The sequence below is a fragment of the Arthrobacter sp. NPDC090010 genome, from assembly GCF_044748305.1.
Classification (GTDB): domain Bacteria; phylum Actinomycetota; class Actinomycetes; order Actinomycetales; family Micrococcaceae; genus Arthrobacter_E.
In genome coordinates this window covers 56,354-114,024 of record NZ_JBIVFT010000004.1, presented here as the reverse complement: position 1 = coordinate 114,024, position 57,671 = coordinate 56,354, and the positions used below count along the sequence as shown (strand labels likewise).

The 57,671-nt window shown below is 67.3% G+C and carries 38 protein-coding genes (2 of these 38 running past the window's edge); 26 read left to right on the top strand and 12 right to left on the bottom strand.

What is annotated here, in order from left to right; genetic code table 11:
• A protein-coding gene (locus ACIPXZ_RS08175; protein WP_400592725.1) for a purine-nucleoside phosphorylase crosses the window boundary here: on the bottom strand, nucleotides 1–352 show its start. Its footprint begins 443 nt before the window's first position; 352 of the gene's 795 nt are visible here — the first part of the coding sequence; its start codon is at nucleotides 350–352; its stop codon lies off the left edge, out of view.
• A gap of 173 nt (nucleotides 353–525) precedes the next feature.
• On the opposite strand from ACIPXZ_RS08175, the gene ACIPXZ_RS08170 reads away from it, so the two are divergent.
• The 4 genes from ACIPXZ_RS08170 (at nucleotide 526) to ACIPXZ_RS08155 (ending at nucleotide 5,310) form a co-directional block, all read left to right on the top strand.
• Nucleotides 526–1,938: an NAD(P)H-quinone dehydrogenase gene (locus ACIPXZ_RS08170; RefSeq protein ID WP_400592206.1), complete on the top strand. Its 1,413-nt coding sequence runs from the start codon at nucleotides 526–528 to the stop codon at nucleotides 1,936–1,938.
• A gap of 87 nt (nucleotides 1,939–2,025) precedes the next feature.
• On the top strand, nucleotides 2,026–2,721 hold the full coding sequence (locus ACIPXZ_RS08165; protein WP_400592204.1) for an alpha/beta fold hydrolase: 696 nt from the start codon (nucleotides 2,026–2,028) through the stop codon (nucleotides 2,719–2,721).
• Between the two features lie 146 nt (nucleotides 2,722–2,867).
• Nucleotides 2,868–4,271, top strand: coding sequence for an MFS transporter (locus ACIPXZ_RS08160; protein WP_400592201.1), 1,404 nt, complete (start codon nucleotides 2,868–2,870; stop codon nucleotides 4,269–4,271).
• Between the two features lie 160 nt (nucleotides 4,272–4,431).
• On the top strand, nucleotides 4,432–5,310 hold the full coding sequence (locus ACIPXZ_RS08155; RefSeq protein WP_400592198.1) for a cytochrome c oxidase assembly protein: 879 nt from the start codon (nucleotides 4,432–4,434) through the stop codon (nucleotides 5,308–5,310).
• Nucleotides 5,311–5,387: 77 nt separating this feature from the next.
• Here the strand turns inward: ACIPXZ_RS08155 and ACIPXZ_RS08150 are convergent, their stop codons facing one another.
• The 5 genes from ACIPXZ_RS08150 to ACIPXZ_RS08130 all read right to left on the bottom strand — a co-directional run bounded on the left by ACIPXZ_RS08150 (nucleotide 5,388) and on the right by ACIPXZ_RS08130 (nucleotide 11,785).
• Nucleotides 5,388–7,160, bottom strand: a complete 1,773-nt coding sequence (locus ACIPXZ_RS08150; protein WP_400592196.1) for an acetyl/propionyl/methylcrotonyl-CoA carboxylase subunit alpha — start codon at nucleotides 7,158–7,160, stop codon at nucleotides 5,388–5,390.
• 127 nt (nucleotides 7,161–7,287) lie between these two features.
• The gene (locus ACIPXZ_RS08145) at nucleotides 7,288–7,935 is read right to left on the bottom strand and encodes a Maf family protein (protein WP_400592193.1); all 648 of its coding nucleotides are present in this window, start codon (nucleotides 7,933–7,935) and stop codon (nucleotides 7,288–7,290) included.
• Complete coding sequence (locus ACIPXZ_RS08140; RefSeq protein WP_400592191.1) at nucleotides 7,932–8,342, bottom strand: YbjQ family protein; 411 nt, start codon at nucleotides 8,340–8,342, stop codon at nucleotides 7,932–7,934. The genes ACIPXZ_RS08145 and ACIPXZ_RS08140 overlap by 4 nt, the downstream gene beginning before the upstream one ends.
• Nucleotides 8,343–8,535: 193 nt before the next feature.
• On the bottom strand, nucleotides 8,536–9,936 hold the full coding sequence (locus tag ACIPXZ_RS08135) for a dicarboxylate/amino acid:cation symporter (protein ID WP_400592188.1): 1,401 nt from the start codon (nucleotides 9,934–9,936) through the stop codon (nucleotides 8,536–8,538).
• 160 nt (nucleotides 9,937–10,096) lie between these two features.
• Nucleotides 10,097–11,785 carry a DUF885 domain-containing protein gene (locus tag ACIPXZ_RS08130; RefSeq protein ID WP_400592185.1) on the bottom strand — a complete coding sequence of 563 codons (1,689 nt, stop codon included), beginning with the start codon at nucleotides 11,783–11,785 and terminating at the stop codon, nucleotides 10,097–10,099.
• Nucleotides 11,786–11,930: 145 nt separating this feature from the next.
• Here ACIPXZ_RS08130 and ACIPXZ_RS08125 point away from each other — a divergent pair, with 145 nt between their 5' ends.
• The 4 genes from ACIPXZ_RS08125 to ACIPXZ_RS08110 are packed head-to-tail and all read left to right on the top strand — an operon-like array spanning nucleotide 11,931 to nucleotide 14,944.
• Nucleotides 11,931–12,329, top strand: coding sequence for a molybdopterin-binding protein (locus ACIPXZ_RS08125; RefSeq protein WP_400592182.1), 399 nt, complete (start codon nucleotides 11,931–11,933; stop codon nucleotides 12,327–12,329).
• Nucleotides 12,319–13,116, top strand: a complete 798-nt coding sequence (gene modA, locus ACIPXZ_RS08120; protein WP_400592179.1) for a molybdate ABC transporter substrate-binding protein — start codon at nucleotides 12,319–12,321, stop codon at nucleotides 13,114–13,116. The genes ACIPXZ_RS08125 and modA overlap by 11 nt, the downstream gene beginning before the upstream one ends.
• 50 nt (nucleotides 13,117–13,166) lie before the next feature.
• Entirely contained in the window at nucleotides 13,167–13,934 is a 768-nt protein-coding gene (locus ACIPXZ_RS08115; RefSeq protein WP_400592722.1) for an ABC transporter permease, read from the top strand.
• A complete protein-coding gene (locus ACIPXZ_RS08110) occupies nucleotides 13,931–14,944 on the top strand; it encodes a sulfate/molybdate ABC transporter ATP-binding protein (RefSeq protein WP_400592176.1) in 1,014 nt (337 codons plus the stop codon). Before ACIPXZ_RS08115 ends, ACIPXZ_RS08110 begins: the two co-directional genes overlap by 4 nt.
• A 27-nt stretch (nucleotides 14,945–14,971) precedes the next feature.
• Here the strand turns inward: ACIPXZ_RS08110 and ACIPXZ_RS08105 are convergent, their stop codons facing one another.
• Together ACIPXZ_RS08105 and ACIPXZ_RS08100 are read right to left on the bottom strand one after the other, a co-directional pair.
• Complete coding sequence (locus ACIPXZ_RS08105; protein ID WP_400592173.1) at nucleotides 14,972–15,223, bottom strand: acyl-CoA carboxylase subunit epsilon; 252 nt, start codon at nucleotides 15,221–15,223, stop codon at nucleotides 14,972–14,974.
• A gap of 9 nt (nucleotides 15,224–15,232) precedes the next feature.
• Nucleotides 15,233–16,816, bottom strand: a complete 1,584-nt coding sequence (locus ACIPXZ_RS08100; protein ID WP_400592171.1) for an acyl-CoA carboxylase subunit beta — start codon at nucleotides 16,814–16,816, stop codon at nucleotides 15,233–15,235.
• 272 nt (nucleotides 16,817–17,088) lie between these two features.
• On the opposite strand from ACIPXZ_RS08100, the gene ACIPXZ_RS08095 reads away from it, so the two are divergent.
• The 16 genes from ACIPXZ_RS08095 to ACIPXZ_RS08020 all read left to right on the top strand — a co-directional run bounded on the left by ACIPXZ_RS08095 (nucleotide 17,089) and on the right by ACIPXZ_RS08020 (nucleotide 52,002).
• Nucleotides 17,089–17,991, top strand: a complete 903-nt coding sequence (locus tag ACIPXZ_RS08095) for a biotin--[acetyl-CoA-carboxylase] ligase (protein ID WP_400592168.1) — start codon at nucleotides 17,089–17,091, stop codon at nucleotides 17,989–17,991.
• On the top strand, nucleotides 17,984–18,574 hold the full coding sequence (locus tag ACIPXZ_RS08090) for a PH domain-containing protein (protein ID WP_400592165.1): 591 nt from the start codon (nucleotides 17,984–17,986) through the stop codon (nucleotides 18,572–18,574). The genes ACIPXZ_RS08095 and ACIPXZ_RS08090 overlap by 8 nt, the downstream gene beginning before the upstream one ends.
• 77 nt (nucleotides 18,575–18,651) lie before the next feature.
• Complete coding sequence (locus ACIPXZ_RS08085; RefSeq protein WP_400592720.1) at nucleotides 18,652–19,716, top strand: adenylate/guanylate cyclase domain-containing protein; 1,065 nt, start codon at nucleotides 18,652–18,654, stop codon at nucleotides 19,714–19,716.
• Nucleotides 19,717–19,847: 131 nt separating this feature from the next.
• Entirely contained in the window at nucleotides 19,848–25,997 is a 6,150-nt protein-coding gene (locus tag ACIPXZ_RS08080) for an Ig-like domain-containing protein (RefSeq protein ID WP_400592162.1), read from the top strand.
• Between the two features lie 189 nt (nucleotides 25,998–26,186).
• A complete protein-coding gene (locus tag ACIPXZ_RS08075; protein WP_400592160.1) occupies nucleotides 26,187–32,279 on the top strand; it encodes an Ig-like domain-containing protein in 6,093 nt (2,030 codons plus the stop codon).
• Nucleotides 32,280–32,357: 78 nt separating this feature from the next.
• Nucleotides 32,358–33,323 carry an AAA family ATPase gene (locus ACIPXZ_RS08070; RefSeq protein WP_400592157.1) on the top strand — a complete coding sequence of 322 codons (966 nt, stop codon included), beginning with the start codon at nucleotides 32,358–32,360 and terminating at the stop codon, nucleotides 33,321–33,323.
• 442 nt (nucleotides 33,324–33,765) lie between these two features.
• The gene (locus tag ACIPXZ_RS08065; RefSeq protein WP_400592717.1) at nucleotides 33,766–35,004 is read left to right on the top strand and encodes a DUF58 domain-containing protein; all 1,239 of its coding nucleotides are present in this window, start codon (nucleotides 33,766–33,768) and stop codon (nucleotides 35,002–35,004) included.
• Nucleotides 35,001–37,409, top strand: coding sequence for a transglutaminaseTgpA domain-containing protein (locus tag ACIPXZ_RS08060; RefSeq protein ID WP_400592154.1), 2,409 nt, complete (start codon nucleotides 35,001–35,003; stop codon nucleotides 37,407–37,409). Before ACIPXZ_RS08065 ends, ACIPXZ_RS08060 begins: the two co-directional genes overlap by 4 nt.
• A complete protein-coding gene (locus tag ACIPXZ_RS08055) occupies nucleotides 37,399–38,886 on the top strand; it encodes an RDD family protein (protein WP_400592151.1) in 1,488 nt (495 codons plus the stop codon). Before ACIPXZ_RS08060 ends, ACIPXZ_RS08055 begins: the two co-directional genes overlap by 11 nt.
• Complete coding sequence (locus ACIPXZ_RS08050) at nucleotides 38,883–39,785, top strand: PP2C family protein-serine/threonine phosphatase (RefSeq protein ID WP_400592149.1); 903 nt, start codon at nucleotides 38,883–38,885, stop codon at nucleotides 39,783–39,785. Before ACIPXZ_RS08055 ends, ACIPXZ_RS08050 begins: the two co-directional genes overlap by 4 nt.
• Complete coding sequence (locus tag ACIPXZ_RS08045) at nucleotides 39,782–41,605, top strand: FHA domain-containing protein (protein ID WP_400592146.1); 1,824 nt, start codon at nucleotides 39,782–39,784, stop codon at nucleotides 41,603–41,605. The genes ACIPXZ_RS08050 and ACIPXZ_RS08045 overlap by 4 nt, the downstream gene beginning before the upstream one ends.
• Nucleotides 41,602–43,413, top strand: a complete 1,812-nt coding sequence (locus ACIPXZ_RS08040) for a serine/threonine-protein kinase (protein ID WP_400592143.1) — start codon at nucleotides 41,602–41,604, stop codon at nucleotides 43,411–43,413. The genes ACIPXZ_RS08045 and ACIPXZ_RS08040 overlap by 4 nt, the downstream gene beginning before the upstream one ends.
• 56 nt (nucleotides 43,414–43,469) lie before the next feature.
• Nucleotides 43,470–44,174: a hypothetical protein gene (locus ACIPXZ_RS08035; RefSeq protein WP_400592140.1), complete on the top strand. Its 705-nt coding sequence runs from the start codon at nucleotides 43,470–43,472 to the stop codon at nucleotides 44,172–44,174.
• A complete protein-coding gene (locus tag ACIPXZ_RS08030; protein WP_400592137.1) occupies nucleotides 44,171–48,610 on the top strand; it encodes an FtsK/SpoIIIE domain-containing protein in 4,440 nt (1,479 codons plus the stop codon). The genes ACIPXZ_RS08035 and ACIPXZ_RS08030 overlap by 4 nt, the downstream gene beginning before the upstream one ends.
• Nucleotides 48,611–48,829: 219 nt before the next feature.
• On the top strand, nucleotides 48,830–51,118 hold the full coding sequence (ligA, locus tag ACIPXZ_RS08025; RefSeq protein ID WP_400592714.1) for an NAD-dependent DNA ligase LigA: 2,289 nt from the start codon (nucleotides 48,830–48,832) through the stop codon (nucleotides 51,116–51,118).
• Entirely contained in the window at nucleotides 51,115–52,002 is an 888-nt protein-coding gene (locus ACIPXZ_RS08020) for an inositol monophosphatase family protein (RefSeq protein ID WP_400592134.1), read from the top strand. The genes ligA and ACIPXZ_RS08020 overlap by 4 nt, the downstream gene beginning before the upstream one ends.
• 12 nt (nucleotides 52,003–52,014) lie before the next feature.
• On the opposite strand, the gene ACIPXZ_RS08015 is transcribed toward ACIPXZ_RS08020, so the two are convergent.
• A complete protein-coding gene (locus ACIPXZ_RS08015; protein WP_400592132.1) occupies nucleotides 52,015–52,512 on the bottom strand; it encodes a GNAT family N-acetyltransferase in 498 nt (165 codons plus the stop codon).
• Between the two features lie 39 nt (nucleotides 52,513–52,551).
• Between ACIPXZ_RS08015 and ACIPXZ_RS08010 the strand changes: the two genes are divergently transcribed.
• A complete protein-coding gene (locus tag ACIPXZ_RS08010; protein ID WP_400592129.1) occupies nucleotides 52,552–53,094 on the top strand; it encodes a GNAT family N-acetyltransferase in 543 nt (180 codons plus the stop codon).
• Nucleotides 53,095–53,296: 202 nt separating this feature from the next.
• Here ACIPXZ_RS08010 and ACIPXZ_RS08005 read toward each other — a convergent pair whose 3' ends face one another.
• Complete coding sequence (locus tag ACIPXZ_RS08005) at nucleotides 53,297–53,965, bottom strand: response regulator (RefSeq protein WP_400592126.1); 669 nt, start codon at nucleotides 53,963–53,965, stop codon at nucleotides 53,297–53,299.
• Nucleotides 53,962–55,671: a Spo0B domain-containing protein gene (locus ACIPXZ_RS08000; protein WP_400592124.1), complete on the bottom strand. Its 1,710-nt coding sequence runs from the start codon at nucleotides 55,669–55,671 to the stop codon at nucleotides 53,962–53,964. The genes ACIPXZ_RS08005 and ACIPXZ_RS08000 overlap by 4 nt, the downstream gene beginning before the upstream one ends.
• 189 nt (nucleotides 55,672–55,860) lie before the next feature.
• Here ACIPXZ_RS08000 and ACIPXZ_RS07995 point away from each other — a divergent pair, with 189 nt between their 5' ends.
• Nucleotides 55,861–57,312, top strand: coding sequence for a CitMHS family transporter (locus ACIPXZ_RS07995; RefSeq protein WP_400592121.1), 1,452 nt, complete (start codon nucleotides 55,861–55,863; stop codon nucleotides 57,310–57,312).
• A 128-nt stretch (nucleotides 57,313–57,440) separates the two neighbouring features.
• Here ACIPXZ_RS07995 and ACIPXZ_RS07990 read toward each other — a convergent pair whose 3' ends face one another.
• Nucleotides 57,441–57,671 carry the end of a GNAT family N-acetyltransferase gene (locus ACIPXZ_RS07990; protein ID WP_400592119.1) on the bottom strand. Its footprint extends 315 nt past the window's final position, so 231 of the gene's 546 nt are visible here — the last part of the coding sequence; its start codon lies beyond the right edge, outside the window; the stop codon is at nucleotides 57,441–57,443.

Sequence of the window (57,671 nt, the reverse complement as noted above, 5' to 3'; positions counted from 1 at the left end):
CGCAGCCGTTGGTCAGCACCAGGGTCTTGCAACCGGCGGCCGCGGCGGTGCGGACGCCGTGCGCAACGGCGCGGACGCCCTTGCGCTCGTAGAAGTGCGTGCGGGCTCCGAGGACCAGGGCCCGCTTGCCGTCCTTCGTGAGCACGGAGCGGATGGTGCCGGTGTGGCCCACGACGGCGGGGGCGTGGAAGCCGGGCACGGTCGCCGCGTCGAGGGTGTGGGTGGTCTCGCCGATCAGATCGGCTGCGCCGCCCCAACCGGAGCCCAGCACCAGGGCGACGTCGTGCTGCTCGATCCCCGTTTCGCGCGCGATGTGCTCTGCGGCGAGCTTCGCGGCCTCGAAGGGGTCCATCGTGTTCAAGTCCAAGGTAGTCACGGGAAAACCGTACTCGTAGCGCCGCGTTCTTGCCCAGCAGGAGCCCGGAGGGCCCCGGGGCGTGGCGTCCGTCACTTTCGGGCTCCCGCCGCCCGTGTGACGGTGCCGCGGCTGGCCGCGGTGTGCCGTCATACGACAGAATGGGGGACGTGAGCACCCATCCTGATTTCGCCGCGCCCCGTATCGCCGTCCTGGGCGGTGGTCCCGGTGGTTACGAGGCCGCCGCGGTGGCCGCCTCCCTGGGTGCCAAGGTCACCGTCATCGAGCGCAAGGGCCTCGGTGGTGCTGCGGTCCTGACCGATGTGGTGCCGTCCAAGACGCTCATCGCCACGGCGGACCTCATGGCGCGGGTCTCCGAAGCGCATTCCCTGGGGGTCCGCTTCGAGGTCGACTCCGGTGCACCCACCATGGTCGCGGATCTGGAACACATCGACCGCCGTGTCATGGAGCTCGCGCAGGAGCAGTCCGAGGACATCCGGCACAGCCTGGAGGACGCCGGGGTCAAGGTCCTGATCGGAGAGGGCGTGCTGCAGGACGGCCGCACCATCAAGGTCACCACGAAGTCGGGCTCGATCCGCACCGTGGACGCGGACGCCATCATCCTGGCCGTGGGTGCCCATCCTCGCGAACTGCCGAGCGCCAAGCCGGACGGTGAGCGCATCCTCAACTGGACCCAGCTCTACAACCTCACGACCCTGCCGGAAGAGCTCATCGTGGTGGGCTCGGGCGTCACCGGCGCCGAGTTCGCCTCCGCCTACAACGGTCTGGGCTCCAAGGTCACGTTGATCTCGAGCCGTGATCAGGTGTTGCCGGGCGAGGACAGCGACGCCGCCGACGTTCTGGAAGAGGTCTTCGAACGCCGCGGCGTTCGCGTGCTCTCCCGTTCCCGCGCCGAGAAGGTGGAACGTACGGACGACGGCGTGATCGTCACCCTGGGCGACGGCAGCAAGGTCACCGGAAGCCACTGCCTGATGTGCGTCGGGTCCATCCCGAACACCGAGGGCATCGGCCTGGAGAATGCCGGTGTCGCACTGACCGACTCGGGGCATATCAAGGTCGACGGCGTCTCCCGGACCACCGCCCCCAACATCTACGCGGCGGGCGACTGCACCGGCGTCTTCGCCCTCGCATCGGTCGCCGCCATGCAGGGACGAATCGCCGTCGCGCACATCATGGGCGACGGCGTGAAGCCGCTCAAGCTCAATGAAGTGGCCTCGAACATCTTCACGTCCCCGGAGATCGCCTCCGTGGGCGTCTCGGAGAAGGACCTGGCCACCGGTCGCTACCAGGGCGACGTGGTGCTGCTGCCGCTGAAGGCGAACCCGCGCGCCAAGATGCGCAACTCCAAGGACGGTTTCGTCAAGATCATCTCCCGCAAGGGCTCGGGCACCGTGATCGGCGGGGTCGTGGTGGGCCCCAACGCCTCCGAGCTGATCTTCCCCATCGCGCTCGCGGTGACCAAGAAGCTGCACGTGGACGACGTCGCCGCGACCTTCACGGTGTTCCCCTCGCTCACAGGGTCGATCGGCGAGGCCGCCCGCCGGCTGCACGTGCACCAGTAGCGACGCCGCAGCCGTCTCGTGGAGACGGTGGCCCGGGTGCCGGTGGATGCCTCGAATAGCGTCTGAGGCCCGGCGTAGTCTGGGCCCATGGATCTCCTTCTCATTCCCGGACTCTGGCTGGATGCCTCATCGTGGGACGCCGTACTGCCGGGGCTCGTCTCCGCCGGACACCGCCCCCATACCGTGGCCCTGCCCGGTCTGGGGGTCCCCGCACCGGAGTCCGCTGGCGTCACGATCACCGATTGGGTCGCGGCCGTGGTGGCGAAGCTCGACGAATTCGCCGGACCTGTGGTCCTGGTGGGTCACAGCGGCGGCGGGAACGTCGTCTGGGGTGCCGCGGAAGCCCGTCCAGACAAGGTGGCGAGGGTCATCTTCGTGGACTCGGTGCCTCCGCCTCCCGGCGCGAGCATCAATGACTTCGACGTGGTGGACGGGGTGATCCCGTTCCCCGGCTGGGAGTTCTTCGACGCCGAGGAGGTCGAGGACATTCCCGCCGAGGTGAAGGTCCGCGAGGCGGCGCGGACCCTCAGCGTCCCGGCCCTGGTGCCTTCCTCGCCGATCGAGCTCTCCGGAACCGCACGTCATCGCGTGCCTGTCACCGTGCTTTCCGCCGGCATGGACGCGACCGAACTGCGGGAAGCCTTGAGGAACTGGGGGCCGTTCGCCGCGGAGGCGGAGGCGATCGTGTCGCTCGAGGTCGTGAAGCTGGGTTCGGGCCACTGGCCGCAGTTCTCCATGCCGGGGCGTCTGGCCGGGTTGCTTGCCGAAGCGGCCGGCCACTGAGCGGTCTCATGAACGGAGTTCCATATTTTGGACATGATTGTCCATAGGGTGGACTCCGGTGGTTACCATGAACGCCCGAACATACCATCTGACCGGCCCGGGGGCGCCGGTCGACGGCACAGGACATCTGCAAGGAAAGCCGGACCATGTCAACCACACCTGCCAGTACGGGGTCTCCGAACGCGGCGCCAGCCGCGAACACGCGAGGCCGGGTCATCTTCGCAAGCCTCATCGGCACCACCATCGAGTTCTACGACTTCTACGCCTACGCGACGGCCTCCGTCCTGGTGTTCCCCAAGCTGTTCTTCCCGAACGCCACGGACATCAATGCGATCCTGAGTGCGTTCGCGATTTTCGGCGTGGCCTTCGTGGCGCGTCCCATCGGTTCAGTCCTCTTCGGCCACTTCGGTGACCGTCTGGGCCGCAAGGGCACCCTGGTCGCCTCGCTGCTGACCATGGGCATCGCGACCTTCCTCATCGGTTTCCTCCCACCCGCAGCGGGCGGCTGGATGGTCCTCGCCCCGCTGGCGCTGGTCATTCTCCGTTTCGCCCAGGGAATCGCCCTGGGCGGGGAATGGTCCGGTGCCGCGCTGCTGGCCACGGAGAACGCACCCGCGGGCAAGCGGGCCATCTGGGGAACGTTCCCGCAGCTGGGCGCCCCCATCGGCTTCATCCTGTCGAATCTGATCTTCGTCGCCCTGCAGACCTGGCTGACCCCGCAGCAGTTCCTCGACTTCGGCTGGCGCGTGCCGTTCATCCTCTCGGCCGTGATCGTGGCCGTCGGCCTGTACGTCCGTCTGAAGCTGGAGGAATCACTGTCGTTCCAGAAGGTCCTGGCCGAGGACAAGGTGGCACGGGTTCCCCTGGTGGACACCTTCAAGTACCACTGGAGGCCCGTGCTCGCAGGCACCTTCATCATGCTGGCCACCTATGTGCTGTTCTACCTGATGACCAGCTTCACCCTCACCTACGGAACGGCTCCGGATACGGCCGCCAAGGCAGCCGCCGCTGCCACCAAGGCCGGTAAGTCCTTCGACCCTGCGGCCTTCGTTCCGGGGCTGGGCGTCGACAAGACCCTGTTCCAGTGGATGCTCATCCTCGGTGTCGTGTTCTTCGGCATCTTCACGGTGGTCTCCGGGCCATTGGCCGAGAAGTACGGGCGCCGCAAGTTCCTCTTGTGGGTCACCTCGGGAATCCTCGTCTTCGGCCTGGCCTGGACGCTCATGTTCGGGCCCGGTGCCGGTGCGGCCATGGTGGGTCTGATCATCGGCTTCACCCTGATGGGGCTCACCTTCGGCCCGATGGCGGCCTATCTTCCGGAGCTGTTCCCCTCCAATGTCCGCTACACGGGCTCCGCGGTGGCTTACAACCTCTCCAGCGTGATCGGTGCGGCTCCCGCTTCGTTCGTCGCCATCGCCCTCTGGCAGGCCGGACACGGCAGCACGTGGATGGTGGGCCTCTATCTGGCCCTGGCCGCTGTGCTGACGCTGGTCGCCTTGCTCCTGACCCGTGAAACGGCGAATACGGATTTCGAGAACAACGTCGCCTGACGGTCCCGACCGTCTCCGTCTCAGACGCAGAGGCCGGGCCGGGCGCTGACACCTGCGGGTGCTGTGCCTGGGCCCGGCCTTTCGGGTCTAAGCTGGAATGTCACTCGGAGAACATTCCGGCCCTGGGGGTGGGGCCGCCGAGGAAGGTCCCACCTGAGCCATGCCACCGTTCAGCACGCTTGTCACCGCCTGGGGACTGAACGTGCCCGCACTGCTGCTTTCCGCCGTCGCCCTGGTCCTGTATCTGCGGGGCCTGAGAGCCTTGCATCGCGCGGGCAGCGGCTGGCGGCCCTTGCGCACCGTCGCGTTTCTGCTGGGCTGCCTGACGTTCCTCTATCTGGCGTGCGGCTTCCCGGGCGTCTACGGGCCACAGCTGCGCTGGGTCTTCATCATCCAATTGACCGGGTACATCTTCGTCGTGCCGCTGTTGATCGGCGCGGGCCGCCCTCTGGCGTTGGCCCGGGAAGGCCTGGGGGACCGGGGCCGACGCCGGGTGAACGCCTTCATGGGCAGCCGGGCCGTGCGTTTCCTCTCACATCCCGTGGTCGCACCACTGCTCGGGCTGGCGGTCTTCGCCTCCCTCCTGGGCCCGGGGCTGCATCTTCTCCGCAGCGATCCCGTGGCGACCTTGCTGCTGACCGTTCTGGCCCCGCTCGTCGGATTGCTCATGGTCCTCCCCGCCATCGAGGGGGAAGAGGGCGGTGCGAGCAGCGCCGTCATGGTCGTCGCGTTCATCTACGTGTTCATCGAATTGCTGGCCGACGCGGTCCCGGGGATTCTGCTCAGGCTGTCCGGCACCGTGCTGGATGGAGTGACCGCGCTCGGCCCCGGGGCGCTTCCCTGGTTCCCCGCCCCACTGCGGGACCAGCAGCTCGCCGGAGATCTCCTGTGGTTCGTCGCGGAGATCGTGGATCTGCCGCTCATCATCCTCATGATGGTTCGTTTCCACCGCACGGACCGCGAGGACGCTCGCGCCATTGACGAGCTCAGTGATGAGGAACTCGACGAGCTCAACCGGCGTCACCTGAACAGGTCCTGACGGCTCCGGAGACAGAAGAACGGCCCGGCCCCACTCCAGTGGGCCGGGCCGTTCTTCTGTCGTGTCAGCGCTCGCTGTCAGTCGGCGATCGTGGCGAGCACGGCTCCCGCGGACACCGTCTCGCCCGGCTGCGCGCTCAGACCGGTGATCGTGCCGGCCTTGTGAGCGGTGAGGGGCTGTTCCATCTTCATGGCCTCCAGCACGACCACCAGATCACCCTCGGCGACCACGTCTCCGTCGGCGACTGCCACCTTCACGATGGTGCCCTGCATCGGAGAGGTCAGGTCGTCGCCGCCGGCCACGCCTCCCGTTGCCGAGCCGCGCGGGCTCTTCTTGGCTTTGCGGGTCTTGCCGTTCTTGGCCGGAGCGGCGGAGAAGGAGGCGAACGACGCCGGCAGGCTGACCTCGAGGCGCTTCCCGCCCACCTCGACGACGACGTTCTGGCGCGGCTCGACGTCGTCCTCGGCTCCGGGGAGTCCCGCGAACGGTGCAATGTCATTGACGAACGCGGTCTCAATCCAGCGGGTGTGGACCTGGAAAGGACCCTCTTCGGGGGCGAAGGCGGGGTCCGAGACCACGGCGCGGTGGAAGGGGGTCACAGTCGGCATGCCCGTGATCTCGAGCTCGGCCAGAGCGCGGCGGGAGCGTTCCAGTGCCTGCTTGCGGCTCGAACCGGTCACGATCAGCTTGGCCAGCATGGAGTCGAAATTCCCGCTGATGACTTCGCCGGCCTGGATGCCGGAATCGACCCGGACGCCAGGTCCGGTGGGGTACTGCAGGGTCTCCACGGTGCCCGGAGCGGGCATGAAGTTGCGGCCGGCGTCCTCGCCGTTGATCCGGAACTCGAAGGAGTGTCCGCGGACCTCGGGGTCGTCGTAACCGAGCTCCTCGCCGCGGGCGAGACGGAACTGCTCGCGCACCAGGTCCAGGCCGGTGACCTCCTCGGAGACGCAGTGCTCCACCTGGAGGCGCGTGTTGACCTCGAGGAAGCTGATGGTGCCGTCCTGGCCCACCAGGAACTCGCAGGTTCCGGCGCCCTGGTATCCGGCCTCCTTCAGGATGGCCTTGGAGGACTCGTAGAGGCGGCGGTTCTGCTCTTCGCTGAGGAAGGGGGCGGGGGCCTCCTCCACGAGCTTCTGGTTGCGGCGCTGCAGCGAGCAATCGCGGGTGGAGACGACCACGACGTTGCCGTGGGCGTCCGCGAGGCACTGGGTCTCGACGTGGCGGGGGGAGTCCAGGAACTTTTCCACCAGGCATTCGCCACGGCCGAAGGCGGTCACGGCCTCGCGCACGGCGGACTCGTAGAGCTCCGGGATCTCTTCCAGCGTGCGGGCGACCTTCAGACCGCGTCCGCCGCCGCCGAAGACGGCCTTGATGGCCACCGGGAGACCACTCTCCTGAGCGAAGGCGATGATCTCGTCCGCGTCCTTCACCGGGTCCTTGAGGCCCGGGGCCAGCGGTGCCCCGGCCCGCAGCGCGATCTGCTTGGCCTTGGCCTTGTCACCCAGGGCGTCGATGGCCTCGGGGGAGGGGCCGATCCAGGTCAGTCCGGCGTCGATCACGCGGGCTGCGAACTCGGCGTTCTCAGCCAGGAACCCATAACCCGGGTGGACCGCGTCCGCCCCGGCGCGGCGGGCCACGTCCAGGAGTTTGTCGATCACCAGATAGGACTCGGCGGCGGTGTTCCCGCCCAGCGCGTACGCCTCGTCGGCGAGCTTGACGTGCAGGGCGTCACGGTCCGGATCGGCGTAAACGGCGACGGACTGGATGCCCTCGTCGCGGGCGGCTCGAATGACGCGGACTGCGATCTCGCCACGGTTGGCGATCAGCACCTTGCTCAGCTGAGTCATGGCAGGGAACTCCTTGAAATTGGCAACTCAGATCGACCTTAGTACCTCTTGGCGAGTTCCCCTGAGATTACTGGCGAATTCCGCGCGTGAACCCGCCATCCTTTGTAGGAGGTCTACAAAATCAGGCTCACGATCCCCAGAAGGAGGTGATGTTTTCGTCACAGTCTGCCAGCAGTCTGCGGACGGTGGAGACGGACAGCCCCACCACGGTGTGAGGATCACCGCTGACGGACTCCACGAAGGCCCCTCCCAGTCCGTCGATCGTGAAAGAACCCGCGCAGTGGAGCGGCTCTCCCGTGGCGACGTAGGCCCGGATCTCTTCCGCGGACAGCTCGGCAAAGCGGACCGTTGCGCTGTTCACCTCACCGAGGCCCGCGCAGGCGAGCGTCGTGGCGCCGTCGTGGGTGTCCGGTGAGGGGCTGATGAGCCAGTGGCCGGTGTGCAGCACGCCTTCGCGGCCGCTCATGCGGGTGATGCGCTCGATGGCGACGGCGGGTTCGTACGGCTTGCCGTGGGCCTCGCCGTCGAACTCGAAGACCGAATCGCAACCCAGCACGAAAGCACCCTGGGCGCCGGGGAGCGCAGCGACCACCTCGGCCTTCGCCTTGGCCAGCAGCAAGGCGGTCTCGGACGGCGTCGGAGACCCTGCCGCCGCGGTGACCGCGTCCTCATCCACGTGGGACACGATCGTCTCGAAACGGATCCCTGCCTCGCCGAGCAGCTTTGCCCGGGCCGGAGACTGGGATGCGAGGATCAGGCGCGGCGTGGCGCTCACAGCTGGGTGTTGCCGGGCTGGTTGTTCGGCTGCTGGCCCTGCTGGGTGAGGTAGGTGGACTGGCCGGTGGCGCCCTCTTCGCCCTCCTTGAGCGGGATGATGTAGACGGCCGTGCCGTAGGCGCAGACCTCGGTCCAGTTGCCGCCCATCTCGGAGGTGTCGAAGCGCATGGCGACGATCGCGTTGGCGCCGCGCTGCTGGGCCTCGTTGACCATGCGGCCCATGACCTCCTGGCGGCTCTCGTAGAGGGCCTTGGTCATCTCCGGCAGCTCACCGCCGCCGAGGGAACGGAACCCGGCGAGCATCTGGGATCCGATGTCGCGGGAGCGGACGGTCAGGCCCATCACCTCGCCGAAGACGGCGTCGATGCGGTGCCCGGGGACTTCGTTGGTGGTGACGATCAGCATGTTTAGAGCGTAGTACGAGATCGCCTCCCCGCGAGGGAACACTTCGTGCCCTTATGCCGGGGTTTTAAGGGCGCGAAGTGTTCCCTCGCGGGGAAGGGATGAGGTCCGGGAACACCGATGGCCCGCCGGCGAGCTGCCGACGGGCCATCCCGGCCCCTGCGGGCCGCGTGGTACGGAGAACCTGTTGCCGGTCTCAGCCGGCGTGGACGAGCTCCTTCTCGGAACCTTCCTCGGCGTCCTCGGACACCTCATCGGAGAAGGCGACGCCCTGGCGCGGTGCGTTGTAGAGATCCAGATCCAGGATCCCCTGACGCTTGGCGACGATGGTCGGGATCAGGGCCTGACCGGCCACGTTGACCGCAGTGCGGCCCATGTCCAGGATCGGGTCGATCGCCAGGAGCAGGCCGACGCCGGCGAGCGGCAGTCCGAGGGTGGAGAGGGTCAGGGTCAGCATGACGACGGCGCCCGTGGTGCCAGCGGTGGCCGCGGAGCCCAGGACGGAGACGAGGACGATCAGCAGGTACTGGCTGAAGTCCAGGTTGATGCCGAAGAACTGGGCGACGAAGATCGCGGCGACCGCAGGGTAGATCGCGGCGCAGCCGTCCATCTTGGTGGTGGAGCCGAGCGGCACTGCGAAGGAGGCGTAACCGCTGGGTACGCCGAGGTTGCGCTCGGTCACTCGCTGCGTGAGCGGCATGGTGCCGACGGAGGACCGGGAGACGAAGGCCAGCTGGACGGCCGGCCAGACACCGGAGAAGTACTGCTTGATCGACAGGCCGTGGCTGCGGACCAGGATCGGGTAGACCACGAACAGGACCAGTGCGAGGCCGACGTAGATGGCGACGGTGAACTTGCCGAGAGCGCCGATGGTGTCCCAGCCGTAGCTGGCCACCGCGTTGCCGATCAGGCCGATGGTGCCGATCGGGGCGATGCGGATGATCCACCAGAGGACCTTCTGGATCACGGCCAGGGCGGAGGCGTTGAAGTCCAGGAACTTGTCCGCCTTCTTGCCGGCCTTGAGCGCTGCGACGCCGACGGCGATCGCGAGGACCAGGATCTGCAGGACGTTGAAGTTGACGCTCGTGGAGGCCACGCCGTCGGTGATCTTGGTGCTGACTTCCAGGCCGAGGACGTTCTTGGGGATCAGGCCCTGGAGGAAGGCCCACCAGCTGCCAGAGCTGCCGCTGTAGCTGGCGCCGTCCTGGCTGAGCCCGGTGCCGGCGCCGGGCTGGAAGAGGACGCCCAGGCCGATGCCGATCAGCACGGCGATGAGAGCCGTGATGGCGAACCAGAGCAGGGTGTTCCAGGCGAGGCGGGCCGCGTTGGTCACGGCGCGCAGATTGGCGATGGAACTCACGACGGCGGTGAAGATGAGCGGCACGACGGCCGTCTTCAACAGGGCGACGTAGCTCGACCCGATGGTCTGAAGGGTGATGGTCAGCCCGTTCGGGGCGTCATGGGTGCCGCCGAGGTTCCTGGCCACGAGGCCGAGGATGACGCCGAGCACCAATGCGGCGATGATCTGGACGCCGAAGTTCTTCGCCCAGCGGGGGAAGCGGCTCGGAGCCTTGGGTGCGATGGTCTCTGTACTCACCCACAGGACAATAGAAATGCGCGTAACAATATTCCACTTTGCGTTGAGCAGTGTTACTTTTCCGCTCGAAAACTGAGAGTTTCCTCAACATCGGGAATAAACACGGCCCCGAAACCACCGGGTAGGGCGCGACTCGTGCCGCGCCCCACCCTGTCTGATGTCAGTCCAGCAGCGCCTTGCGGAGCACGTCCATGCCCACCGAACCGATGTTCAGCGCCTGGGAGTGGAACGCCTTCACGTCGAAGGCATCGCCTTCACGCTGCTGCCGTTCCTGCCGGATCTGTTCCCACAGCCGCTGCCCGATCTTGTAGCTCGGGGCCTGCCCCGGCCAGCCGAGGTAGCGGGTGAATTCGAACTTCAGCTGGCCTTCGCTGATGGGGAGATTGGCTTTGAGGAACTCGTAGCCCTTCTCCGCCGTCCAGGTTCCGGTTCCCCAGCGTTCCGGCACCTCCAGTTCGAGGTGGACGCCGATGTCGAAGACGACGCGAGCGGCTCGCATGCGCTGCATGTCGAGCATGCCCATGAGGTCCCCGGGGTCGGAGAGGAAGCCGAGTTCGTGCATGAGCTTCTCCGCGTAAAGGGCCCATCCTTCGCCGTGCCCGGAGACCCAGCAGATGTTACGGCGCCAGTCGTTGAGCAGTTCCTTGCGGTAGACGGCGGTCGCGACCTGAAGGTGGTGGCCCGGGACGCCCTCGTGGTAGACGGTGGTGGTCTCGGACCAGGTGGTGAACTCGTCCTCGCCCGGCGGGACGGACCACCACATGCGCCCGGCGCGGCTGAAATCGTCGCTCGGTCCGGTGTAGTAGATGCCCCCGTCCTGCGTGGGGGCGATCATGCACTCCAGGGTGCGCATCTGTTCGGGGATCTCGAAGTGGGTTCCCGCCAGGGCGGCCACGGCTTCGTCTGAAAGCCGCTGCATCCAGGCTCGCAGTGCATCCGTGCCCTTCAGCTGCCGTTCCGGATCCGCGTTGAGGATCGCCTTGGCCTCCTCGATCGTGGCACCCGGCTTGATGGCCTCGGCGACCTTCTCCTGCTCGGTGATCAGCCGTTCCAGTTCGCCGACACCCCAGGCGTAGCTCTCCTCGAGGTCGATCGTCGCGCCGAGGAACGTCCGGCTGGCGAGCGCGTAGCGCTCCCGGCCCACGGCGTCCTTCTCGGGGGCGGTCGGCAGGAGCTCGTCCCGGAGGAACTCGACCAGGGCGAGGTACGCGCCCCGGGCGAGCCGGACGCCGTCGTTCAGCTCCGCCCGCAGATCCTCCGTGAGCGGGCCCTTCGCCGTCGTGGCGTCGGCGGCCAGCTTGGCGAAGAATCCGTCCTCCGACGCGTATGAGGTGGCCTGTTCGATCGCGATCCATACCTGGCGTACGGCCGAGACGAGGTCCTGCGCTTGCGCGGTGCGCAGCGACTCGATGTATCCCTCGACGGCGGCGGGAACGTTGTGGGTGCGGGCGGCGATGTGCTTCCACTGCTCTTCGGTGTCCGTCGGCATCAGGTCGAAGACGGCGCGGATGTCCTGCACCGGGGAGGCGATGTTGTTCAGTTCCGCGAGCCGCCAGCCACTCGCATGGTGTTCCAGAGCGAGCCCGAGCCGCTCCCGCATCGCATCCAGGGTGACCTGGTCGACGGAGTCGTCCGCCTGAAGGGACTCGAGCTGGTCCAGGGTTTCCCGGTCCAGCCGGGCGAAGGCCTCATGCCCGGCGGGGGAGTAGTCGGGATATTCACTCTCGTGGCCGGGCAGCCCCAGGCTGGTGGCCGTGTTGGGATCGAGCTCCAGCAGGCGGGCGGTGTACTCGTCTGCTACGGAGTCGATGGCTGACTTGGTGCGCGTGGTGGTCTCAGTCACACTCATAGCGTAGGGCCTGTGTGAAAGAAGTGCTTGAAGTATCGGGCGGAAAGGTGCGGTCCGTACCGACGCAATCCTTCGCGTAGTCGCATTTGCGCGTGAATGATGATCAAAACTCCGCAAAATCCGGCTTCTTGGCTATGCTCGGCCCATGAGTGGAATCCGGATCAAAGACGCGGCGGCCTTCCTCGGCGTCAGCGATGACACCGTCCGGCGCTGGCTGGGCAGCGGGCTGCTGAAGACCGCAGGCGGAGAAGGGGTCACCGAAGTGGACGCCCTGTCTCTCGCCGCACTGGCCAGGGAACAGGCGGCTCAGCCGGCAGACCCCACCAATGTCGGGCGCTCGGCCCGCAACCGGATGGTCGGGCTGGTCACCAAGGTCATCTCCGACACCGTGATGTCCCAGGTCGAGATGCAGTGCGGACCGCACCGGGTGGTTTCGCTCATGAGCACGGAAGCCGTCACCGAACTCGGCATCCGGGAAGGCAAGGTGGCCGTGGCGGTCGTCAAGGCAACGAATGTGATCGTGGAGGTCCCCGATGGGAAATAAGGCAATCCGTAGCGCCGGCGGCAAAGCGGTGCTGACCGCCGGCGCGGTTCTTGCGCTGGCAGCATGCTCCTCACCGGGCACTGGCGCCACTGCGTCGCAGAGCCCTGCGGAGAAGAAGACCGTGGTGGTCTTCGCAGCGGCCTCCCTCAAGGGGACTTTCACAGCCCTCGCGGACCAGCTCAAGGCGGAACACCCTGAACTGGACGTCAAACTCAACTTCGCGGGTTCCCAGGACCTGGTGGCACAGATCAAGGCCGGGGCCAAAGCCGATGTCGTGGCGACTGCTGACTTGCCGACGATGGAGAAGCTCAGCAGTGCGGGATCCCTGGACGGGGCGGCACAGAACTTCGCCAGCAACACCTTGACCATCGCCGTGCCGCCGTCGAACCCGGCACACATCACCCAGCTGAGCGACCTCGCCAAATCCGGGACCAAGACGGTGCTCTGTGCTCCGCAGGTTCCTTGTGGAGCCGCGAGCCAGAAGGTGGAGAAGGCCGCCGGGCTGAGCATCAAAGCGGTCAGCGAGGAGCTCTCCGTCAGTGATGTGCTGGGCAAGGTGTCCTCGGGTGAAGCCGATGCCGGACTCGTCTACCGCACGGATGTCCAGGGCGCCAAGGGCAAGGTGACGGGAATCGACTTCCCTCAGAGCTCCTCCGCCGTGAACGTCTACGCCATCGCCAAGGTGCAGGGCTCTCCCGATCCGGAGGGCGGCAAGCTCTTCCTCGATCAGGTGACCTCCGCGGCGGGGCAGTCCGTCCTGAGCAAGGCAGGTTTCGGCAAGCCGTGAGTTCTTCTGGAGGCCGAGCGGGCTTCCGTCTGAACGGCGTGCCATCGTGGATGGTGCTGCTGGCTTTGGCGGGTCTGGCGTTCATCCTGGTGCCGCCCTTCGCGATGGCGCTGAAAGTGGACTGGGCGCACTTCATCCCGCTCGTCACCAGCGAGGAGTCCCTGGAGGCGTTGGGACTCAGCCTCCGTACGGCGTGTCTGAGCACGGGCCTCTGTCTCCTTCTCGGCGTGCCGCTCGCCGCTTTGCTCTCTCGCGCGGAATTCCCCGGCAAGCGCATCCTGAGGTCCTTGGTGCTCCTGCCGCTCGTGGTGCCTCCCGTCGTCGGCGGCCTCGCCTTGCTGTACGCCTTCGGCCGCTACGGACTCCTCGGACAGCCGCTGCGGGCCCTCGGGCTGGAGATCTCCTTCAGCACCACCGCCGTGGTCCTCGCTCAGGCTTTCGTCTCGCTGCCGTATCTCGTCCTGAGCGTTGAAGGCGCCCTCTCCAGCACCGAGACGGGCTACGAACGGGTGGCCGCCACGCTCGGAGCGGGTCCCGCCATGACCTGGTGGCGAGTGACCCTTCCGCTGGTCCTTCCGGGCCTCCTGTCGGGCACGGTCCTCGCGTTCGCCCGGTGCCTCGGGGAGTTCGGTGCGACGCTGACCTTCGCGGGGAACCTGGAGGGTGTGACCCGGACACTGCCTTTGCAGATCTACCTCACGCGGGAAAGCGACCCCGACGCCGCGGCCGCGTTGTCACTGCTGCTGGTCGCGGTGGCGATCCTCGTCGTCGGCTTTGCCCACGGCCCTTGGTTCAGGCGGCAGGGGAGAACGGCATGACCACGCAAGACTTTCTCACGGTGGAGATCTCCGTCGCCTCGCGCGGCCTCGACGTGTCGCTGGGCCTCGAACATGGCCGGACACTGGCACTCATGGGACCCAACGGCGCCGGGAAATCCTCGCTGGCCGCGGCGCTGGCCGGGACCCTCGGAAGGGTGCCGGGCGGAGTCACCGGCCGGGTCGAGCTGGGCGGGCGGACCCTGCTGGACAGCTCGGCGGGAGTCCGGGTCCCCGCCCACCGCAGATCGGTGGCGCTCATGGCGCAGGCTCCCTTGCTCTTCCCCCACCTGACCGCGCTGGAGAACGTCGCCTTCGGACGGAAGGCGCAAGGAGAACGACGAACGCAGGCCCGCGAGACCGCTCGCGTCTGGTTGTCGAAGGTCGGCGCGGAGCAGTTCTCGGCAAGTCGCCCCTGGCAGCTCTCCGGAGGGCAGGCCCAGACGGTCGCACTCGCACGCGCGCTGGCCACCGAGCCCCGCTTGCTGATCCTGGATGAACCGCTCAACGCGCTCGACGTGACGGCCTCCACCCGGATGCGCAGCAGTCTCCGGACGTTGCTGGCGGAGCAGAGTTCGATTCTGATCACGCATGAGATCCTCGACGCCCTCACCCTCGCAGACCACACCGCGATCCTGCATGAAGGGCGTGTGGTCGCCTCCGGCCCGACCCGCGAGCTTTTCACCCGGCCTCCCAACGTCTTCGCCGCTCGCCTGGCCGGGCTCAACCTGATCCGGTCCGGTCCGGAGTCGCTCGCCTTCCGTGCCGCCGACGTCGCGGTATCGGCCGGCGAGCCGGACGGTGCGGCCGAGGGAGTCCGTTATCCGGTACGCGTGCTCGCGCTGGAGCCGCGCGGCGAACATGCGCTGCTCCGGGCGGTCGGAACGGGTGGTCCGGCAGCCGGCGTCGAGCTGGACGCGGAGGTCGATGCGCAGTTGATCTCGGGACTGGACACCGCCCCCGGGGCAACGCTGTGGTTCAGTGTGCGTGCAGGAGATCTGCGCGAATACTGAGACGGACGCCTCGCCCCGATCGGCGGATCAGCGGCCCGAGCGGCGCCAGGCGCCGGGGCCGGCCTTCAACGGGACGTTGAACTGAGCCCGGCGGCGCCAGAAGCGCTCCGAGTGGCGCGGTGCGTCCGCGGATTCCGCGTCCGCCGTCGTTGCGAGGGCGCCGACGACGGCGGACAGAGCGGCGAGCTCCTCGGCCGTCGGATCGCCCTTGGTCACCGTCAGGAACGGCTGGGCGGCGGAGGTCTCCGGACCGGCGTCGCCGGTGCTGTTCGTTGCCATGATGTGTCCTTAGAGCGGAATGTTGCCGTGCTTCTTGGCGGGCAGAGCGGCGCGTTTGTCCCGCAGGGCCCGCAGACCGCGGATGAGCTGCACGCGTGTCTCGCTCGGCGCGATGACGGCATCGATGTAGCCCAGTTCCGCTGCCTGGTAGGGGTTGAGCAGCTCATCCTCGTACTGCCGGATGACCTCGGCGCGCTTGGCCTCGACGTCGCCGCCCTCAGCCTGAACGGCGGCCAGATCGCGGCGGTACAGGATGTTCACTGCGCCCTGGGCGCCCATGACGCCGATCTGGGCGGTGGGCCACGCCAGGTTCAGATCCGCTCCGAGTTTCTTCGAGCCCATCACGATGTACGCGCCGCCGTAGGCCTTGCGCGTGATGACGGTCAGCTTCGGCACGGTCGCCTCAGCGTAGGCGTAGAGCAGCTTGGCACCACGCCGGATGATGCCCTGGAACTCCTGGTCCTTGCCGGGCAGGAAGCCCGGCACGTCCACCAGGGTGACGATCGGGATGTTGAAGGCGTCGCAATGACGGACGAAGCGGGCCGCCTTCTCCGAAGCGGAGATGTCCAGCGTGCCGGCGAACTGCATCGGCTGGTTGGCCACGATGCCCACGGTGTGGCCCTCGACCCGGCCGTAGCCGATGATCACGTTCGGTGCGTAGAGGGCCTGCATCTCCAGGAAGTGGCCGTCGTCCACGAGGTTCTCGATGACCCGGCGCATGTCATAGGGGTGGTTGGCCGAGTCCGGGATGAGGGCGTCCAGGGCCAGATCGTCCTCGTTCACCTCCAACTCCTGCTCGTGCTCCAGGAGGGGGGCTTCGGCCAGATTGTTGCTCGGCAGGAAGTCCAGCAGCTCGCGGACGAACTCGATGGCGTCGGCCTCGTCGCTGGCCAGGTAGGTGGAGGTGCCGGTGGTGGTGTTGTGCTGGCGGGCGCCGCCCAGGGTCTCCATGTCCACGTCCTCGCCGGTGACGGTCTTGATGACGTCCGGGCCGGTGATGAACATGTGGCTGGTCTTGTCGACCATGACCACGTAGTCGGTCAGGGCGGGGGAGTAAGCCGCGCCGCCCGCGCAGGGGCCCATGATGAGAGAGATCTGCGGGACCACGCCCGAGGCGTGCACGTTGTTGCGGAAGATGTCGGCGAACATGGCCAGGGAGGCGACGCCCTCCTGGATGCGGGCGCCCCCGCCGTCGTTGATACCGATCACGGGGCAGCCGTTGCGCAGGGCGAACTCCTGCACTTTGACGATCTTCTCGCCGTTGACCTGGCTCAGCGAACCGCCGTAGACGCTGAAGTCCTGGCTGTAGAGGGCCACGAGGCGGCCGTCCACGGTGGCGTAGCCGGACACCACGCCGTCACCCAGAGGCTTCTTCTTCTCCATTCCGAAGGCGGTGGAGCGGTGCGTGGCCAGAGCATCGAACTCCACGAACGAGCCCTCGTCCACGAGCAGGTCGATGCGCTCGCGGGCCGTGTTCTTGCCTCGGGCGTGCTGCTTCTCGATGGCTTCTTCCCCGGACGGGGCCAGGGACCGCGCCTGGCGGTCCCGGAAGTCGGCGATCTTCCCTGCAGTGGTGGCAAGGTCGTGGCTCATGGTCCTCACTTCCGGTCCCGGCATCGCTGCCTGTAACGCTTCTGGGCGGCTTGTGCACACTCGACAAGCCTGAGAGCCAGTTTAGCCACGTCGATGCCTGGAACCTCTGTAGAAAACCTACAAATTCGGACCCGGAGCTCTTGGGTGTCGTCTGAGGGTCCCTCGTGGAACCGGACGATTCCCCGCCCAGCGCGGTCCGGTGCCGCACGAATCAGTGAAAGCAGGTGGGACGGGCGCCCGGACCTCCTCGGCCCCGTGGCTAGGATTGAGGCATGGAGAACGCACAGGGACATCCGGACGAAGGCAGGGAGCCGTTCGACGTCGCGATGGCCCGGAACGGGCTCGTCAGCTCCCTCGGTCTGTCCCGCATGGATTTCGTGGAGAGCACCGGATCCACCAACACCGACCTCCTGGCGGCTCTGGCCGCTGAGCCGGCCACGAGTCATCCGGATCTGAGCGTCCTCATCGCCGATCACCAGGACGCGGGTCGCGGCCGTCTGGACCGGCAGTGGCAGGCGCCTCCCAGGGCCGCCCTGGCGATCTCCCTGGTGCTCCGACCGGTCAACGCGCAAGGGCTCCCTTTGGCGAGCGACCGCTACTCCTGGTTCTCCTTGCTTGCCGCCGAAGCCTGGCGTGAGGCGCTCGTGGACGTCTGCGGCCTTCGCGTGCAGGTGAAGTGGCCCAACGACCTGATGTCGGGTGAGAAGAAGCTGGCAGGCATCCTGGCGCAGCTGTACTTCCCCTCGGACGGCGCCCCGCCCGTCGTCGTGCTCGGCACCGGGGTGAACGTGAGTCTGGACGAGGACGAGCTGCCCGTCCCCACTGCGACGTCCCTGCGGCTTCTGGGCGCCGGGTCGCTGGACCGGAATACACTGGTGGCCGGCTATCTGCGGCGCTTCACGGCCTTGTACCGGGACTACTGCAATGCGGACGGCGATCCGGAGGCCGGCCTCGCGGGCGACGGCTCGGTCCTTCACCGGCTCACCCAGGCCACCGTCACCCTGGGCCGCACCGTCCGGGCCCAGCTGCCGGGTGACCGTGAGGTGATCGGTGTGGCGGAACGGCTCGATCACGACGGTTCCCTGGTGGTCCGTGACGAGGGCGGCACCGTCCACACCGTGACGGCGGGCGATGTGATCCATCTGCGCCCACACCGTCCGGACGGTCATGCGTAAGACACTCCTGCCGGGTGAACAACTCATCTGCACCACCAGACCGCAAGCCCGTGCCCTCATCTGGCCGGTGATCCTCTGCCTCCTCTGCCTGGCGGCGGCCTCTTTCGCCGCGAGCTGGCTCCTGCGGGGGAATCTCAGCAGACTGTGGTCCTGGGTACCGCAGCAGAGCGAACCGTACCTTGCGCTGGCGTGCGGACTCGCCGCCGTCGCCTTGGTGCTGTTCCACACCCTGCCCAGGATTCTGGCCTGGAACGGCACCCGTTACGTCCTCACCAGCCAGCGGCTCATGATCCAGACAGGCGTACTGGGCAAGGTGACACGGCAGTACTTCCTGGCCAGCGTTCAGGACATGGCGGTGCGGCAGGAACTTCTCCAGCGTCCCCTGCGTTCCGGGACTATAACCTTGGAACTGCGCCATACGGGGTACGGAGTGCTGAACGATGTGCCCGAGGTGGAGAAGTTCCGCGGCTTCGTCCAGGAGGCCATCGACAAGCTGCCGCCGGGGGTCATCTATCCGGATGACACGGTGGACGATTTCCAAGACCCTGCATTGCCCTGGGAACTGAGAGAAGGTGGAGAGTGAGCGAGGAGAACGCCGTGACGGAGGACAGCACCCCCGTCACGAGGTCGTTGCCCGTGGTGGAATCCGGTCAGCTGCCGGTGGTTCCCGTGCCGACCACCTCACTTCCCCAGATCGGATCGGTCCGCGAGCTGCAGCGCCGTCTGCTGGGCGGTGACCGGACGCTCAAGCGCCGCCAGGTGGCTTCGGGCGTCGGCGTCTCGCTGCACTCCGCGCGCAAGATCTGGCGGGCGCTCGGCTTCCCCAATTGGGGTGACGAGGACATCGCCTTCACCGCCGCCGACCAGGACGCCCTGGGCGAGATCATCGGTCTGGTGCGGCAGGGCCTTCTGACCGAGGAGACCGCGATCTCCATCGCCCGGTCCATCGGCCAGATGACGGACCGCATGGTGGTCTGGCAGGTCGAAGCCCTCGTCGAGGACCTCATGGCGAATCAGGGGATCTCCGATGCGGAGGCCCGCCAGGACATCGTGGAGATCCTGCCCGCTCTGATCGACCCTCTTGAAGACGTGCTGCGTTACTCGTGGCGCCGCCAGCTCAACGCCGCAGTGCAGCGGCTGTCCGTTCGGGCCGCGTCCGGGCTGGAAGCCAGCGAGGAGGGGCGCGAGGGGGACGAGGACGACGCTCCGTTGCCGCTCGCGCGCGCCGTCGGGTTCGCCGACCTGGTCTCTTACACGAGCCTGTCGCGCCGGATGAACGAGCGGACGCTGGCTCAGCTGGTGCAGCGGTTCGAGAACAAGTGCGCGGAGATCATTTCGGTGGGCGGTGGCCGGCTGGTGAAGACCATCGGGGACGAAGTCCTCTATGTCGCTGAGACGCCGACGGCGGGAGCCGAGATCTCACTCGCCCTCTCGGAGGCCTTCGAAGCGGATGAGATCCTGCCGAAGACGCGCGTCGCCTTGGTGTGGGGCCGGATTCTGTCGCGAATGGGCGACATCTACGGACCTACGGTGAATCTGGCGGCTCGACTCACCGCCCTTGCCGAACCGGGTACGGTCCTGGTGGATTCGCTGACGGCCAGTGTGCTGAAAGGGGACCAGCGCTATGTCCTGACACCTCAGGAATCTGAGAACGTCCGCGGCTTCGGGGAGATCTCCCCGGTGCTGCTGGAGCGGGGCGTCGGGCGCGGATTGGTGGTCGACTGACGACTTTCAGGAATTAATCCTGCAAAGTTACTTTCGGGTTTGCACACTGTCGTGAAAAACTGTGTACAAGGACCCCGGTAGGCTTCGCCCGCCGGCTCCGGTTCCGAACAAGACCCGAAGGATTGACCACGATGAGCCGTGTACGGCCTTTTTCGTCCCTTGGCCGCAAGACCCGCCGTGCGGTGGCCATCGCTTCGGTGACAGTGGTGTCGTTGTCGTTGGCGGCTGCTGCGCTGGCGTATCCGGGGTTCAAAACCGCTGAGGTGGACTTGAACGACGGCGGGGTGTGGGTGACCTCGAAGGCGCGCAATGCGGTGGGGCGGCTCAACTACGCATCCAAGGTGCTCGACGGCGCGGCCACCCCGGCCAGCAGCAGCTTCGATGTTCTGCAATCGAAACAGACCGTGCTGGTGCGCGACTCCGAGAGCGGCGGGCTCAATCAGCTCGACCCGTCCACCGTGCGGCTCAGCGGTGAGGAAAAAGCTCCCGCGGCGTCGTCCACTTTGATCGGCGGCGGTGTCGTGGCGGTGGCTGACCCGGTCAAGGGCCGGGTCTGGGCCATGAAGTCCGACGCGATCGGAGGCTTCGCCCCTGATTCGGTGGAACCCAGTGTGGTCGGCGGACAAGGGACGCTGGCCGCGGTCGGTGCCGACGGTCATGTCGGAGTGGCCGATCCTGAGAAGGGCGTGCTGACGGAGTTCTCCCTGGATGATGCCGGGACCGTCACGGATCACAAGACACAGGAGCGGTCCGACCTCAAGGGTGCCGGCGAACTTCAGATGGCGGTGCTGGGTGACAAGACTGTCGTCCTGGACGGCGCACGGGGCAAACTGCTGCTGCCGGGCGGCGGCAGCGTGACGGTTCCGGACGCCCGGAACGCCAAGCTTCAGCAGAGTGGACCGGCCAGCGACCAGGTGGCGATCGCCACCGGGACCCAATTGATCCTGCAGCCCCTCGACGGAGGACAGGCGAGCACCGTGGATGCCGGCGGCACCGGGGTGGCGGCGGCTCCCGTGCAACTGGGCGGCTGCGTCTACAGCGCCTGGAGCGGCAGCAATCGTTATGTCCGCAAGTGCACGGATCCCGCGAACGATCAGCAGCGAGATGTGCCCAAGGCGAGCAACACGCCGTCGTTCGTCTTCCGCGTCAACCGCGATCTGGTGGTCCTGAACGATGTGAACGCCGGCAACGTCTGGTTGGTGAATCAGAACATGCTGCTGGTCAACAACTGGGACGACGTGATCCCTCCCAAGCACACCTCGCAGGACGCGGACCAGGAGTCGGCGGACGAGGTGCAGAGAACCACCCTTCCGGACCGGACCAAGCCCAACACCCCGCCCGTGGTCAAACCGGACAGCTATGGGGTGCGGGCCGGCAGGACCACCGTTCTGCCTGTGCTGGACAACGACTCGGACGCGGACGGTGATGTCCTGCGCGTTCACGCCGACACCCAGCCGGCGTTCGGCCACGTGGAAGGCATCTACGGGGCGACCGGTTTCCAGATCAGCGTGCCGGGGGATGCGAAGGGGAACACTCAGTTCAAGTACACGGCCAATGACGGCCGGGGCGGCTCGAACGCGGCCGTGGTGTCGCTGACGGTGGTTCCGCCCGAGGTCAACCACAAGCCTCAGCTCAAACCGGGCCGCGTGCCCAGTCTGACCCTCATGCAGGGCAAACAGCTGGTCCAGAACGTGCTGTCCGACTTCATGGATCCCGACGGCGATGACATGTATCTGGTCGGCGCCAGCAGCAGCAATGACCAGGACATCGTGCAGACCCGTCCCGACGGCCAGCTCTCCCTCAAGGACGCCGGCAGTGTTCCGGGCAAGCGCACCGTGACGCTGAAGATCTCCGACGGGCGGGAGACCGCGGAGATCCCGGTGACCCTCGACGTGCGTCCGAGCGGGGCCCTGGCCCCTATCGCGAACGCCGACTCCGTCGTGGCGATGGCCGGGCAGAGCATCACCATCGCGCCCCTGAAGAACGACGTCGACCCGCTGGGCGGGCAGCTCCGCCTGGCGCAGGTGACTGCGGATGGTCAGTCCAGCGCGACCATCGGAGCCGATCAGCAGACCTTCCAGTTCAGCTCCCGGACCGAGGGGCCGCACTACATCACCTACATGGTGACGAACGGTCCGGCCGCCGCCCAGCAGCTGGTCCGCGTGGACGTGGTCCCAGCGAACACGGGGGAGGCCCCGATCGCGGTGCGCGATGTGGCACAGCTCCCCAGCGGCGGCAGCGCCCTGGTGGACGTGCTGGGGAACGACTTCGACCCGGCGGGCGGGGTGCTCGTGGTGCAGTCGGTGACCGTGCCGAACGGCGCCCCGGTGAGCGTCTCCGTGCTCGACCACAGCGTGGTGCGGGTGACGGATCTGCACGCGCAGGGGACCGTCACCCTGAAATACACGATTTCCAACGGCAAGGCCTCCGCCACAGGGGAGATCTCGGTGGTGGTCATCCCGCCGCCGGCGAAGCTGGCCGCGCCGCAGGCGAAAGACGATGAGGCGACGGTCCGCGTGGGGGACGTCGTGACGATCCCGGTCCTCGCCAACGACGTCGACCCGAACGGCGGAAAGCTGACGCTGAGCCCGAAACTGACCGAGGTCCCAGACGTGGCCGATGGGCGGATCTTCACGTCGGGGAACAACGTCCGCTTCCTCGCAGGCAATACTCCGAAGACGGTCTATGCCACGTACACGGTGAAGAACGAATCCGGACAGGAGGACTCCGCGCAGCTCGTCATCCGGATCAAGGCGCGCGATGACGCCCGGAATTCCAGGCCCGAGCCGAAGAACGTCACGGCGCGGGTCCTGGCCGGTATGAAGACGAAGATCGTCATCCCTCTGGACGGCATCGATCCGGACGGCGACTCCGTGGAACTGGTCGGGATCGACAAGGCACCGGCTCTGGGCACCGCAGTGGTGGGCGATGGCAGCATCGATTACATCGCCGGAAGCGCTTCGGCCGGGACGGACACTTTCACCTATCGTGTCCGGGACCGTATCGGTGCCGAGAACACCGGCACCGTGATCGTCGGCGTGGCTCCCGCCCCGACCGTGAACCAGAAGCCGATCGCCGTGGACGACGTCGCCGAGGTCAAGCCCGGCCGCAAGGTCGCCGTCGACGCACTGGCCAACGACTCGGACCCCGATGGAGATCCGATCAGCCTCGTGAAGGACCGCTTCGACGCGGAAGCGGCGCTGCAGGCCTCCGCGACCGAGAACGGCCGAGTCCTGCTGACGGCACCTGACGCCACGGGGACGCACAATGTCCGGTACACCATTCAGGACGACAAGGGCGCCCAGGGCAGCGCGGTGATCGTCCTGAAGGTGACGCCGAAGCACCTGCCCGAGGCCCCGGTGGCCAATGACGATCACGTCTCGCTGTCCCAGACTTTGGGGAAGACCGCCGTTGACGTGCCGGTGCTGAAGAACGATTCGGATCCGGACGGGGTCACCGAGGATCTGAAGATCACTTTCCCGGACGGTACGCCCAATGCCGTCGTCAGCGCCAAGGGGTCGGTCCGCGTCACCCTGACGTCCGCTCCGCAGCTGATTCCGTACACGGTCACCGACATGGACGGGCTGAGCGCCACGGCCATCATCCACGTACCCGGTCAGGGAGACATGCCGCCAGCCCTGAAAAACAGCCAGGTGGTCGAGGTGACTGCGGGCCAGAGCGTGGACCTCAAGCTCTCCGACTACGTCGCAGTACGAGCCGGGCACTCTCCGCGCGTCACCGTGGCGGACAAGATCAAGGTCATGGGCGGCGCGAGTGACAAGGTCATCGGTTCGGACGGGACGAGCCTGCATTACGCGGCGCTCAAGGACTTCGTCGGGCCCGGCTCCATCACCTTCGAAGTCACGGACGGAAGCGGGCCTGACGACCCGAACGGCCTGACCTCGACCTTGACCATCCTGACCCTGGTCAAGCCGGATCCGAATGCCAACCATCCACCCACGTTCCTCGGTTCTCCGCTGGACGTGCCGATGGGCGAGACCGCGACGCTTGATCTCAGCAAGCTGGCCAAGGACGTGGATCCCGGGGACCAGGAGAAGCTCAAGTTCACGCTGGAGAACAAGCCCTCCCGCTTCGAGGCGAAACTGGACGGATCGACGTTGTCGGTTTCGGCACCCAAGGAGACGCCGGTCGATTCGACGGCGAAGATCGGTCTGAGTGTGACGGACGGGCGTTCCGATCCTGTCTCGGCCGAGGTGACCGTCCAATTGGTGGCCTCGGATCGTGCGAAGCCCGTTGCGAACGACGACGTCGTGGACAAGGCCGACGCCGGGAAGCCGAGCACCACCGACGTGACGGCCAACGACGTGAACCCGTTCCCGGACACGCCGCTGAAGGTCGTCGACGTTCAGGTGGAGACCGGTTCCACGGCAGGCGCGCCCACGGTGAACGGTGGGAATGTCACGGTCACGCCGGCCGCCGACTTCAAGGGCGTCCTGGTGGTGCGATACAGCATCGAGGACAAGACCGGGGATCCGAGCCGACGGGCGACCGGCCGGCTTCGGCTGACCGTGCGTGCCGCGCCGGACACACCGTCGGCTCCGACGGCCTCCGACATCCGGGACCGCACCGCGGTTCTGCACTGGGCCCCGCCCTCCGACAACGGGGCTCCCATCACCAACTACAAGGTGCAGTCGAGCAATGGCTTCAACCAGAACTGCCCTGCTACGACCTGTACCTTGACGGGTCTGAGCAATAACGTCACGTACCACTTCACGGTGATCGCCACCAACGAGGTCGGGGATTCCAAGCCCTCGGCCCAGTCCGGTGATGTCCGTCCGGACGTGAAGCCTCAGCAGATGGGCGCCCCCACGGTGAAGGCCGGCGACTCCAGCATGACGGTGAACTGGACCCCGGCGGTCAGCACTGGTTCACCGGTGAAGAGTTACACCCTGGAAGTCTCTCCGGCAGCCGGGGGCGTCACGCAGAAGACCGGTCTCACGGGTGGCAGCTACACCTGGAAGGGGCTCACGAACGGGACTGACTACACCTTCCGCATCCAGGCGGTGAATGACGCTCCGACGCCGTCGGACTGGAGCGCGTACTCGATCGCCGATCATCCTGCGGCGCCTCCGGGGCAGCCTCAGGCTCCGACCACCCGTGTGGTGTCGAGCGTGGGCAGCCAGAATCAGATCGCGGTCGACTGGACGCAGCCGGTCCTCAATGGTGACCCGGTCAAGAACTACTACGTCACGCGCAGCGGCGGCGGGCAGGCATCGGTCACCGTCACGGTGCCGGGCACGAGCCAGACCACCAACTTCACCGTGAGCAACTCGGAGGCCGCCTACACCTTCACGGTTCAGGCCGAAAACAAGGCCGGCAAGGGGCCGGTCTCGGCTGCCAGTGACCCGCGGCGCGCCACCGGCAAGCTGGGCACTCCGCAGAATGTGACGGCAAGCCCGACGAACACGGGTGGCAACGGGCAGCAGATTACGGTCAACTTCTCCCAGCTGAGCGCCGCCCAGCGGAACGGCTCGGGGGCTTCCGAGGTCAGCTACCGCTACCTGGCGAGTCCTTCGGGCCGGAGCGGTTCGATCAACCCGGGTGGAACCGTGGGAGGTTTCCCCAATGGTCAGGCCCAGTCGATCACCGTGGTGGCCGATTCCTCGGTGGCTCCGAGCTCGGATGCCAGCGCCCCTGCACAGGCGACCCCGTACGGGTCGCCGGGTACTCCGAGTGCTTCCCATCAGGATGGCGCCCTGAACAGTACGTCCGTGAGCTTCAGTTGGAACTCGCCGTCGTCCGCCAGCAATGATGTCGCCGACACGAAGATCAGCATCAATGGCGGAGGATGGCAGAGCGTTCCGGCCAGCGGAAGCCGCAGCTATGACACGGGCGGCTACGGCAAGCAGGCCACCATCAGTGTGCAGACCTTCAACTCACTCGGTAAGGGCGGCGCGAAGGCGTCCAGCACGGCAACATCGGGGGCCCAGAAGACAGAATGGCCCACCTCGCTGAATACGGGGGTCGTGACCCGCAGCTGCACCTACACCTACGGTGGCGTCAACTGGAGCGATGCCACCCACGAGTGCGACGGGGCCAGCAACTACGATGCTCCGTGGTTCGGACCGGGTGATTCATTCTCGGTCAAGTGTTGGGTGACATTTGAGAACAAGTACTGGACGACAAGTGGCACTGTCGGTAGCAAGGGCAACTTCAACTGGTACTTGGTCACGAACGGGTCCAAGAACGGCGGGCGGTATGTGATCACCGGTCACACCAAGCTCGGAGAGCCGGGTGGCAACGACGTTCCGCATTGCTGAACAGGCATAACACGCTGTAGTACGGCGGCCATGGGGAGCCCTCCCCATGGCCGCCGCTTGCCTGGGTTATTCAGACAAAGTTACTTTTGAGTCAGAGTGCCGCCGTGCGACACTCGACACATATGACAGGCCACCGGGGAAGGCCTCCTGCATACCGCTTCACTCGTCACGCACAAGGAGCCGCACATCGTGAGCCCTGCCGGAAAAGTCCGCAGACTTGGCAAGAAGGCACGCCGCGCAATAGCCGTCACCTCGGTGACGGTGGTGTCGTTGTCGTTGGCGGCTGCTGCGCTGGCGTATCCGGGGTTCAAGACCGCTGAGGTGGACTTGAACGACGGCGGGGTGTGGGTGACCTCGAAGGCGCGCAATGCGGTGGGGCGGCTCAACTACGCATCCAAGGTGCTCGACGGTGCCGTGACACCCGCGAGCACCAGTTTTGACATCCAGCAGAATGCCGGCCGGATCATCGTCGACGACGGTGTGGCGGGCAATCTGAACACGGTCGACCCGGCCACGGTGAAGCTGGGTCCCGACTACAAGCTTCCTCCCACGGCAGAGGTGTCCCTGGGAGGCTCAGTCGTTTCGGTGACCGATGCCGCCACCGGCAAAGTCTGGGTGACCACCCCGGACGAGTTGCCGGGCTTCAACCCCGAGAACTCCCCGGTGGCGCTGCAGGGCTCCGAGGGACAGAACACGGTCACGGGCCAGGACGGCACCGTGTACAGCATTGACCGCGGGAAAGGGGAACTGACCGAACTGCCGGTCGATGCGAACGGCCGTCCCGGGCAGAAGCAGACTCGTTCCGTGGCCGCCTACAAGGGGCTGGGTGACATCCAGCTCACCGCTGTGGGCGATCATCTGGTGGTCTTCGAGCCCACGAGCGGGAGAGTGATCCGTGACGACGGCTCCAGCATCTCCATCCCGGATTCCCGTGGGGCTCTGCTGCAGCAGCCCGGCGGGGATGCCGACGCCGTCGCTCTGGCCAGCGCCGGCGCGCTGTGGAAGATCCCGCTGGGCGGCGGGGAAGCGAAGAAGTTTCCCGTCGATGGCACCGGGGTCCCCGCGGCGCCCGTGCAGCTGAACGGCTGCACATACAGCGCGTGGGGCGGCTCGGGCAAGTACCTGCGGATCTGCCAGAACCCTCAGGACGACCGTCGTCAGGACGTACCGAAATCCAGCAGGAACCCCCAGTTCGTGTTCCGGGTGAACCGGGACAACGTGGTCCTGAACGACGTGAACTCCGGAACGGTGTGGCTCGTCAACCAGGACATGCTCCTGGTGGACAACTGGGATGACGTCATCCCACCGAAGAACCACAACTCGGAACAGGACGACAACTCCTCCGACACGACCGCCAAGAACGTCCTCCCGGACCGGACCAAACCCAATAGACCGCCGCAGCCGAAGCCGGACAACTTCGGAGTGCGTCCGGGCCAGACCACGATCCTTCCCGTCCTGGAGAACGACAGCGATCCTGACGGCGACGTGCTGACCGCCCGGGTCGAGGGTGATGGGCCGAAGGCAGGCACTGTGGAGCCCATCTACGGACGCACCGCTTTCCAGATCGCGGTTCCAGCCTCCGCCTCACCCGGCACGGAGACGTTCAAATATCTCGCCGAGGACGGCCGCGGTGGGTCCAAGGACGCCACGGTGACCCTGAGGGTGGTGGGCAACAAGGAGAACACTCCGCCGAGGCTCAAGCCTGACCGAGCCACCACCATGGTCGTGGAGAACGGCAAACAGGTGAGCCAGAACGTGCTCACCGACTGGATGGATCCGGACGGTGATGAGCTCGTTCTCCTGGACGCCAAGACCGAGAACCCTCAGGACCAGGTCAAGGTGCGCCGTGACGGCCTTCTGAGCTTCCAGGACTCGGGCGTGGGCCCGGGTCGCAAGACCGTCAGCATCACTGTCTGGGACGGCCGGGAGAGCACCACGGGCCGGGTGACGGTGGATGTCCGCCCGAACGGCGCCCTGGTTCCGCAGGTCAACGCCGACCATGTGAGCGCGGTCGCGGGCCAGCCGGCCACCATCTCCCCGTTGAAGAACGATGTGGATCCGAACGGCGGCAATCTCAGGCTGGCCAGTGTGGACGCACAGGGGCGGGCACAACTGGGACCGGTCACGGACGCCGGGACCTTCACTTTCCTCGCCAAAGCCGAGGGAACCTATTACGTCAGCTACGTGGTCAGCAACGGCCCCCAGAGCAATGTCGGACTGATCCGCGTCGATGTCGTCTCCGGCAGCGAAGACGGTGCGCCGTCGGCGGTGCACGATGTCGCGCTGCTCCCCACCGGCGGGCAGACGCTCCTCGCGCCGCTGGCCAACGACGACGATCCGGCCGGGGGAGTGCTGGTGCTCCAGTCGATCTCGGTGGACCCCGAGTCGGGAGTCGCCGCGACCATCCTCAACCACGAGGTCCTGCGGATCACCGATGTGCGTGGCGCCAACGCGCCGAGCACCATCCGGTACACGATCTCCAATGGCAAGAAGTCAGCCACCGGGACCATCTCGGTCATCCCGGTGCCGGCCCCGGCGGTCATCCAGGCGCCCGAACCCAAGGCGGACGAGGTGAACGTCCGCGTCAACGACGTGGTGACCATTCCGGTGCTGGAGAACGACACTCATCCTCAGGGTGCTGAACTCAGCGTTGATCCGAAGCTGGAACAGTTGCCCGACCCCGCCGACGGCAAGGCCTGGGTCTCGGAGAAGACCGTCCGTTTCCTGGCCGGACCGACCCCGAAGACCCTCCGGGTCATCTACCAGGCCGTCGATCCGCAAGGGCAGAAGAGCGCGGCCCCGATCACCATCCACATCCTGCCTCTCGAAGGCCGTGAGAACACCCGGCCGGAGCCGAAACCCGTCACGAGCCGTGTCATCGCCGGTGGCACCGTGAGGATCGCCATTCCCCTGGACGGAGTGGACCCGGACGGAGACTCCGTGCAGCTCGTAGGACTCGGGAGCGCCCCCAAGAAGGGGACCGCCGAGCTCGGCAGCAACTACATCGACTACACCGCAGCGACCGGATCGTTCGGAACGGACACCTTCCAGTACCGCATCCAGGACCGCCAGGGAGCCGTGGCAACCGCCTTGGTGACGGTGGGCATCGCTCCTCTTCCAGCCGTGAACCAGAACCCGTCGGCCGTGGACGACACCGTGACGGTCCGTCCCGGACGGGAGGTCGCCGTCGCCGCACTCAGCAACGACTCGGATCCCGACGGCGACAGCATCTCCATCCTGAAGGACAAGCTGGACGCCAAGGCGGAGCTGAAAGCCTCCGTCAGTGAGGTCAGCCACCGGATCCTGGTCACCGCGCCGTCCGAGGAAGGGACGTCGAGCCTGCGCTACACGATCGCGGATTCCCGCGGCGCGACCGCGGACGCCTCGGTCCGTGTGATCGCCAAGAAGAACGTACCGCTCAAGGCACCCATCGCCCGGGACGACCGTGTCACTCAGGCTCAGACCTTGGGCAAGACCAGCGTCGAAGTTCCTGTCCTGGACAATGACGAGGACCCGGACGGCGTCGGGGAGAAGCTCAAGGTCGCCACCGAGTCGGCCAGCGCGCACCCGGACGGCAAGGGCAAGCTGATCGTGAACCTCTTGAAGGACCCGCAGCTGGTGCCGTACACCGTGGAGGACGTCGACGGCCTCAAGGCCACCGCCATCGTCTGGGTCCCGGGCATCGGCGAGCAGATCCCGGTCCTGGCCAAGGACGACGTCCTTGAGGTGAAGGCGGGGTCCAGCCTCGACTTCAATCTGAACGAGTGGGTGAAGGTCCGGGACGGCCGCAGTCCCCGTCTCACTCAGGCGGACCGTGTCACGCTGATCGGCGGCATGGCCCAGGACGCGATCCAGGGCAACGGCACGGCGCTGCGCTATCACGCCGACCCCGATTACGTCGGCCCGGGTTCTCTGAGCTTCGAGGTCACCGACGGCACCGGACCGGACGATCCCGCCGGTCTGAAGGCCACCTTGACCATCAAGGTCAAGGTCACCGCAGACCCTGACCGGAATCACCCGCCACGCCTGCTCGGCAGCACCGTTGAGGTGGCCGAGGACGGCGGAGCCAGCACGGACCTCGCCAAGCTCGGCAGTGATCCCGACAGCCAGGATCAGCTCCGCTACTCCGTGGTCGGCAACCCGCCGGCGGGCTTCGATGCCAGCGTGGACGGGAACACCCTGAAGACTTCGCTGAAGGGCGATACGAAACCGGGCACGCGCGCCACCGTCCGGCTCAAGGCCGACGACGGACGCGGCGGGAGCGCCGAGGCGGACTTCACCTTGGTGGCGAAGGCCTCGGTGCGTCCGTTGCCCGTGGCCAATGACGACTCTGTGGATGACGCGAATGCGGGACGGCCCGAGTCCGTTCCAGTGCTCGCCAACGACGTGAACCCGTATCCTGAGACGCCGCTCAAGATCTCCACCGCGTCGGTCGAAACAGGAGCCGGCACCTCGGTCATCGACGGTGACAAGGTCGTGGTCACACCGGACAAGGGATTCAGCGGCACCATGGTGGTGGCCTACACGGTACTGGACAAGAAGAACGACCCGAGCCGTTCCGCCACCGCAAGGATCCGTCTCACCGTTCGTGACAAGCCGGACGTGCCGGGTATCCCGAGCGCGAGCAATGTCGGCGACCGTACGGCACTGCTGACGTGGCGTCCGCCTGCCGACCGGGGCACAGCGATCAAGTACTACACGGTGAAGGGCGAAGGGTTCACCCAGCAGTGCCCGGTCAACACCTGCACACTGACGGGCCTGACGAACGATGTGAAGTACCACTTCACCGTGACGGCGACCAACGAGGTGGGGGAGTCGCAGCCATCGCCGCCGTCCGCAGAAGTCCGCCCCGACACGCGTCCTGAGCAGCCGAACCCGCCTGCCACCAAGTTCGGCGACAAGCAGATCAGCGTGTCCTGGCAGCCACCCCTGACGAAGGGGTCTCCGGTCAGCTCGTACGAACTGGAGATCTCCCCTCCGGCTCCCAGCGGAGTTTCGTCGAAGCAGGGTCTGAAAGCCCCTGCTGTCGTATGGACCGGGCTCAAGAACGGCGTCGCCTACAAGTTCCGGGTCCGGGCCTCGAACCGGGCACCGGAGCCGAGTGATTGGAGTGCCTACTCTCCGGCGGAGACGCCCGCAGGCGTCCCGGTCCAGCCGCAGGCACCGCAGGCGAGCGCCACCGATTCGGTCGGCACCCAGAGCCAGATCAGCGTCAATTGGTCGGCCCCTGACTCCAACGGTGCGGACATCAGCTCCTACACCCTCACCACTTATCACGGCGGAAGCGTCGTCAAGTCCCTGACGGTGCCGGGCAATGCGACCAGCGCCAACGTCACCATGGGCAATTCGGAGACCGACTACAGCTTCACCGTGGCGGCCACGAACAAGGCCGGCAAGAGCGCGGCCAGCGCGCAGTCCAATGCCGTCCGGGCTGCCGGCAAGCCGGGCATGGTGACGGGTGGTTCCGTCACGGCACCGGGCAACGGAGACGACCTCAAGGTGGTCTTCACACCGCTGACCGCGGCGGCCCGCAACGGTTCCTCGGCATCTGAGATCAGTTACGAATGGCGGACGGCCTACGGCAACGGTCCGATTCCGGCCGGTGGCGGGGTCATCAGGGGCCAACCCGCGGGCAAGGACGTCACGGTGCAGATCGTGGCGCACTCCTCGAAGAGCGCCGTCGCAGGCGATGCCCAGAACGTCGGGCATGCCGTGCCGTACGGCCCGCCGGGGCAGCCCAATGTCAACGGCGGCACGTCCGCCAAGGGCGACACCTCCGTGCACTGGACGTGGAGCACCCCTGCCAACAACGGCCGGGCCATCAATCGCTTCGAAGTGCGGGTCAACGGGGGCGCCTGGACGAGCGTCGGGATGAACACCAGCTATAAGATCGACACCGGCGGTTACGGCCGCTCGCGGACTTTGGACGTCCTCGCCTGCAATGGCACCGATGGCAACAACGACTGCGGCAACTGGGGCAGCGCAGGGGCCACCTCCGGAGCCGATCCGACGCCACCGCCGAGTCACCAGATCCAGGTCAAGGCCGGTGACAACCGCACCTGCCCGGGCAAGCCCGGTGTGCCGGACACCTTCAATCCCAGTGGCCCGAGCTGCGGTGCCGGCTGGGTGGAACGCACCTGGGGCAAGCTGAACGTGGACTGCTCCAAGCCCATCTACAACAACGGCACCATGTGGTATCGCCTGACGGAGTCTCCGAAGGCCGGTTGGTACGTCAAGTCCACCACTGTGGACGTGTACGGTGGTGCGCCGCCCGGATGCTGACCACGAACCCCGGCCCCGGCCCCGGCCGCTGAGCGCTAGACTCCACACCATTCACTCGAGACGAAGGAACACACAGCAATGACCATGACCGCAGAGCAGGCCACCTGGTTCGCAGGGACGTTCGAGAAACTCGTGGCCAATGTCGGCCAGGCCGTGCTGGGTAAACAGCACGTCATCCGGCTGACCGTCATGACCATGCTCGCGGAAGGCCACGTACTGTTCGAGGACGCGCCCGGCACGGGCAAGACCTCGCTCGCCCGAGCCCTGGCCGCGAGTGTCCAGGGTTCCCACAACCGCATCCAGTTCACTCCGGACCTGCTTCCCTCGGACGTCACGGGCGTGAACATCTACGACCAGAAGACGCAGCAGTTCACGTTCCACGAGGGCCCGGTCTTCGCGAACATCGTGCTCGCCGACGAGATCAACCGTGCGTCCCCGAAGACGCAGTCGGCTCTTCTGGAGGTCATGGAGGAGTCCCGCGTGACCGTCGACGGCGTCACTTACGATGCCAAGCGGCCCTTCATGGTGCTCGCAACCCAGAACCCCATCGAGCAGGCGGGCACCTACCGTCTGCCGGAGGCCCAGCTGGACCGCTTCCTGATCAAGACGAGCATCGGCTACCCGGACCACAACTCCACCGTCGAACTCCTCGGCGGAGCCACGGTCCGGGACCGGTCGAAGAACCTGACTCCCATCATCACCACCAAGGCGATCGCGGACATGGCGGACCTGGCCTCGACCAACCATGTCGACCCCGCCGTGCTCGGCTACGTCTCCCGGCTGACGGAGGAGACCCGGAACGCCCCGCAGACCCGCCTCGGTGTGTCGGTCCGTGGAGCCCTGGCCATGGTGCGCGCCGCCAAGGTCTGGGCAGCCGCCCAGGGGCGCAACTACGTGCTTCCGGACGATGTGAAGGAACTCGCGGCCGTGGTCTGGACCCACCGCCTGGTCATGGACCCCGAGGCCGAGTTCTCCGGAGCCACCCCGGAACAGATCATCACGCGCGTGCTCAGCGATATCGCCGCGCCGCAGCAGAGGGCCTGAATCAGCGCAGGCCTGAATCAGCAACGGGCCTGAACCGGCGCCACGCACGCCGGACTCACATCACCACGGAGCCGAAAGCACAGCACAGATGAGCGAGAACGCCCCAGCCTCACGGCGGGCCGCGCGGGAGGCCCGCCAGGCCGCAGCGCAGCAGTCACCACCTCCCGAGGACCAGGCGGTGGACGACCGGACCGTCCGGCGCCAGCCGGAGCCGACCGACGCACCGGGGGGTGCCTCCGGGAAGGCGGCCGGGAAAGCCGCGCGCGGGTCGAAGCCGCGTCCAGCCCGCAAACCGTCCGGCGGCAAGCGGACGACGGCGGCCAAGCCCGCCGGAGCGTCACCGGCTTCCGGCCGGAGTCGCGGACAGCGGGCCACGGCGGTCCAGGGCGGGGCTGTGACGGCCCTGAACGGAATCCGGAACGTCACGGCCCGTCCTGTGTCCATGATCCGCCAGGCCTGGGCTGTCCTGGTGGACCTCTGCGCTCCTGCGACCCGCGTGATCCGCCGGCTCTTCACCCGGTGGGCCGCGCCCGTGCTGGGCGTGGTGACACCACTGGGCTGGGTCTCCCTGGCCGTGGCACTCGTCATGCTCTGCTTCGCCATGTTTTACGGCTGGCAGGAGGCGACGGCGCTCGGGCTCCTGCTGGTGCTGCTCCTGGTGGCCGCCTGTGCCTTCATCCTGGGCCGGACTTCCTACCGCGTCACTCTGGACCTGACACGGACTCGCGTCTCCGTCGGGGACAACGCGGTCGGCGGGATCTCCGTGGTGAACACCGCCACGCGGCCGGTCATGCATTCCACCCTGGAACTGCCGGTGGGACGCGCCGTCGCCAGCTTCTCCATCCCGAGGCTCCGCCCGGCTGAGCTTCACGAAGACCTCTTCACCATTCCGACCGCGCGCCGCCAGGTGATCATGGTCGGACCGGTCGTCTCCGTCCGGGCCGATCCATTGCAATTGCTGAAGCGACAGATCCGCTGGACCGATCCGGTGGAACTCTTCGTGCACCCCCGGACGGTGGCACTGGGCAGCCCGGCTGCGGGCTTCATCAAGGACCTGGAGGGTCTGTCCACCCGCGAGTTGTCCAACACCGACGTCTCCTTCCACGCCCTGAGGGAATACGCCCCCGGGGACGACCGGCGCCACATCCACTGGAAGACCGTGGCACGCGTCGGGGAACTCATGGTCCGCCAGTTCGAGGAGACCCGGCGGGCGCACCTGGCCATCGCCCTGTCCGCCAATCTGGACGAGTACTCCAGTGAGGACGAGTTCGAGCTGGCGATCTCCGTGGCCTGCTCCATCGGGCGCCAGGCCTTGGTGGAGCAGCGCGAACTGGACGTGCTCACCCAGCGAGGTCCTTTCCGCTGCGCCACCGGCCGCACCATGCTGGACGACGCGACACGGCTGAACGGCATGAGCGGGCGGAAGGATGCGGTCCATCTGGCCCGCGCGCTCGCCGACCGGGTCCCGAACGCCTCCGTGGTCTTCTTTATCGTGGGAAGCCACGTCAGCCCTGCCCAGCTGCGTTCCTGCTCCGCCTCCGTAGCGCCGGGGGTCCGTGCCTTGGCCATCCGGGTGCAGCCCGGAGCGGCACCCTCCCGGGCCAGCATCGCCGAACTGACCGTGCTGACGCTCGGCGGTCTGGATGAGCTGGCCCTCGTCCTGCGAAAGGCGGCCGCATGAGCACCTCATCGACCACGCGGGTTCTGAAAGATCCCGGCAGCGTCGTCTGGACCAGCACTCTCGACGCGCTCGCTCTCTTCGTGCTGCTCGGCCTCGGTGTCCTGGGCTTGCACCTGAGCTACGGAGGAGACCTCCGGTACCTCCTGGCCGGGCTGGGCGGGGTGGTGCTGGGCCTCGGCGTCGCCGCGCTCAGCCACCGCCTCAAGCTGGGTGTCCTGGCCACGGCCGGCGCCGGCGTCCTGGTGTACTTCCTGTTCGGCAACGCCCTTGCGACCCCTACGCAGGCCCTTTTCGGTTTCCTGCCGAGCCTGGACTCCCTGCGGACGCTCCTGCTGGGCATCGTCTTCTCCTGGAAAGACATGCTCACCGTAGGCGTCCCCGTGGGCGTCTCGGACGGCATGCTCGTGGTCCCGTTCCTGGCCGCTCTGATCTGCTCGGTCGCCGCAGGCCTGCTCACCTGGCGTGCGCGCAGCGCCCTCTGGCCGCTGCTGCCGGTGGTCGTGCTCTTCGTGGTGGGCGTCGCATTCAGCACGAGCGCGAACTTCCTGACCGTGCCGCGTGGCGCCGCACTGGGTGTTCTGGCGCTGGTCTGGACCTCGTGGCGCCGTAACCGGCTGCGGGGCGCGGATGCGCGGGTGCTGTCAGGCAACACCTCGCACGACGCCGGTGCCGTCCGGCGTGCCCAGCTCAACCGCCTGGCACTCGGTGCCGCGGTCCTGGCCGGCGCGGTGGGCATCACCGCCGTCGCGGCCCCGGCGATCAGCGCCAGCGATGAGCGGAAGGTGCTGCGCAACGTCGTCGTGCCGCCGTTCGATCCGCGGAACTACATCACACCGCTGGCCAGCTTCCGCACCATGGTCAAGGACGAGAAGGACAAGACCCTCTTCGAGGTCAAGGGACTGCCCAAGGACGGCCGCGTCCGTCTGGCCGCGCTCGACTATTACAACGGGACCGTCTACAACGTGGATCCCAATGGGACGGGCGATTTCAGCAAGGTGGGTGATGCGCGGGCGCTGAACCCTCTGGCACAGGATCCGGGTTCCGGCAGCACCGACTACACGATCGACGTCACCGTGCAGGACTACCAGGGCTACTTCGTTCCGGGAGGCACCAAAGACGTCGGGTTCGGCTTCCCGGACTCCAGTGCGGCCGGGGCCGGTCTCTACTTCAATTCCGGTTCGGACACGGCGATCAGCACCCAGGGTCTGTCACAGGGCGACCACTACACCGTCCAGGTGCAGGCACCGCCGGTGCTGGGGCACGGTCAGCTGACCCAGTACGGTTTCGGACCGAACACGATGCCTGACACCGAATCGGTTCCTCAGGCTCTGAAGCAGCACGCGGACAGCATCGCAGGGGACGCCCCTACGTCGATCGACCGGGTCCGCCAGATCGAGTCCTATTTCAAGACGAAGGGCGCCTTCAGCAACGGTCTGGTCACCGAAGGACAGGTGCCGAGTCTCTCCGGTCACGGTGCTGCCAGGATCTCGAGCCTGTTCACGGCCAAGCAGATGCTCGGCGACGATGAGCAGTACGCCACCGCCATGGCGCTGGTGTGCCGGGAGCTGGACATTCCGGCCCGGGTGGTGATGGGTTTCTACCCTGATCCCAAGAGCCCGCAGAACGGCGCAGGGACCGTGCCCATCAAGGGCAAGGACGTGCACGCCTGGGTGGAGGTCAACTTCGACCGGGTCGGCTGGGTCCCCTTCGACCCGACCCCGCCCAAGGACAATGTGCCGATTCCGCCCGACCCGGAGAAGAATTCCAAGCCCAAGCCGCAGGTGCTTCAGCCGCCGCCTCCGCCGCAGGAGCCGGCCGAATTGCCGCCGGACTCGCAGCCGCAGGCCGCGGATGCTGATCAGAAGAAGAACGACCTGTGGTCCATCCTGGGTCCGATCCTGGTCACCATCGGTCTGATCGCACTGCCACTGGCCATCCTGGCCTTGCCGCTGATCCTGGTCGCGTTCCTCAAGAGCCGTCGTCGCAAGAAGCGGTCCACCGAGGGCGCACCGGCCCAGCGGTTCTCGGGAGGCTGGAGCGAAGTGGTCAGTCTGGCCACCGACCTCGGCACGCCCGTGGACCCACGGGCGACGCGGAAAGAGACGTCCAGCGTCGTCGGCGAGGCGTTCCCATCGGCGGCCTCAGGCACGGTGATGCTCGCCCGGCGGGCGGACGCCGCCGTGTTCGGCGCGGGACAGCCGGGGGAAGAGGACGTGAAGGCCTACTGGGCGAGCGTCGACGAATCGCTGGCCGGCCTGACCAAGGACCTTGGTTTCTGGCGCCGCCAACGGGCCAGGTTCTCGCCGCGGTCCCTCCTGGTGGAGACCAGGACGCTCTTGGAATCGGGGCCTCGCGGCCTTCTGGAGAAAGTACGACGCGGCAAGGAGAAGCGCGATGAGCATTGAGGCCGAGCGCTGCCCACAGTGTCAGCAACAGCTCAACCCGGGGGCCAGTTTCTGCCTGTCCTGCGGCACCTCGTTGAGCAACCGGGCCGCTCTCCGGCAGGGTGCGGATCCGTCTCAGCAGGCACCTGCCGCAACCGCATCATGGCAGTCCACCAGGCCCGGGACCGTGGCACAGCATCCGGACCAGCGTCCGGAGCAGCAGGCAGTGGTCCGGGCCGGTGCGGTCAAGCGCCTCTTCGCCAAGGTCATCGATGCGGCGATCCCAGGGATCATCCTGGGCGTCCTCGCCTCGGTCGGTCTGGCGGCGCTGCTCCGGAACGGTCTGCCCGGAGCGACGAATCTGGGGCCGAGCCAGGAGGACGTGGTCTTCGCCATCATCGTGATGGGTGTCGGTGTGCTTCTCGCCTTGATCTATGTCATCAGCCAGTGGATCTGGGAGGCTCGCCGCGGCAACTCGGTGGGCAACGCACTCTTCGGAATCCGCACCACGGAGCTTGAGGGGTACGCCCCGGGCGCCGGAGCCGTCTTCCTGCGCTGGCTGGTGCTGGTGGCGCCGAACGTCCTCTTCACGGTGCTGGGCGTCATCCTCGGGTTCTTCGCTCCGCTCGGAGTGACGCAGCTGGTCAGTTCGATCGGTTCGTTCATCTCCTTCGCCTGGTTCGTGGTGGTGGGCCTCTCCAACGGCTGGGATCCTCAGGACCGCAGACAAGGCTGGCATGACAAGGCCGCCCGGACGCTGGTGTTCGACGTCCGCGCAGGACGCAATCCGGTGACGACCCAAGGCCTCAACGGGGCCCATAGCTATCCGACCATGGATCTTCCGGCGGTCCGGCCCGTGGCGTCTCCGCTGGCGGTTCCGCCCGGCGGGCTCCAGCAGCCCGTGGCTCCGCAGCAGACGGCCGGCCCTGGGACCCAGGCTGCTCCCGCGCCGTCGGCTGTTCCTCCGGTCCCGCAGGCCCCTTACCCGGTGGCCCAGCCCGCTCAGCAGCAGTTCGGCGGCCCCGCGCAGCAGATGCCGTTCCAGCCTGCACCGTTCCAGCCGCAGGCCTTCCAGCCCGCCGCGGAGCCTTTCGCGCCGCCGCAGGCGTCGGGCGACAACGGCGAGACCCTGTTGCGCTCTCATCTGCCGGCCGGTGGTGCGTCCGCGGGCGGCGTCGTACTTCATTTCGACGACGGCGGACAGGTCCCGCTGAACGGCGGCGTGCTGATCGGGCGCAATCCGTCCGGCCGGGCGGGGGAGGAGCAGTTGCTCCTGCTCGCGCTCGAAGACCCGGGGAGATCGATCTCCAAGACCCATCTCCTGGTGCTTCCGGCCACGGGAGGAGCCTGGGTCACGGACCGCCAGTCCACCAATGGCAGTGGTGAATTGCTGTCCGACGGCAGCGTCGTCCGGCTGATTCCCGGCGAGGCACGATTTGTCCGAACGGGTTCCAGCGTGAAATTCGGGGACAGGACTTTTAGGCTGAGCACACCATGATCTCTGAAGTCCCCTCTGATTTCGCCCCCGTCCCGGACGCCGGGCCCCTCACCCTGAGTTCCGGTTTCGGCACGGACCGGGGCCTGCGCCGCGAGCTGAACGAGGATTCGCTCATCGCCCAGGACCCGGTATTCGCCGTCGCAGACGGCATGGGCGGCCACGAAGCGGGTGAGATCGCCAGTGGCATTTGCGTTCGCACCCTGGCCCACCGGCTTGCCACCCCGGAGGGCAACCGTGACGTCGACGCCGATCTCCTGCAGCAGGCTCTCCACGAGGCGGATGTGGCCATCCGTCAGCAGGCGGGAGGCCGCGCAGGCACCACGCTCAGTGGTGTCGTGGTGGTGGAACAGGGGCATCGGCCGTACTGGCTGGTCTTCAACGTGGGAGATGCCCGGACCTACCGGTTGAACCGGACCGGCTTCGAGCGCATCACGGTGGATCATTCCGAGGTCCAGGAACTGATCGACAGTGGGTCCATCTCGCCCAGCCAGGCGCTGCGGCACCCCCGGAGGCATGTCGTGACCCGGGCGCTGGGAAGTGGCGACGGCGGCGTGCCGGATTATTGGCTGCTGCCCATTGAAGACGGCGACCGCATCATGGTCTGCTCGGACGGGCTGACCGGTGAAGTCTCCGACGAGTTCCTGCATCAGACACTGAAGAGCGTCTTCAACCCGCAGGACGCGGCAGATGCGCTGGTGCAGGCGGCGCTGCGCAATGGCGGACGGGACAATGTGACAGTGGTGGTGGTGGACGCGTCCGCCGGGGACGGCGAGCTGACCACTTCTCCACGGATCGAGTCGGAAACCGAGGACACGCTGCCCCGGGAGATGCTTGCTCCCGCCGGGGAAGATGACACGGAGGCGGACGCGGAGCAGGGGACGGCAGGAGAAGAACGATGACGCTCAAGCACTATCGGCAGGGAAACTGGTTGTTCGTGCTCCGCAACGGCATCGCCGTGGCAGTGGACCCGGACGCCGGAGCGGAGCGGATTCACGAGCTCTGGGAGTTGCTGGGCCGCAATCCCAGCGTCGACCAATTGTTGAACGAGGTGACCGGTTCCTTCGGCACCTCCGTCACCGGGCTGCCTGATTTCGCCGTGGTGGATCACCGCGGGCCGTTGCGCCTGTTCCTGCGTGGGCCCTTCCACGTGAAGGTCCTGGACGCCGACGGTTCCACGGTGGACGGCCGCGAGGTCACCACCTGGAATGAACGGACCCTGCCGCGCAGCGAGAACTTCGAATTGAGTGCGGGAGAGGAATCGGAGGAAGACTCGCCCTGGCTGCCGCTCGAAGCCGGGACGGTACCCGCTTCCGCGCTGGTGATCGGAGAGCTGCCGGGAACGGGACAGCAGTCCGCTGAGCCGGAATCCGCAACCGAAGGGGACGCCGCGCCGGAGCCCACCCCCGGGGAACCCGTGGTCCCGGGCCCTGAAGAAGGCCTTGCTCCGGAGCTCACCGCGGCATCGGTGCTGGCAGCCGATACCGAAGCCCATCGGGGAGCGGTGGAGGACACTCCGGCACGGGACGAGGAATCCGGCGATTCCGGCCCTGTCATGGAAGGCACCATGGACGGCCAGACGGACAGTCTGGCCACCCAGCTGCTCGGTGCCCGCGACGCCGACGCCGAAGAGGAACCGGGTTCCGGGCCGGATGAGACTGCTGCCGGAGACCGTCCGGAGCCGGAAGCCCCGGCCGGCATCCAGGAGCTTCCCAACGACCAGACCACCACGTACGACCACCTCTGGGACCGGACTCCGCCGGCCGAAGAGGAGATCGCCGCTGAGCCCGGGCACGAGGACGGTCCGGGCGACGGCGCGCAGCTTGAGGATGCCGACGGAACCGACGAGGACACCGTGCTTCCACCCGCCGAGGAGGAGGACGAGGACTCTGCGTACTCCACGCCGGGGTACGAGGCGCCGACGCCTCAGATGGTTCCTGGCACTGAAGCCTCCTCAGCCGTGAGTTCTGGCAGCACCGCGCTCCCGCCCGCGGAGAACTTCTCCGCGGGCCTCATCGACGAGGTTCCCTGGGCATCCCGGGCATCGGGTGGTCCGTCCCCGGCTGCCCAGGCCGACGCCCTGCCGCCGAGGCCTCCGGCCCCGCCGTCGTACCCTCCGGTCCCTGCGTCATCGTCCGGGCCGGTCACCTCGGGAGGCGGCGCGAGCGACCCGGATCACGACGGGCATACCGTGTTCCGGAGCGAGCTTCCCGGTGTCGGAGATCAGCCGGCTCCGGCCGGTGCTCCTGCCCCGGCGGCCGATGGGCCGCAGGTGCTGGCACGGCTCTGCCCCGTGGGCCATGCGAACCCTCCCACCCGCAGTGACTGTCTCAGCTGCGGTGCGGCCATCTCGGGCGACGCCGTGAGCGTGCCGCGTCCGGCACTGGGGCGTCTGCGGCTGCCCAGCGGGGAAAGCGTACTGCTGGACAGGAATGTCGTCCTGGGCCGCCAGCCGTCGGTCTCTCGGGTCTCCGGAGGCGATATGCCGCACCTGATCCAGCTGGACAGCCCCAAGCGGGACATTTCGCGTTCGCACGCCGAGATCAGGCTGGAAGGCTGGAACGTGGTGCTGTGTGATCTGAACTCCAGCAATGGGACCGTCCTGCTCCGGGAAGGCCAGGCTCCCCGACGCCTCGGCCAGGCCGAGACCGCCCTGGTGCTGTCCGGGGATGTCGCCGAGCTCGGTGACCAGGTGTATGTCAGTTTCGAGGAACTCCCGTGAGCCGCAAACGTCCCGCCGCCCCTCCGCCCCGGATCGACGGCTTCAACTATGTCCGGGTTCTCGGCTCGGGCGGCTTCGCCGATGTGTACCTGTACCAGCAGGACCGGCCGCGGCGACAGGTAGCGGTCAAGGTGCTTCATGCCGGTCTGAAGACGGAGGGCGCTCGTCGCGCCTTCGAGTCCGAGGCCAACCTCATGGCGCAACTCTCGACGCACCCTTACATCGTCACGATCTACGAAGCGAACATCACGCCGGACGGGCACTCCTATCTGGCCATGGAGTACTGCTCGCGCCCGAGCCTGGACCTGCGCTACCGCAAGGAGCGCTTCCGGCTTCAGGAGGCCCTGGCCATCGGCATTCAGGTCGCTTCGGCGGTCGAGACGGCTCACCGTGCCGGCATCGCACACCGTGACATCAAACCGGCGAACATCCTGGTCACCGACTACAACCGGCCGGCGCTGACGGACTTCGGCATCTCCGGTGTGATCGGCGGGGATCCTGAGGAGGACGGCAACGACGGCGCCATGTCGGTGCCGTGGTCCCCTCCGGAGAGTTTCCGGTCCGGCAGTCCCGACGGCGTCCTGGTGGACGTCTGGGCGCTCGGTGCCACCGTCTACACGCTGCTGGCCGGGCACTCGCCCTTCGCCGTTCCGGGAGCTGACAACTCCAATGCGGAGATGATCAACAGGATCAGCAACACGCCGCTGCCGCGCCTGGGCCGGGCGGATGTCCCGGAGGCCCTTCAATTGGCGCTCGCCACTGCCATGGCGAAGAATCCGGCGTCCCGTTACCCGTCCGCGTACACCTTCGGCCTGGCACTGCAGCGTATCCAGGCGGAGCTGAGCCTGTCCGTCACGCCCTTCGAGGTCATGGGTGACCCCATGCAGGATGACGGGGACGAAGACGAGGATGTGGAGGCGACCCGTCTGCGTGGCGTCGCCGTGATCGACCCTGAGAATTCAGGAAATCGCACTGGCAACCCGAACACCGGCGGCACCGTCACCGCGCCGAACAACACCGCGCCCCAGTACACCGGCCCGGGCCGCACCCTGCCGGAGGACCCGACGATGCTTCGGTCCACCGGACCGGCGACCGGGTATCCGGACACGGGATATGGGAACGGTACGAGCGGGACCGCTCAGAGAAGTTCATGGCCGGCGCCTTCCGCTTGGACGAACCAGGAGGACGACGTCACCAGTGCCACCGTGCTGCGGGGGATGGGTGGCGGCCAGGACACGGGGCAGAGCCAGAACACCGGCTCGCATCAGAACACCGGGCCGCATCAGACCACAGGTCAGCCGTGGACCGGGCCCGGTACCGACGGACGTGGCGGGGAGGAAGAATCCTCAGCACGCCGGGGCGGCAAGACGCGGATCTGGATCGCCGCCGTCGCGGGTGCCTTGCTGCTCGGTCTGGCGGTGGTCCTCGTGATCGTGCTGCAAAGCAATGCGGGAGCACCGAGAGCCCGGGAGAGCGGCGGGAACGGGCCGACCACAGGCCTTGGGCAGAATGGCAAGCCATTGGACCCACTGGCCGAAGGCACGGTGCCCGATGTGAAGAACCTCAGCGGTTCCCGCTCCGGTCCGGGTGTCGTGTTCTTCTCCTGGACCAATCCGGATCCGCGCCCCGGGGACAAGTACAAGTGGCGCACTCTGACTGCGACATCCGAAGGCCCGTGGCAGGACGTCGATCAGAACAACGTCAAGATCAAGGCGACGGGGAAGACCTGCATCAAGGTCATCGTGGTCCGCAGCGATGGCGGTGCCTCGACGGGCGAATCGGATTCCGCCAAGGCCTGTTATGGGTGATGGTCCGGCACGAAGATCATGGGGGACACGAGTACGGGGGATACGAGGAGGCAGCCATGAATGAACTCGCCATTGATTTCTGCGGTGAGTGGTTTGAACCTGTGCACGAGTCGGTCTTCGTCATCGGCCGCGAGGGCGATCTGGCGATCGACGAGAACCCCTACTTGCACAGGCGTTTCCTGGAGGTGGCCCAGTACGACGGCATCTGGTGGCTGAGCAACGTCGGATCGATGATCTCGGCCACCATCGCCGATTCCTCCGGAGGCATGCAGGCCTGGCTGGCCCCCGGAGCGAGGATTCCGCTCGTCTTCGGGCTGACCACGGTGGTCTTCACCGCGGGGCCCACCACTTACGAGTTCTCAGTACATCTGCGGACACCGGCGTTCAAGCAACAGTCCCAGGACAAGGACGCGGACGGCGATACGACCATCGGGCCGGTGGTCTTCACCGATTCCCAGAAGGCGCTCATCGTGGCCTTGGCGGAGCCCATGCTGCGACGTGAGGGCACCGGTTTCAGCGCGATCCCGAGTTCTGCGGAGGCCGCCCGCCGGCTCGGCTGGGCACTGACACGCTTCAACCGGAAGCTCGACAACGTCTGCGACAAGCTCGACAGGGTGGGAGTGTCCGGACTGCGAGGCGGTGGGGGCAAGCTGGCCATGAACCGCCGGGCCCGGCTCGTGGAACACGCGGTGACCTCGCACATGGTCACCGCCGCAGACCTGCCCCTATTGGAAAAGATGAAAGGTGAGGCCGGCGAGTGAAACTCCGCCTGACACTCCGCCGAGGAGACCTGGACAGCAAGGACATCGCCGTCACCGTCGACGGCTCAGCGGCTGTCGCCGATATCGCCCGCGAACTCTGGCTCGCCGACCCCGACCGGAACGGCGCCGCCGAGCCGGGCCCGCTCAGCCTGCTGGTCGAGGAGTCCTATGTCGGCGGTGCCATGCGGGGCCAGCTTCTGGACCCGGAGGCGAAGCTGCTGGAATCCGGGCTTCGGCCCGGCTCGGCGATTTCCATCTCCCAGGTCAGCCAGGCGTTCGCCACCCATCAGCAGGCCTCCGGCCCGGCGGTGGCGACCCTGCGGGTACTGTCCGGGCCCGACGCGGGCCGGGAGTTCCCCTTGCCGTCCGGAACCAGCTACATCGGACGCGGCCGGGACAGCGACATCCGGCTCAGTGATCCGCTGACCTCCAAGCGGCACGCCAGGATCCTGGTGGGCGAGAGCGTGGAGATCGTCGACACGAACTCTGCCAACGGCCTCCTCATGGACGGCTTGCCCGTCACCCGGGCCGTCCTCGGTTCCTCCGACACCATCGCGCTGGGCGACACCACGATCTCGGTGATCACCCTTCAGCGCAACCAGGCGGCCGTCTCGACTCAGCCCACCGTGGATTTCAACCGTTCGCCGCGCGTGGTGGCACGGTTCCCGGTGCGCAAGAAAGTCCCTCCCAAGGGTCCGCAGCCGAGGGAGAAGGAACCCTTCCCTCTGCTCATGATGCTTCTGCCCCTCATGATGGGCGCGGCCCTGTTCGCCGTGACGCAGAACGTCACCAGTGTGATCTTCATGGCGCTCATGCCGCTGTTCGCGATCGGCCACTGGTGGGAACAGAAGCGTCAGGGAACCCGTCGTTTCAAGGAGCAGCACCGCCAGTTCCGTGAGGGCATGGAACAGTTCCGCGAGGAACTGGCGGAACTCCAGAAGGTGGAGCGTTCGGTGCGGCTCCAGGAGACGCCAGCCGTCGCGGACACTGTGGATGCCATCTACCGCCTGGGCCCGCTGCTCTGGACCCACCGCACCGAGCATCGTGGCTTCCTGTCCCTCCGCCTGGGCCTCGGCACGGCGCCTTCCCGTATCCAGATCGAAGAGCCCGGCGAACGGGACACCGAAGCGGTGTTCGCCCGGGAGATCCAGGAAGCGATCAAGTACTACTCCACGATCGACGGCGTGCCCCTGGTCTCCCAGCTCCGGCACTCCGGTTCCTTCGGTGTGGCCGGTGAACGCGGGGTCATGGACGACGTCGCCCGTGGACTGGTGATCCAGCTCGTGGGCCTGCATTCGCCGGCCGAACTGGTGGTCTCCGCCATGACTTCGGCACGGTCCAAGGACCGCTGGAGCTGGCTGAAGTGGCTTCCCCATGTCGGCTCGGGCCACAGCCCCCTCGCCGGTGACCACCTGGCCGCCGGACAGGCTGCGGGCACCGCACTTCTGGAACGGCTCGAAGCACTCGTCGATGAACGGGCTGCCGGGCGCCGCGAGCCGATTCCGACTCCTCGCGGCGAACTCAAGGACGATCTTGAGACCCCGCCCGCCCCCGTGGTCCCGGAAGTCCTCGTGATCGTCGAGGACGACGCCCCCGTCGACCGCGGCCGGCTCACCCGACTGGCCGAGCGCGGCGCGGACACCGGAGTGCATCTCATGTGGCTTGCAGCCGATGTGCAGTCCCTCCCGGCTGCCTGCCGCGACTTCATGGTGGTCGACGGCACCCAGGGCGCGACCACCGGCCAGGTCCGCCTGGGACGGCACAGCTATCCCGTCAGCTGCGAGAGCGTCGATGAGCAGCTCGCGACCCAGCTGGCCCGCATGCTGACTCCCGTCGTCGACGTCGGACGTCCCTTGGAAGACGACTCGAACCTGCCGCGCAGCATCAGTTTCGCCAACCTCGTGGGCAAGGAACTGCTCGATTCGGCTTCGGCGCTGGGAGAGCGCTGGAAGGAGAACAACTCCGTCCACAGCACCGCCATCCCGAATCGCAAGGACAACGGAACGCTCCGTGCGCTGGTCGGTTCGAAGGGCTCCGAGCCCATGTACCTGGACCTGAAGAACGAGGGACCGCACGCTCTGGTGGGCGGTACCACCGGCGCTGGAAAGTCCGAGTTCCTGCAGTCCTGGATCATGGGCATGGCGAGCGCCTACAGCCCGGATCGTCTCAGCTTCCTGCTGGTGGACTACAAGGGCGGCAGCGCCTTCGCCGACTGTGTGCAATTGCCGCACACGGTGGGTCTGGTGACCGACCTCTCGCCCCACCTCGTGCGACGCGCACTGACCTCGCTGCGAGCGGAGCTGCACTACCGGGAACATCTGCTGAACCGCAAGAAGGCCAAGGACCTCCTGGCCATGCAGCGGGAAGCGGATCCCGAGGCTCCGCCGTACCTGGTGATCATCGTGGACGAGTTCGCGGCACTGGCCAATGAGATGCCGGAGTTCGTGGACGGCGTCGTGGATGTGGCCGCCCGTGGCCGTTCGCTCGGCGTGCACCTCATTCTGGCGACCCAGCAGCCATCCGGTGTGATCCGTGGCAGCCTGAGGGCCAACACCAACCTTCGCGTGGCGTTGCGCATGGCCGATGTGGACGACGCCACGGACGTGATCGGCTCGCCGATGGCGGCCTACTTCGACCCGGCGATCCCGGGACGTGCGGCGGCGAAGACCGGTCCTGGCCGGCTGCAGGGCTTCCAGACCGGCTACGCCGGTGGATGGACGACGGACAGGCCGCCGCGGCCGCAGATGGACATCGTGGAGATGGGCTTCGGAACCGGTTCCACCTGGCAGGTCGACAGCAGTCTCCGCGAGCCGGAACCCGAACCCACCGGCCCCAACGACATCGCCCGGATGACCGAGGCGATCCGTTCAGCGGCGGCGCTGCTGGAGATCGAGCCGCCCCGCAAGCCGTGGCTGCCGGTGCTCGCCTCGGCCTACGACTTCTCCGAGTTGCAGGGCCCGCTCACCGATGAGGAACTGCTGCTCGGTGTGGGTGACGACGCAGCCCACCAGGATCAGCCTCTGGTCTTCTACCGTCCGGACCGGGACGGCAACATGGCCATCTTCGGCACCGGCGGCTCGGGCAAGTCGGCCGCGCTGCGCAGCATCGCCGTGGCCGCCGCGGTCACCCCCGCGGGTGGTCCGGTGAACGTCTACGGCATCGATTGCGGCTCGGCGGGCCTGACCATGCTGGAGATCCTGCCGCACGTCGGGGCCGTGATCGACGGCGACGACGAGGAGCGCGTCGGGCGTCTGCTGCGCTGGCTCCGGGACGTCTCGGAGGACCGGGCGCGCCGTTACGCAGAGGTGAAGGCCTCGACGATCGTGGAGTACCGCCAGCTGGCCAACCGGCCGGAGGAACCGCGGATCTTCGTGATGGTGGATGGCATCAGCGCCTTCCGCGAGTCGTACGAGTACTCGGCCAATGCCGGGATCTGGGAGATCTTCCTCCAGCTGGCCACGGATGGGCGCCCGCTCGGCATCCACCTGGTGGTCACCGGTGACCGTCCGGGCTCGGTGCCGACGGCGCTTCTCGCCTCCATCCAGAAGCGCCTCGTGCTGCGGCTGTCCGCGATCGACGACTACATCGCCCTGGACGTGGCCAAGGACGTCCTGGATTCCTCCTCGCCCCCCGGGCGCGGCATCATCGACGGACTCGAAGTCCAGCTGGCGGTGCTGGGTGGCACCCCCAACCTGGCGCTTCAGGCACGTGGTCTGCAGAAGCTGCGGGAGTCCATGCTGCGCCGCGGCATCGCCCAGGCGCCGGGGATCCAGCGCCTGCCGGAATCCGTGGAACTGGGGATCCTGCCCGTGGCGGGTCCCGGGATGGCGGCGTTCGGCGTCGACAACGAGACCCTCACGGCGGCCCAGGTGCCGTGCGAGGGTGCGCTCATGATCGCGGGCCCTCCCGGTTCCGGGCGTACGACGGCGCTGGTCACCATGGCTTACGCGTACAAGAAGGCCAACCCGAACGGCACGGCCGTGTACCTGGGGGCCCGGCGATCCGCCGTCGCCGCGCTCAAGGTGTGGGACAAGGCGTTCGCCGGTCCTGACGACGTCGAGATGAACGTGGACGAGCTCGTGGAGTTCGTACAGGCGCGGCAGGGCGGCGTCGCCGTCTTCGTCGAAGGCCTGACCGAGTTCACGGACTCGATGGCGGAGCCCGGTGTGGCGCGTCTGGTCACCGAGTCGGTCAAGTCCGGGCAGTGGGTCGTGGCCGAGTCCGAGACGTCGACCTGGTCGTCGGCCTGGCAGCTGGCCCAGCCGTTCAAGTCCGGACGGCGCGGCATCTTGCTCAACCCCGGCGACATGGATGGCGACAGCCTTCTCAGCACGGGACTCGGACGGATCAAGGACCAGTTCATCCCGGGACGCGGCTATGTCATCGCGCGTGGCAAGGCCAGGAAGGTTCAGGTGGCACTGCCGCCGGAGGCCTGATCCCGGAGCCGTGGGCGGGCGGCCGGGGTGGGAGACCTCTCGGCGCCTGCGCTCCAACGCCCGCCCGGCATTCTGTTCATCCCTGACAGAAGTGCCGGGCGGGCGTTTTCACGCGACAACGGCGCTTTCAGGGTCTCCCACCCCTCCCGCAATTCACCCTCCTCCGATGTCAGTCCCGCGTGGCAGGATGGAGGGGTGAGCGAGAACCCCGAGGCACCCGTGCTGAATGACGACGTCGTGGAACCTTCCGGAGGCACTCCGGCGGAGGCCCTCCGCGAGGAGTATCAGCATCTGGCGGACGAGGTCCGCCGTTACCGGTATGCGTACTACCAGCAGGATGAACCCCTCATCAGCGACGCGGAGTTCGACGAGCTGTACCGGCGCCTGGAAGAGATCGAAGCACTGCACCCCGAACTGGTGAGCAACGACTCTCCCACGCAAGAGGTGGGCGGGGAAGTGTCCTCCGCTTTCGCCGCCGTCGAGCATCTGAGCCGTATGTACAGCCTTGAGGACGTGTTCTCCCTCGACGAGCTGACCGCCTGGGTGGAGAAGGCCCTCGCCAGCACCCAGAACCTGGGGCTCGCGCAGCCGCGCTGGCTGACCGAGCTGAAGATCGACGGCTTGGCCGTCAACCTGCTGTACCGGAACGGGAAACTGGTCCGGGCCGCCACCCGTGGAGACGGCACCACGGGTGAGGACATCACCCACAACATCCTCACCATCAAGGAGATCCCGCGCGAGCTCTCGGGCACTGGGTACCCGGCCGAGGTCGAGATCCGTGGCGAGGTCTTCTTCCCTTCCCAAGCGTTCGCCGAGTTCAACGAGGCTCTCATCGCGCAGGGCAAGGCGCCCCTTGCGAATCCCCGCAATGCCGCGGCTGGTTCGCTGAGGCAGAAGGACCCGGCCGAGACCGCCAAACGCCCGCTCTCCATGTTCGTGCATGGCCTGGGACGGCATGAGGGGCTGGACCTCGCCGCCCAGTCGGACTTCTACGCCCTGCTTCAGGAATGGGGATTGCCGACCAGCCCGTATTTCAAGGTCCTGGACTCGCTCGACGAGGTCCTGGCCTTCATCGCCGAGTACGGCGAGAAGCGCCACAGCCTGATCCACGAGATCGACGGGATCGTGGTGAAGGTGGACCAGCTGGATGAACAGCGGCAACTGGGTCACACCTCCCGGGTGCCGCGCTGGGCCGTGGCGTACAAGTACCCGCCGGAAGAGGTCCACACCAAGCTGCTGGACATCCAGGTCGATGTGGGGCGCACGGGCCGCGTGACTCCGTTCGGCGTCATGGAACCGGTCAAGGTGGCCGGTTCGACCGTCGCCCGTGCCACGCTGCACAATCAGGACGTCGTCAAGGCGAAAGGGGTCCTGATCGGGGACACCGTGGTCTTGCGGAAGGCCGGCGACGTCATTCCCGAGATCGTGGGCCCGGTCCTGACCCTGAGGGACGGCACCGAGTGGGCCTTCGTGATGCCTGAGACCTGCCCGTCCTGCGGGACGGTGCTCGCTCCGGGCAAGGAGGGTGATGTCGATCTGCGGTGTCCCAACGCCCGCTCCTGCCCGGCGCAGCTCCGCCAGCGGGTCGCCCATCTGGCGGGCCGTGGGGCGTTCGACGTCGAGGCGCTCGGCGACGAGGCCGCACTCGCCCTGACCGCGGGGCCGGGTCCGGACCCTGCGGCGACAGGGGGCCTTGTCCAGCCCACCGGGCCGGGCGTCCTGGTGGATGAAGCGAGGGTCTTCGATCTGGCGTCGGAGTCCGCCGGAGCGGATCTGAGGGCGGCGCTCGGAGAGGTCCGGGTCTGGCGGGAGAAGCGGTCCAAGGGCGCGGGGACCGGTGAATGGGAGCTCAAGCCGTATTTCTGGACTCAGGGCACCGCCAAGAAGCCGTCAGAACCCACGGCGAACACCAAGAAGCTCTTCACGGAGCTGGAGAAGGCCAAGGCCCAGCCGCTCTGGCGTGTGCTCGTCGCACTGTCCATCCGGCATGTCGGTCCGACGGCGTCCCGTGCACTGGCAACGGCGTTCGGATCGATGGACGCGATCAGGGCCGCCTCGGAGGAACAGCTCGCCGATGTGGACGGGGTGGGCCCGACCATCGCTGCGGCGGTCAAGGAATGGTTCGCAGAGGATTGGCATGTCGCCATCGTCGAGGCCTGGGCTGCGGCCGGGGTCCGGATGGCCGACGAGGTCGACGAATCCATGCCGCGCACGCTGGAGGGCCTGACCGTCGTCGTCACCGGCACTCTGCCCACCTTCAGCCGCGATCAGGCGAAGGAGGCCATCATCATCCGGGGTGGCAAGGCCGCCGGTTCCGTCTCCAAGAACACCTCCTACGTCGTCGCGGGTGAGGCCGCCGGCAGCAAACGGGAGAAAGCCGAGCAGCTCGGGGTTCCGGTGCTGGATGAGGACGGGTTCCGGCTGCTCCTGGAGAAGGGTCCCACCGCGTTCGCCTCGGCTGATGAGACGGAAGCTGCCGACGACGCCGAGGAAGGCTCCAAGGCATGAACGACGCGCTGATTCCCGCCGGTTCATCCACGCAGGAACTCCTGGAGGTGGCCCGGGAGGCCGCCGCTGCGGGTGCTGCCGTCCTGGCCCGCCGGGCCTCGCTCAGTCAGGAAGACGTGACCGGCCAGGCGGACAACAAGTCCAGCGACAATGACTGGGTCACGGCGTTCGACCGCGAAGCGGAGGAAGCGGTGCGCGCCGTCATCACCCGGCTGCGGCCGCATGACGCGATCACAGGGGAGGAGTACGGCACCACGGCCCCCGCAGCACCGAGCGGGTACCGCTGGTCGATCGACCCCCTTGACGGGACCACCAATTTCATCCGCAACATCGTGTACTTCGGCACGAGCGTCGCCGTTGCCGGGCCCTCGCCGGAGGTGACGACTGCCGAAGCGGCGGAGGTCTGGCTGGCAGGTGTCGTCGATGCGCCCGCTTTGCGGCGGGTGTACTGGGCGACCCGCGGCGGGGGAGCGTGGCTTCGGGACGTCGCGAGTGGTGCCGGGGAGCCACGGCGGCTTTCCGGGCCGCCGTCGGCCGCACGCGGCCGCATCGTCGCCACCGGATTCTCGTACGACGCCGCCGTCAGGGTTGAGCAGGCGGCTTTCGTCCCGGCCCTCCTGGACGGGCTCGCGGACCTTCGTCGGCTGGGTTCGGCGGCACTGGATTTGTGCCTGGTGGCCGATGGCACTCACGACTGCTACGGCGAACGCGGCCTGAACGAACACGATTGGGCAGCCGGAGCGCTCATCGCGGAGGAATCAGGTTGCTGGGTACGACGGCCTCGCTTGCGCAGCCCCCTCGATGGCGGACCGCAGGATGAGGACCGCTTGGCGAGCTGGACCTGCGCCGGAGCCCTGGAGGACGCTGCGCGCTTCCCGCTCTGAGCCGGTGCCGCGTCAGCTGCGGGTCATTCTCAGTTCCTCCATGCCCCCGAAGTGGGCATCCGTGTCGGTGGCGCCGTCCGGCGTGAAACCGTTGCGCCGGTAGAAGGCCTGTGCCCGAGGGTTTCGTGCGGCGACCCAGAGGAAGGCCGGGCCGTCCATCAGGACTGCGTCGAAGAGTGCTTGGCCGGCGCCGCTGCCGTGGAAGTCCTGCAGCAGATACAGCGAGGAGAGTTCCTGGCCGAGAGCACCGTCGGAAGGATCCAGGGGAGTGCCACCCGCGGAGAAGCCCACCAGCTCGCCGCCCGCCTCCGCGACCCGGACCGTTCGTCCCGGCTGGGGCGCGGCGCAGAGCCTCGTCCAGAGTCTGCGGCGGCTTTCCAGGACTTCCTCGGTGAAGAAGTCGTCCGGCAGGAGCGCGCCGTACGCCTCGTGCCAGCACCGCACGTGAAGAGATGCCAGGGCATCGGCGTCGGACGGGACGGGGGAGCGGAGTGTGACGGGCGGCACCATGGCCTCATGATAGCGGCGAGAGGCGACTATCATTGACAGGTGCCATCTGAGATCCTGATCCGCCCCGCCGTGCCCGCAGACTATCCGGAGATCGCCCGGATCACGCAGGATGCCTATCTCGCGGCCGGACATTTCACGGATCCGGAGTTCCCTTATCTGCAGCGCATCCGCAAGGTGGATGAGCGCGCCCGGGAGGCGGAGATCTGGGTGGCCGAGCGGGACGGGGCCGTGATCGGCTCCGTGACCCTCGCCGTCGAAGGTGAGCCGTGGGCCGACATCGCCCAGACCGGCGAGCTGGAGTTCCGACTGCTCGTGGTGGACCCCGCGATCCAGCGCAGTGGCGCCGGTCGCGCGCTCGTGGAAGCCATCCTGGAGGAGGCCCGGCGTCGTCCTGGTATCTCCGCCGTCTCCCTCACCACGGGTGAGACCTGGGAGAGCGCCCACGCCCTGTACCGTGCGATCGGATTCGAACGCGTCCCCGCGCGCGATTGGTGGACCCCCAACGGTGAGGCGAAACTGCTCGTGTACCGCATGGACGTCCCCGCGGACGCGCCCCGGCCGAGTGCCCCCGCCTCCCTCTGACTCTGACGGGTCGGGCAGCGTTTCAGCCCCGGCCCCTCTGCGAACTCGGCACCCACCGGCACTGCTGAGCCCGCTCGTTGTGTGCCGACTCGCTCATAGAGTGCGCGAATCGGCACAGAACCAGCGAGCTCGGCGGCAGACTCCGCCGCCGGATTCGGACATAGACCCGGACGTTCAGACTCGAAGGTTCAGGCCCGGACGTTCAGCCTCGCCGGGCGTAACGGTGCTCGGGGCGGCCCGTGGTTCCGTAACGCAGCTGGATCTCCACCGCGCCGTCGTCGGCCAATGAGGAGAGATACCGCTGGGCGGTGGCCCGGGAGACGCCCACCCGCTCTGCCACCTCGAGGGCGGACAGCGCGTCCTGAGCGGTGAGGGCATCCATGATCGACTGCTCGGTCGCGCTCCGGGTCCGGGCCGGCGACGGCGACGTCGAACCATCCGACGCGAACAGCAGACGCCGCGCCCGCTCCACCGCCTCCTGGTCCAAGTGGGTCGTCTTCTCAAGCATCCGGCGATACCGCGCATAGGAACGCAACCGCTGTTCGAGCTCCTCCTGGCCGAACGGTTTGAGCAGATAGGCCAGCGCGCCCCGGCGGAAGGCCATCCTCAGCGAGGTGGTGTCGGCGGCGGCGCTGAGCATCATGACATCGCAATCGAGCTGCCGAAGCACATCGAGTCCCGAACCGTCCGGCAGGTACACGTCCAGCAGGACCAGATCCGGCCGCAGCGAATGGAAGGCCTGCAAGGCCTGCTGCGCGTTCCCGGCGTGGCCCGCGACCCGGAAGCCGGGCACTGCCTGGACATAGTTGGAGTGCAGCGTGGCGACGTGGAAGTCGTCGTCCACGATGAGCACCGAGAGCTCCTGGCTCATGCGTCCTCCTCGGGAAGCTCGAAGATCATGGCGGTGGGCAGACGGACCGCGAACACCGCGCCGGTCCCGGTCCCTGGCCCGCCGGCATCCAGCAGCGTGATGTCGCCGCTGCGCCGCAGGGCGAGCTCACGCGCGAGTTTCAGACCCAGCCCCTGTCCGGGGACGGCCGAAGCGGTGTAACCCTCCTCGAACAGGCGGTCCGGTTCCGTCACGCCGTCCCCGGAATCGGCGACGACGGCGTGCAGGGTGCCCAAGCGGGCGGAGCCATCGGCACCGCCACCGGGGGCCGACGGCTCGTCCAGGAGGTCGATCCGCACCCAGCGGTCCAGGTCCTCTCCGCCACGGGAGGCGGAGACCGCCGCGTTGATGGCGTTGTCGATCAGGTTGCCCAGGACCGTCGTCACATCCTGAGGAGCCTTCACGGACCCTCTGATGTAGGTGTCCTCGCCGACGCGCAGGGTCACCCCGCGCTCGCGGGCCCGGATTCCCTTGGCCCCGATGAACGCCTGGAGATAAGGCTCGGAGAGGCGTTCCAGACCTTCCACGGGGAACTCCAGAGGCCCGGTTTCGACAAGCCGGTGAACGTATTCGGACGCCCGCGAGGTCTCCCCGAGACCCAGCAGGCCGGAGATCGTGTGCAGCTGATTGGCGAACTCATGACGTTGCGCCCGCAGTGCCGAACTCATGGTGCTGACAGACTCCAACTGGCGCGTGAGCTGAGCCAGCTCCGTGCGGTCCCGGAGGAAGACCACCCAGCCCAGGTCCTCGCCGTCGTGCACTGCGGCCCGCGCCGTCGCAAGCAGCACCCGTGCTCCCGCCACGAGCTCCAAGACTTCGTCCTCGGCTGCTCCGGGACGGGTGAGAACGCGCAGGGCGTCCGGTACCGGCGCTTCGCTCCACTCGGTGCCCTGCAGCCCCGTCTGCCCGAGAAGCTCCTGGGCGGTTGCATTGACCACCGTCACGCGCCCGCCGCGGCTGATGCCGATCACGCCTTCGTGCGTGGTCTCCAGGACGGCCACCTGGTCCTGCACCAGGGTGGTGAGCTCCTCCGGTTCCAGGCCGAGAGTCAGCCGCCGCAATCGCTTGCGCAGCAGCATCGAGGCCCCGACACCGGCGGCGAAGGCGCCGCAGGCCGTCAGGATCACCGGCCCGCTGGCCTCCACCAGCGCCTGGCCGAGAGGTTCGCGTTCGAAGCCGACGCTCACCACGCCGACGACGCCGGCCGCACCGGTGGGACCGCTCCCGGGCGCATAGACGGGGACCTTCGCCCCGGCCGAGGGGCCGAGGGTGCCCGTGTTGCGGGTCACGACCTCTTTGCCGCCGAGGGCTTCGGAGGGGTCGGTGCTGACTTTCTCGGCGAGGCGCTGCGGATCCGGGTGGGCAAGGCGGACGCCGGTCTCGTCGGTGATGACCACGAAGAGGGCGTCGGTGCGTTGCCGGGCGGATTCGGCGAGAGCTTCAAGTGGCCCGTGGTCCAGGTCCGCGGCCGGGGGAGTGCCCTCCTGCGCGCTGATGCCGGCCACCTGGGACCGCAGCTCCGGCTGGGATGCGATGGTCCGTGCGAGGGTCAGGGCCCGTTGTTCCGCTTCCTGGGTGATGCGTTCCACCATGATGAAACCGAATGCCAGGGCGAAGAGGAGCACGACCAGGAGCACCACGGACATCTGCAGCAGCAGGGTCTGAGTGGAGAACTTCGGCGTTCGCATGGCACCCCCTTCTCGGCACGGGAAGCCTACCGGAAAAAATCCTTGAGCTAAATGAGCAGAACGCGCTCAACAAGCACAAGAAGCATCAAGGGGGCAAAAGCCCTGGACGTGACGCACGCCACTCTAACGTCTATGGCGAGCGTCACATCGGCGTGATGCACCACAGGATTCCAGCAAAGGAGCGCAAGGATGCTAGTCCTGCTCGGCTTCGCCATGATCGCAGTATTCATGGTTCTGATCATGACCAAGAAGATGACGCCGGTGCTGGCGCTCATCCTGGTCCCCACCATCTTCGGACTGTTCGCAGGAGCGGGTCTGGGAATCGGCGACATGGTCATGAAGTCCATGGCGTCCATGACCTCCACGGCCGCCCTGCTCATGTTCGCCATCATCTACTTCGGCACCATGATCGACGTCGGTCTCTTCGACCCGCTGGTCCGGTTCATTCTGCGCAAGCTCGGCAACGACCCGGCCAAGGTGGTGCTCGGCACCGCGCTGCTGGCCATGGCGGTGTCTCTGGACGGTGACGGGTCCACCACCTTCATCCTCACCACGGCGGCCATGCTGCCCGTGTACCTGCGCTTGAAGATGAGCCCCGTGGTCCTGACCTGTGTCGCCGGTCTGGCCAACGGAACCATGAACATCCTGCCGTGGGGCGGTCCGACCGCTCGGGCGGCCTCGGCCCTGAAGCTGAACGTCTCCGAGGTCTTCGTTCCGATGGTCCCGGGCCTGATTGCAGGCCTCGTGGTGGTCCTCGTCTTCTCCTGGAGCCTGGGTCTGATGGAACGCAAGCGCCTCATGGTCGCCGAACCGGAGCGCTGGGGTGCCGCGGCGTCCTACGACGGAGGCACCGCGCTCGACGTCGCCGACGTCAAGAACGGTTCGGCCCTGTCCAAGGCGAGCGGCGGCCGCATCGGCACCCGCACCGCTCTGCTGCAGAAGATCACGCCGGGCGGCGGCTCCTCCGATGGTGCAGGCACCCTGGCCGAGACCGCGCTGGACCCGACCCGCGAGACCCTGCGGCCGAAGCTGATCTGGTTCAACTTCGCGCTGACCCTGGCCATCATGGTCCTGCTCGTCATGGATGTCCTTCCCCTGCCGTACATCTTCATGGTCGGCGCCGGCATCGCCTTGCTGGTGAACTTCCCGCACGTCAAGGACCAGGCGAAGGCTCTGGTGGCGCATGGTCAGTCGATCGTGGCCGTGGTCAGCATGGTCATGGCGGCGGCCGTCCTGACCGGTGTGCTCAACGGCACCGGCATGGTCAAGGCCATGTCCGAGTGGCTCGTGGCGATCATCCCCGCCAGCATGGGCCCGTTCATGGCGATCATCACCGGCCTGCTCAGCATCCCCATGACGTTCTTCATGAGCAATGACGCCTTCTACTTCGGGGTGCTGCCGATCCTGAGTGAGACTGCCGGGCATTATGGCCTGACCGCCGCGGACATGGCACGTGCCTCCATCACCGGGCAGCCGTTCCACATGCAGTCCCCGCTGGTCCCGGCGATCCTCCTGCTGGTCTCCCTGGCGAAGGTCGAACTGGGCGACCATCACAAGAAGGTGCTGTGGCGTTCCGCCGTCGTGTCCCTGGTGATGCTGCTGGTGGGTGTCCTGACGGGGGCCATCGGCATCGGCCACTGACCTGAGTCCGGACGCGGCCTGATTCCGGCACGCATCCGTCTCTCAACGCGGGGTCACTTGGGGCCGGATTTCCTGGTGAAATCCGGCCCCAAGTGACCCCGCGTTTGTTGTGCCGGGCGGTCCCGCGGTCACCGCCCCAGGATGAGGCCGACCATCGCCGGATCGAGGCGGCGGTCGGCGAAGAGGAGCCGCACCGCGCCCGGATCGGGATTGCCGACGTCGGGACCGCGGTATTCGAGCGTGAGACCGACTCTCTCCGCCACCCGGACGGAAGCCGTGTTGTGTTCCAGGATGGATGCGATGACCGGACGGTCGTCGTCGAGGGCACGTACAGCGTCGATGGCCAGGCGCGAGATCCG

Excerpts from the sequence above, each read along its gene's own strand:
- ACIPXZ_RS08160 (WP_400592201.1), top strand. The coding sequence starts at position 2,868 with ATGTCAACCACACCTGCCAGTACGGGGTCTCCGAACGCGGCGCCAGCC.
- ACIPXZ_RS08035 (WP_400592140.1), top strand. The coding sequence starts at position 43,470 with ATGAATGAACTCGCCATTGATTTCTGCGGTGAGTGGTTTGAACCTGTG.
- ACIPXZ_RS08020 (WP_400592134.1), top strand. The coding sequence starts at position 51,115 with ATGAACGACGCGCTGATTCCCGCCGGTTCATCCACGCAGGAACTCCTG.
- ACIPXZ_RS08165 (WP_400592204.1), top strand. The coding sequence starts at position 2,026 with ATGGATCTCCTTCTCATTCCCGGACTCTGGCTGGATGCCTCATCGTGG.
- modA (WP_400592179.1), top strand. The coding sequence starts at position 12,319 with ATGGGAAATAAGGCAATCCGTAGCGCCGGCGGCAAAGCGGTGCTGACC.
- ACIPXZ_RS08005 (WP_400592126.1), bottom strand. The coding sequence starts at position 53,965 with ATGAGCCAGGAGCTCTCGGTGCTCATCGTGGACGACGACTTCCACGTC.
- ACIPXZ_RS08095 (WP_400592168.1), top strand. The coding sequence starts at position 17,089 with ATGGAGAACGCACAGGGACATCCGGACGAAGGCAGGGAGCCGTTCGAC.
- ACIPXZ_RS08155 (WP_400592198.1), top strand. The coding sequence starts at position 4,432 with ATGCCACCGTTCAGCACGCTTGTCACCGCCTGGGGACTGAACGTGCCC.
- ACIPXZ_RS08115 (WP_400592722.1), top strand. The coding sequence starts at position 13,167 with ATGGTGCTGCTGGCTTTGGCGGGTCTGGCGTTCATCCTGGTGCCGCCC.
- ACIPXZ_RS08140 (WP_400592191.1), bottom strand. The coding sequence starts at position 8,342 with ATGCTGATCGTCACCACCAACGAAGTCCCCGGGCACCGCATCGACGCC.
- ACIPXZ_RS08070 (WP_400592157.1), top strand. The coding sequence starts at position 32,358 with ATGACCATGACCGCAGAGCAGGCCACCTGGTTCGCAGGGACGTTCGAG.
- ACIPXZ_RS08000 (WP_400592124.1), bottom strand. The coding sequence starts at position 55,671 with ATGCGAACGCCGAAGTTCTCCACTCAGACCCTGCTGCTGCAGATGTCC.
- ACIPXZ_RS08050 (WP_400592149.1), top strand. The coding sequence starts at position 38,883 with ATGATCTCTGAAGTCCCCTCTGATTTCGCCCCCGTCCCGGACGCCGGG.
- ACIPXZ_RS08060 (WP_400592154.1), top strand. The coding sequence starts at position 35,001 with ATGAGCACCTCATCGACCACGCGGGTTCTGAAAGATCCCGGCAGCGTC.
- ACIPXZ_RS08150 (WP_400592196.1), bottom strand. The coding sequence starts at position 7,160 with ATGACTCAGCTGAGCAAGGTGCTGATCGCCAACCGTGGCGAGATCGCA.
- ACIPXZ_RS08080 (WP_400592162.1), top strand. The coding sequence starts at position 19,848 with ATGAGCCGTGTACGGCCTTTTTCGTCCCTTGGCCGCAAGACCCGCCGT.
- ACIPXZ_RS08015 (WP_400592132.1), bottom strand. The coding sequence starts at position 52,512 with ATGGTGCCGCCCGTCACACTCCGCTCCCCCGTCCCGTCCGACGCCGAT.
- ACIPXZ_RS08100 (WP_400592171.1), bottom strand. The coding sequence starts at position 16,816 with ATGAGCCACGACCTTGCCACCACTGCAGGGAAGATCGCCGACTTCCGG.
- ACIPXZ_RS08125 (WP_400592182.1), top strand. The coding sequence starts at position 11,931 with ATGAGTGGAATCCGGATCAAAGACGCGGCGGCCTTCCTCGGCGTCAGC.
- ACIPXZ_RS08130 (WP_400592185.1), bottom strand. The coding sequence starts at position 11,785 with ATGAGTGTGACTGAGACCACCACGCGCACCAAGTCAGCCATCGACTCC.
- ACIPXZ_RS08045 (WP_400592146.1), top strand. The coding sequence starts at position 39,782 with ATGACGCTCAAGCACTATCGGCAGGGAAACTGGTTGTTCGTGCTCCGC.
- ACIPXZ_RS08090 (WP_400592165.1), top strand. The coding sequence starts at position 17,984 with ATGCGTAAGACACTCCTGCCGGGTGAACAACTCATCTGCACCACCAGA.
- ACIPXZ_RS08110 (WP_400592176.1), top strand. The coding sequence starts at position 13,931 with ATGACCACGCAAGACTTTCTCACGGTGGAGATCTCCGTCGCCTCGCGC.
- ACIPXZ_RS08055 (WP_400592151.1), top strand. The coding sequence starts at position 37,399 with ATGAGCATTGAGGCCGAGCGCTGCCCACAGTGTCAGCAACAGCTCAAC.
- ACIPXZ_RS08105 (WP_400592173.1), bottom strand. The coding sequence starts at position 15,223 with ATGGCAACGAACAGCACCGGCGACGCCGGTCCGGAGACCTCCGCCGCC.
- ACIPXZ_RS07995 (WP_400592121.1), top strand. The coding sequence starts at position 55,861 with ATGCTAGTCCTGCTCGGCTTCGCCATGATCGCAGTATTCATGGTTCTG.
- ACIPXZ_RS08065 (WP_400592717.1), top strand. The coding sequence starts at position 33,766 with ATGATCCGCCAGGCCTGGGCTGTCCTGGTGGACCTCTGCGCTCCTGCG.